Annotated in this window: 45 protein-coding genes, 1 tRNA gene, 1 pseudogene and 2 riboswitches (1 of these 49 only partly in view); of the genes and pseudogenes, 23 read left to right on the top strand and 24 right to left on the bottom strand. The window is 71.9% G+C overall.

Translation table 11 applies throughout. The features are described from left to right. The first annotated feature begins 211 nt into the window (after positions 1-211). Both BCF33_RS12070 and BCF33_RS12065 read left to right on the top strand, forming a co-directional pair. Positions 212-727: a fasciclin domain-containing protein gene (locus BCF33_RS12070; protein WP_106161161.1), complete on the top strand. Its 516-nt coding sequence runs from the start codon at positions 212-214 to the stop codon at positions 725-727. Between the two features lie 312 nt (positions 728-1,039). After that, positions 1,040-1,276, top strand: a complete 237-nt coding sequence (locus BCF33_RS12065) for an EF-hand domain-containing protein (RefSeq protein ID WP_106161160.1) — start codon at positions 1,040-1,042, stop codon at positions 1,274-1,276. A gap of 231 nt (positions 1,277-1,507) precedes the next feature. Here BCF33_RS12065 and clpB read toward each other — a convergent pair whose 3' ends face one another. Together clpB and BCF33_RS12055 are read right to left on the bottom strand one after the other, a co-directional pair. Next, positions 1,508-4,117 (bottom strand): ATP-dependent chaperone ClpB, encoded by a 2,610-nt coding sequence (gene clpB / locus BCF33_RS12060; protein WP_106161159.1) that lies wholly within the window; start codon positions 4,115-4,117, stop codon positions 1,508-1,510. Between the two features lie 211 nt (positions 4,118-4,328). Then, positions 4,329-4,925 (bottom strand): hypothetical protein, encoded by a 597-nt coding sequence (locus BCF33_RS12055; protein WP_158259418.1) that lies wholly within the window; start codon positions 4,923-4,925, stop codon positions 4,329-4,331. A gap of 155 nt (positions 4,926-5,080) precedes the next feature. Here BCF33_RS12055 and BCF33_RS12050 point away from each other — a divergent pair, with 155 nt between their 5' ends. Together BCF33_RS12050 and pyrF are read left to right on the top strand one after the other, a co-directional pair. Continuing rightward, on the top strand, positions 5,081-5,305 hold the full coding sequence (locus BCF33_RS12050; RefSeq protein WP_106161157.1) for a hypothetical protein: 225 nt from the start codon (positions 5,081-5,083) through the stop codon (positions 5,303-5,305). A 74-nt stretch (positions 5,306-5,379) separates the two neighbouring features. Next, positions 5,380-6,090 (top strand): orotidine-5'-phosphate decarboxylase, encoded by a 711-nt coding sequence (gene pyrF, locus BCF33_RS12045; RefSeq protein ID WP_106161156.1) that lies wholly within the window; start codon positions 5,380-5,382, stop codon positions 6,088-6,090. Between the two features lie 245 nt (positions 6,091-6,335). On the opposite strand, the gene BCF33_RS12040 is transcribed toward pyrF, so the two are convergent. Beyond that, on the bottom strand, positions 6,336-7,586 hold the full coding sequence (locus BCF33_RS12040; protein ID WP_106161630.1) for a D-amino acid dehydrogenase: 1,251 nt from the start codon (positions 7,584-7,586) through the stop codon (positions 6,336-6,338). Positions 7,587-7,637: 51 nt separating this feature from the next. Continuing rightward, positions 7,638-7,749: riboswitch (glycine riboswitch) on the bottom strand. A 1-nt stretch (position 7,750) separates the two neighbouring features. Next, a riboswitch (glycine riboswitch) is annotated at positions 7,751-7,845 on the bottom strand. A 99-nt stretch (positions 7,846-7,944) separates the two neighbouring features. On the opposite strand from BCF33_RS12040, the gene BCF33_RS12035 reads away from it, so the two are divergent. Together BCF33_RS12035 and BCF33_RS12030 are read left to right on the top strand one after the other, a co-directional pair. Then, positions 7,945-8,661 (top strand): DUF998 domain-containing protein, encoded by a 717-nt coding sequence (locus BCF33_RS12035; protein ID WP_106161155.1) that lies wholly within the window; start codon positions 7,945-7,947, stop codon positions 8,659-8,661. 142 nt (positions 8,662-8,803) lie between these two features. Continuing rightward, a complete protein-coding gene (locus BCF33_RS12030) occupies positions 8,804-10,060 on the top strand; it encodes a DNA polymerase IV (RefSeq protein WP_106161154.1) in 1,257 nt (418 codons plus the stop codon). A gap of 403 nt (positions 10,061-10,463) precedes the next feature. Here BCF33_RS12030 and BCF33_RS12025 read toward each other — a convergent pair whose 3' ends face one another. Together BCF33_RS12025 and BCF33_RS12020 are read right to left on the bottom strand one after the other, a co-directional pair. Then, a complete protein-coding gene (locus tag BCF33_RS12025; RefSeq protein WP_106161153.1) occupies positions 10,464-11,213 on the bottom strand; it encodes a class I SAM-dependent methyltransferase in 750 nt (249 codons plus the stop codon). Between the two features lie 14 nt (positions 11,214-11,227). Continuing rightward, positions 11,228-12,079 (bottom strand): N-formylglutamate amidohydrolase, encoded by an 852-nt coding sequence (locus BCF33_RS12020; protein ID WP_106161152.1) that lies wholly within the window; start codon positions 12,077-12,079, stop codon positions 11,228-11,230. A 175-nt stretch (positions 12,080-12,254) separates the two neighbouring features. On the opposite strand from BCF33_RS12020, the gene BCF33_RS12015 reads away from it, so the two are divergent. Further along, a tRNA-Val gene (locus tag BCF33_RS12015) sits at positions 12,255-12,329 on the top strand. Between the two features lie 86 nt (positions 12,330-12,415). Next, positions 12,416-12,541, top strand: coding sequence for a type B 50S ribosomal protein L36 (gene ykgO / locus BCF33_RS12010; protein WP_005850168.1), 126 nt, complete (start codon positions 12,416-12,418; stop codon positions 12,539-12,541). A gap of 82 nt (positions 12,542-12,623) precedes the next feature. Here ykgO and BCF33_RS12005 read toward each other — a convergent pair whose 3' ends face one another. The 11 genes from BCF33_RS12005 to BCF33_RS11955 form a co-directional block, all read right to left on the bottom strand. Next, entirely contained in the window at positions 12,624-14,378 is a 1,755-nt protein-coding gene (locus BCF33_RS12005; protein ID WP_106161151.1) for a peptidoglycan-binding protein, read from the bottom strand. A 69-nt stretch (positions 14,379-14,447) separates the two neighbouring features. Continuing rightward, positions 14,448-14,663, bottom strand: coding sequence for a hypothetical protein (locus BCF33_RS12000; RefSeq protein WP_106161150.1), 216 nt, complete (start codon positions 14,661-14,663; stop codon positions 14,448-14,450). A 36-nt stretch (positions 14,664-14,699) separates the two neighbouring features. Continuing rightward, positions 14,700-15,188, bottom strand: coding sequence for a hypothetical protein (locus tag BCF33_RS11995; RefSeq protein WP_106161149.1), 489 nt, complete (start codon positions 15,186-15,188; stop codon positions 14,700-14,702). A gap of 71 nt (positions 15,189-15,259) precedes the next feature. Then, on the bottom strand, positions 15,260-17,029 hold the full coding sequence (mutL, locus tag BCF33_RS11990) for a DNA mismatch repair endonuclease MutL (protein WP_106161148.1): 1,770 nt from the start codon (positions 17,027-17,029) through the stop codon (positions 15,260-15,262). Positions 17,030-17,070: 41 nt separating this feature from the next. Next, a complete protein-coding gene (locus BCF33_RS11985) occupies positions 17,071-18,384 on the bottom strand; it encodes a M16 family metallopeptidase (RefSeq protein WP_106161147.1) in 1,314 nt (437 codons plus the stop codon). Continuing rightward, positions 18,384-19,826, bottom strand: coding sequence for a M16 family metallopeptidase (locus BCF33_RS11980; RefSeq protein WP_106161146.1), 1,443 nt, complete (start codon positions 19,824-19,826; stop codon positions 18,384-18,386). The genes BCF33_RS11985 and BCF33_RS11980 overlap by 1 nt, the downstream gene beginning before the upstream one ends. A gap of 120 nt (positions 19,827-19,946) precedes the next feature. Next, a complete protein-coding gene (locus tag BCF33_RS11975) occupies positions 19,947-20,462 on the bottom strand; it encodes a DUF3035 domain-containing protein (protein ID WP_106161145.1) in 516 nt (171 codons plus the stop codon). Then, entirely contained in the window at positions 20,459-21,010 is a 552-nt protein-coding gene (gene lspA / locus BCF33_RS11970; RefSeq protein WP_106161144.1) for a signal peptidase II, read from the bottom strand. The genes BCF33_RS11975 and lspA overlap by 4 nt, the downstream gene beginning before the upstream one ends. 1 nt (position 21,011) lies before the next feature. Beyond that, the gene (gene purH / locus BCF33_RS11965; RefSeq protein WP_425432774.1) at positions 21,012-22,616 is read right to left on the bottom strand and encodes a bifunctional phosphoribosylaminoimidazolecarboxamide formyltransferase/IMP cyclohydrolase; all 1,605 of its coding nucleotides are present in this window, start codon (positions 22,614-22,616) and stop codon (positions 21,012-21,014) included. Between the two features lie 53 nt (positions 22,617-22,669). Beyond that, a complete protein-coding gene (locus BCF33_RS11960; protein ID WP_245883817.1) occupies positions 22,670-24,382 on the bottom strand; it encodes a heparinase II/III family protein in 1,713 nt (570 codons plus the stop codon). 105 nt (positions 24,383-24,487) lie between these two features. Continuing rightward, entirely contained in the window at positions 24,488-25,741 is a 1,254-nt protein-coding gene (locus BCF33_RS11955) for an RsmB/NOP family class I SAM-dependent RNA methyltransferase (RefSeq protein ID WP_106161143.1), read from the bottom strand. Between the two features lie 41 nt (positions 25,742-25,782). Between BCF33_RS11955 and BCF33_RS11950 the strand changes: the two genes are divergently transcribed. After that, positions 25,783-25,956 carry a DUF1674 domain-containing protein gene (locus BCF33_RS11950; RefSeq protein WP_106161142.1) on the top strand — a complete coding sequence of 58 codons (174 nt, stop codon included), beginning with the start codon at positions 25,783-25,785 and terminating at the stop codon, positions 25,954-25,956. A 122-nt stretch (positions 25,957-26,078) separates the two neighbouring features. Here BCF33_RS11950 and BCF33_RS11945 read toward each other — a convergent pair whose 3' ends face one another. Then, a complete protein-coding gene (locus BCF33_RS11945; protein ID WP_106161141.1) occupies positions 26,079-27,074 on the bottom strand; it encodes an adenosine kinase in 996 nt (331 codons plus the stop codon). Continuing rightward, entirely contained in the window at positions 27,071-27,730 is a 660-nt protein-coding gene (gene nth / locus BCF33_RS11940) for an endonuclease III (RefSeq protein WP_106161140.1), read from the bottom strand. Before nth ends, BCF33_RS11945 begins: the two co-directional genes overlap by 4 nt. Positions 27,731-27,892: 162 nt before the next feature. Here nth and BCF33_RS11935 point away from each other — a divergent pair, with 162 nt between their 5' ends. Both BCF33_RS11935 and BCF33_RS11930 read left to right on the top strand, forming a co-directional pair. After that, positions 27,893-28,789 carry a methylated-DNA--[protein]-cysteine S-methyltransferase gene (locus tag BCF33_RS11935; protein ID WP_106161139.1) on the top strand — a complete coding sequence of 299 codons (897 nt, stop codon included), beginning with the start codon at positions 27,893-27,895 and terminating at the stop codon, positions 28,787-28,789. A 141-nt stretch (positions 28,790-28,930) separates the two neighbouring features. After that, positions 28,931-29,575 carry a YiaD family glycine zipper/OmpA-like lipoprotein gene (locus BCF33_RS11930; RefSeq protein WP_106161138.1) on the top strand — a complete coding sequence of 215 codons (645 nt, stop codon included), beginning with the start codon at positions 28,931-28,933 and terminating at the stop codon, positions 29,573-29,575. Between the two features lie 842 nt (positions 29,576-30,417). Here the strand turns inward: BCF33_RS11930 and BCF33_RS11925 are convergent. The 5 genes from BCF33_RS11925 to BCF33_RS11905 all read right to left on the bottom strand — a co-directional run bounded on the left by BCF33_RS11925 (position 30,418) and on the right by BCF33_RS11905 (position 33,207). Next, positions 30,418-30,984 carry a F0F1 ATP synthase subunit B gene (locus BCF33_RS11925; RefSeq protein WP_106161137.1) on the bottom strand — a complete coding sequence of 189 codons (567 nt, stop codon included), beginning with the start codon at positions 30,982-30,984 and terminating at the stop codon, positions 30,418-30,420. A gap of 3 nt (positions 30,985-30,987) precedes the next feature. Beyond that, positions 30,988-31,554: a F0F1 ATP synthase subunit B' gene (locus tag BCF33_RS11920; protein ID WP_106161136.1), complete on the bottom strand. Its 567-nt coding sequence runs from the start codon at positions 31,552-31,554 to the stop codon at positions 30,988-30,990. Positions 31,555-31,633: 79 nt separating this feature from the next. Continuing rightward, on the bottom strand, positions 31,634-31,870 hold the full coding sequence (locus BCF33_RS11915) for a F0F1 ATP synthase subunit C (protein WP_106161135.1): 237 nt from the start codon (positions 31,868-31,870) through the stop codon (positions 31,634-31,636). Between the two features lie 46 nt (positions 31,871-31,916). Beyond that, positions 31,917-32,624, bottom strand: a complete 708-nt coding sequence (locus BCF33_RS11910; protein ID WP_245883846.1) for a F0F1 ATP synthase subunit A — start codon at positions 32,622-32,624, stop codon at positions 31,917-31,919. Positions 32,625-32,862: 238 nt separating this feature from the next. Then, entirely contained in the window at positions 32,863-33,207 is a 345-nt protein-coding gene (locus BCF33_RS11905; RefSeq protein ID WP_106161134.1) for an AtpZ/AtpI family protein, read from the bottom strand. A gap of 135 nt (positions 33,208-33,342) precedes the next feature. Between BCF33_RS11905 and BCF33_RS11900 the strand changes: the two are divergent. Next, positions 33,343-33,675, top strand: a pseudogene (locus BCF33_RS11900) (ArsR/SmtB family transcription factor); the annotation flags it as partial. 143 nt (positions 33,676-33,818) lie between these two features. On the opposite strand, the gene BCF33_RS11895 reads toward BCF33_RS11900, so the two are convergent. Continuing rightward, positions 33,819-34,715: a LysR family transcriptional regulator gene (locus tag BCF33_RS11895; RefSeq protein WP_106161132.1), complete on the bottom strand. Its 897-nt coding sequence runs from the start codon at positions 34,713-34,715 to the stop codon at positions 33,819-33,821. 268 nt (positions 34,716-34,983) lie between these two features. Between BCF33_RS11895 and BCF33_RS11890 the strand changes: the two genes are divergently transcribed. From BCF33_RS11890 to rplS, 11 genes are all read left to right on the top strand, one after another. Next, complete coding sequence (locus BCF33_RS11890) at positions 34,984-35,565, top strand: FMN-dependent NADH-azoreductase (RefSeq protein ID WP_106161131.1); 582 nt, start codon at positions 34,984-34,986, stop codon at positions 35,563-35,565. Positions 35,566-35,623: 58 nt separating this feature from the next. Next, entirely contained in the window at positions 35,624-36,106 is a 483-nt protein-coding gene (locus BCF33_RS11885) for a hypothetical protein (RefSeq protein ID WP_106161130.1), read from the top strand. 228 nt (positions 36,107-36,334) lie between these two features. After that, positions 36,335-37,855, top strand: coding sequence for a signal recognition particle protein (gene ffh / locus BCF33_RS11880; protein ID WP_106161129.1), 1,521 nt, complete (start codon positions 36,335-36,337; stop codon positions 37,853-37,855). 25 nt (positions 37,856-37,880) lie between these two features. Then, positions 37,881-38,408, top strand: a complete 528-nt coding sequence (locus BCF33_RS11875) for a GNAT family N-acetyltransferase (protein ID WP_106161128.1) — start codon at positions 37,881-37,883, stop codon at positions 38,406-38,408. After that, a complete protein-coding gene (locus tag BCF33_RS11870; RefSeq protein ID WP_106161127.1) occupies positions 38,405-38,737 on the top strand; it encodes an NIPSNAP family protein in 333 nt (110 codons plus the stop codon). Before BCF33_RS11875 ends, BCF33_RS11870 begins: the two co-directional genes overlap by 4 nt. Next, positions 38,734-39,249, top strand: coding sequence for a GNAT family N-acetyltransferase (locus tag BCF33_RS11865; protein WP_158259417.1), 516 nt, complete (start codon positions 38,734-38,736; stop codon positions 39,247-39,249). The genes BCF33_RS11870 and BCF33_RS11865 overlap by 4 nt, the downstream gene beginning before the upstream one ends. Further along, on the top strand, positions 39,246-39,551 hold the full coding sequence (locus BCF33_RS11860; RefSeq protein ID WP_106161125.1) for a chorismate mutase: 306 nt from the start codon (positions 39,246-39,248) through the stop codon (positions 39,549-39,551). Before BCF33_RS11865 ends, BCF33_RS11860 begins: the two co-directional genes overlap by 4 nt. 5 nt (positions 39,552-39,556) lie before the next feature. Further along, positions 39,557-39,961 carry a 30S ribosomal protein S16 gene (rpsP, locus tag BCF33_RS11855; protein WP_106161124.1) on the top strand — a complete coding sequence of 135 codons (405 nt, stop codon included), beginning with the start codon at positions 39,557-39,559 and terminating at the stop codon, positions 39,959-39,961. Positions 39,962-40,251: 290 nt separating this feature from the next. Then, positions 40,252-40,764: a ribosome maturation factor RimM gene (gene rimM, locus BCF33_RS11850; protein WP_106161123.1), complete on the top strand. Its 513-nt coding sequence runs from the start codon at positions 40,252-40,254 to the stop codon at positions 40,762-40,764. 269 nt (positions 40,765-41,033) lie between these two features. Continuing rightward, complete coding sequence (trmD, locus tag BCF33_RS11845) at positions 41,034-41,867, top strand: tRNA (guanosine(37)-N1)-methyltransferase TrmD (RefSeq protein ID WP_106161122.1); 834 nt, start codon at positions 41,034-41,036, stop codon at positions 41,865-41,867. Between the two features lie 11 nt (positions 41,868-41,878). Beyond that, positions 41,879-41,968, top strand: the 5' portion of a protein-coding gene (gene rplS / locus BCF33_RS11840; protein WP_106161121.1) for a 50S ribosomal protein L19. 306 nt of this gene lie beyond the right edge of the window; 90 of the gene's 396 nt are visible here — the first part of the coding sequence; it begins with the start codon at positions 41,879-41,881; its stop codon lies off the right edge, out of view.

Raw genomic sequence — 41,968 nt, 5'->3', positions numbered from 1 at the left:
CGGATCGCTTATCTTGCCTCCCGAGGATGGTGACGGGTGCTGGCGGCCGATCACGCCTCCCTTCTCGGCGCGGTCCTTCCCTGTACACCGCAACGCGCGGAACGTCGCGCACCGCTGCCGCCGTACCTGCCTTCGCGCACGCGCGCGCTAGTTCGTTCTCCGATCGCGCGACCAGAACGTTCGCGCGACACAGCAACGGGAGAACCCGAACATGATCCGCACCACCCTCCTGGCCTTCGCCGCCTCCACCGCCCTGGCGGTTCCCGCCATCGCCCAAGAAGGCGACATCGTCGCCGTCGCGACCGAGGCGGGCGACTTCTCGACACTCCTGGCTGCCGCCGAAGCCGCCGGCCTGGTCGAGACACTTCAGAGCGGAGGCCCGTTCACCGTCTTCGCGCCTACGGACGAGGCGTTCGCCGCGCTACCCGAAGGCACCGTCGACACCCTCCTCATGGACGAGAACCAGGATCAGCTCACTAAGATCCTGACCATGCACGTCGTGCCGGGCACCGTGATGTCGGGCGACCTTTCTGACGGGATGACCGCGACCAGCGTCGAAGGCACCGACTTGGCCATCAGCTCGACCGACTCGGGCTTCGCCGTGAACGGCGCCAACATCGTCACGCCGGACATCGAGACATCGAACGGCGTGATCCATGTGATCGATGCGGTGATCCTGCCCGAAGACATGGATGACATGGACGGCGACGACATGTCAGACGACTGAGCCGGCACGCCGGCCCCGTACCGGCATGGCTTCGAGCGGAAGGGGCGTCCTGCGGGGCGCCCCTTCTTTCTTTGCGCGGGCCGCTGCCCCCGGGCCGGGACCGTCCGCGCCGATCCGCCCAAATGCGCTCGGCACGGTTTTGCCCGGCGGTGCGGCGCCCAGATGGCCGCGCGATAACGGCGGCGCCCGGCCCGAAAACCTACCGCCCCGGGCGCGCCGTTCCGCATCCCCGCCCGGCGTGTTCAAAGGGTCCAGCGCCTCGGAAGGGGACCCCCTGGCGCCATCTCGCAACCGCAACGGAAGGGAATAACCATGCGGAACACCATGATCATCACGGCGGCCCTCGCCGCCCTCGGCACCGCCGCCCTCGCGCAGGACATGGATGCGGACGGCGACGGCCTCGTCACCTGGGACGAGCTGTCGGCCGCCATGCCGGACGTGACGGAGGAGACGTTCACCCTCGCCGACACGAACGTGGACGGCAGCCTCGACGCCGACGAGTATCAGGCGGCGGTCGACGCCGGACTGATCCCGGCCGCCACCGAGTAGGCGATCGGGAGGGAAGGGTCCGGGCCTCCCTAGCCCGGGCCCGGCGGCGGCCCTGAGGGACCGAGGTCCCCCGGGACCGAAGGGTCGCCGTCATCGGGACAGGAGCGCGCCCCGCCGGACCATCCGGCGGGGCGCGTGCCGTTCAGGGGGCCGCGGACGGCCATCGCCCCCATTCGGCGAGAAGGGCCCCGCCGGTCTCCCGGCGGGGCCCTCCGCGGTCTAGAGGCAGGTTCAATGCACCACCGCGTCCCGCGGCGTGTCGCGCTCGGACGTGCTGACCCGGTCGCCCACGATCAGCCCGTCCGGACCAGCGGTGACGGGTACCGCGTCCCCGTCCCGCACGTCGCCCGCGAGGATCATCTCGGCCAACCTGTCCTGCAGGCTGCGCTGGATCACCCGCTTGAGGGGCCGCGCGCCGTAGACCGGGTCGTACCCCTCGTCGGCCAGCCATGTCTTCGCGCCCTCGTCCAACTCCAGCCGGACGTCGCGCTCCGTCAGCCGGCGCCGCAGCCGCCGCAGCTGGATCTCTACGATGCCGTCCATGTCACCGCGCGTCAGCCGGTCGAAGATCACCGTCTCATCCAGGCGGTTCAGGAACTCGGGCCGGAAGTGGGCCCGCACCGCGTCCATCACGTCGCGCCTGGCATCGGCCGCGTCCGCCCCTTCCGGCAGCTGGCTCAGCGCCTGCGACCCGAGGTTCGAGGTCAGCACGATCAGGGTCTGCTTGAAGTCGACCGTCCGCCCCTGCCCGTCCGTCAGCACGCCGTCGTCCAGCACCTGCAGCAGGACGTTGAACACGTCCGGGTGCGCCTTCTCGACCTCGTCGAAGAGGACGACCTGATAGGGCCGGCGCCGCACGGCTTCGGTCAGCACCCCGCCCTCGTCATAGCCCACGTAGCCCGGGGGAGCCCCGATCAGCCGCGCGACCGCGTGCTTCTCCATGAATTCCGACATGTCGATGCGGACCATCGCGGAGTCGTCGTCGAACAGGTACTCGGCCAGGGACTTCACCAACTCGGTCTTGCCCACGCCGGTCGGCCCTAGGAACAGGAAGGACCCCAGGGGACGGTTCTCGTCCTGCAGACCAGCCCGCGCGCGGCGCACCGCGTTCGACACGGCCCGCACAGCATCCTTCTGCCCGATCACGCGTCGGCCGAGCTCCTCCTCCATCTTGAGGAGCTTCTCGCGCTCGCCCTCCAGCATCTTCGAGGTGGGTATGCCGGTCCAGCGCTCGACCACCTGGGCGATGTTCTCGGGGCGCACGGCCTCCTCGACGATCTGGTCCTCGCGCGACTCGGCCGCTTCGAGGGACTTCTCCAGCCCCGGGATCACGCCGTAGGACAGTTCGCCCGCCTTGGCGAGGTCGCCCTCGCGCTTAGCGATCTCCAGGTCCGCGCGGGCCCGGTCCAGCCTCTCCTTCAACTCTCGCGCGCCCTCGCGCGATGCCCTCTCGGCTTCCCAAGAGGCGGTCATCTCGGTCGACCGCTCCTCCAGCTCGGCGAGCTCGGCGTTCAGCTTGTCCAGCCGCTGCGCGGAGGCTTCGTCGTCCTCTTTCTCCAGGGCGGCCGCCTCGATCCGCTTCTGCAGGATCTCGCGGTCGAGCGCGTCCAGCGCCTCGGGCTTGGAATCCACCTCCATCCGCAGGCGCGACGCGGCCTCGTCCATCAGGTCGATCGCCTTGTCGGGCAGGAAGCGGTCCGTGATGTAACGGTTGCTGAGCTGAGCGGCCGCGACGAGGGCGCTGTCGGCAATCCGCACGCCGTGGTGCAGCTCGTACTTCTCCTTGATGCCGCGCAGGATGCTGACCGTGTCCTCGACCGTCGGCTCCTCCACCATCACGGGCTGGAAGCGCCGGGCCAGTGCGGCGTCCTTCTCGACGTGCTTGCGGTACTCGTCCAGCGTGGTCGCCCCGACGCAGTGAAGCTCGCCCCGCGCCAAGGCGGGCTTGAGGAGGTTCGAGGCGTCCATCGCCCCGTCCGCCTTCCCGGCCCCGACCAGCGTGTGCATCTCGTCGATGAAGAGGATGATCTCACCCGCGGCGGCGGTGACCTCGCTCAGGATGGCCTTCAGCCGCTCCTCGAACTCGCCCCGGTACTTCGCGCCGGCGATGAGGGCGCCCATATCGAGGGCCATAAGCCGCTTGTTCCGCAGGGATTCCGGCACGTCGCCGTCCACGATCCGCAAGGCGAGGCCTTCGGCGATCGCCGTCTTGCCCACGCCGGGCTCGCCGATCAGCACGGGGTTGTTCTTCGTACGCCGCGAGAGGACCTGCATCGCGCGCCGGATCTCGTCGTCGCGCCCGATGATGGGGTCGATCTTGCCCTCGCGGGCCCGCTCGGTCAGGTCCAGCGCGTACTTCTTCAGCGCCTCGTAGCCCTCCTCGGCGGAGGCCGAGTCGGCGGTGCGGCCCTTGCGGATGTCGTTGACGGCCTCGTTCAGCTTCTGCGGGGTGACGCCGGCGCCGTCCAGCGCGTCCTTCGCGGCCGAACGCACCATGCCCAGCGCCATGAGGATGCGCTCCACGGGAACGAAGCTGTCGCCGCCCTTCTTCGCGAGCTGCTCGGCCTGGTCGAGGATCTTCACCATCGCCTGATCCACGTAGGGCTGCGCATCGCCCGAAACCTTGGGCAGCTTGCCCACGGCGGCGTCCGCCCCCTCGGCAGCGCGGGCCGGATCGCCCCCCGCCGCGCGGATCAGGTTGGCGGCCATGCCCTGATCGTCGTCCATCAGGACCTTCAGAAGGTGCTCCGGCATCAGGCGCTGATGACCCTCGCGCATCGCGACGGTCTGGGCAGCCTGGATGAAGCCCTTCGAGCGTTCGGTGAACTGCTCGAGATTCATGTGTAGTCCTCCATCAAGCGCCCGGTCCTGCGACGCCCTCTTCGGAGGCACGCCCATCGGCCCGGGCCTTCTTTCGTCTCCTTTCCCAGATGGGATGCGGACGGCATCCTCTCAAGCCCGTCGGCGCATGGAAGGCGCGCAAAGAAGGGGAAGACGAGAAAGGGCGGCCGTAGCCGCCCCTCTTCCACCCGATCCCACAGCTATCCTAGGGCTATTCGGCGGTGAACGGGTCGTCGTCCTCGCCCTCGGGCCCGCTCGGGGTGGGCACCACGGGAGCGGTGGTCCCATCCGGGTCCACCACGATGTCCGACTGATCCAGATCGTCCACCGTGACGCCGTCGCCACCGCCCTCCAGCCGCTCCTGCTCGGCGTCGTCGATCAGGACGACTTCGCCGTCGCCCGCCTCGTCACCCTCGACGGGCGCCTCGTTCGACGCGGGATCGGTGCCCGGCCCCACGGCCTCGACGCCCGCCGGCTCGACCTCGATGCCCTCTTCGCGCTCCGAGAAGGCCTGTTCGGTGGTGCCGTCGGGGCCGTCGGCGTCCTCGCCGGTGCGGACGGTCACGTCATCCGTGTTGTAGGTCGTGTCGGGATCGGGCTCGCCGACGACGATGGGGGCCGTGGCGTCCGTCTCCTCCACGCCAGCCGAGTCGACGGGCACGCCCGCGCCGTCTCCGGCGAGATCCTCGCCAGCCTCGCGGCCCGCGAGAAGGACGATCGTCAGCAGCAGGAACACCCCCGCGCCGAGGATCAGGATCATCCAGAACACGCTCATCCCGCGATCCGCGCGGCGCAGCTTCAAGTCCATGCCCGCCATCGGGTCTCCTCTCTCCGCTCGGGCCTCCAACCGGCGAACCCCCGGGGGGTTCCAGCAGGCAGTCCCGCCATCGCCAAGGGGGGAACCCCCTCCCTCCCTTCGCGTTCATCGCCGAAGGAAGGGAACTCCACCAGAACGGGACCGCGATGCGCATCATACACGCGACGATCCTCGAGACCGCTCCGGCGGACGACATGGGGCGGGCGACGGGCCTCGTCCACCTGAAATGGCAGCCCGCGCCCGGCGCCCCTGTCCGAGAGGAGGCCATCCGCACCACTGCCGCCCTAGATGATCCCAAGGGGCGCGATCTGCGCACGGCTCTGGTGGCGGGGGCCTTCGCGGCAATGGTCGAAGGCGCCCGCGCCGCCTGAGCCGCATCGCTTGACCGGGGCCGGGCCGGCCGGCAAAGCGCGCCGAGCCGGACCGGCTGGGAAAGGGGCGCATCGTGGACGACAGGCTGATCGTGGCGCTCGACCTGCCGGACGCCTTCTCCGGGCTCGCGATGGTCGAGCGGATCGGCCCGGCCGCCTCCTTCTACAAGGTCGGCCTCGGGATGCTGACGGGCGGCGGCCTCGCCCTCGCGGGCGAACTGAAGGAGGCGGGGCACCGCGTCTTCCTCGACATGAAGCTCTTCGATATCGGCGCCACGGTCGAGGCCGCCGTGCGTGGCTTGGTCCGTTGGGAGCCGGACCTTCTCACGGTGCATGGCGACCCGCACGTCGTGCGCGCCGCGCTGGAGGGGCGCGGCGACGCGCCGACGCGCATCCTGGCGGTGACCGTTCTGACCTCGCTCGACCGTGCCGACTTGGACGAGGGAATGACCGTGCCGGGCTCCCCCGGCGAGATCGCGGTCGAGCGTGCGCGCCGCGCCCTCCGAGCAGGCGCGGACGGGGTCGTCTCCTCACCGGAGGAGGCTGCCGCCATCCGCGCCCTCCCCGAGGCCGACGGCCGTCTGATCGTCACTCCCGGCGTGCGTCCCGCAGGCGCCATGCCCGGCGACCAGAAGCGCGTGGCCACTCCCGCTCAGGCCATCTCGGCGGGTGCCGACCATGTGGTCGTCGGCCGCCCCATCCGCGACGCCGCCGACCCCCGCGCTGCCGCCGAGGCGATCCAGGGAGAGATCGCCTCTCCCCAGGCGAGACACCCGAACCGGTAGAGCCGACGCCGCGGCGCTCCCTGGGATACTGGTTCGGCGGGCAGTACCCGGTAGGGCTGACGCCGTCCCGCGCCGCGTCGGCGCCCCCGAGCCCCTCTGGTCAAAGCGCTAGAGATGCGGCGTCCGCCTCGCAGGCTGGCGCCCGGTATGGCGGATCCGTCGGCATCGTCCGGGTGGGTGACCGCGCACCTCGGCCCCGGCGATGATCCCTCCGCCGACTGCGCAACCACGTCGCGGGCCCCTCCTCAGGCCGCGCGCATCCCTGCGGCCGCGGGCTGCCGCGCATCACCTATCCGGGCGTCCACCGCCGCCGCGATCACCGCGCCCGTCGCCGCCGAGAGGGTCCAGCCGAGGTGCCCGTGCCCGGTGTTGTAGAACACCCCCGGGTTCCTGCCCGGACCGACCCGCGGCATCATGTCCGGCATCATCGGGCGCAATCCGGCCCAGGGCACCACCGCCTCCGTCGAGACTTCGGGGAAGTGCCGCTCGACCCAGGCGGTCAGGGGGGCGATCCGGCCCATGCGGATGTCACGGTCCTCGCCCGCGAACTCCGCGGTGCCGGCGATGCGGAACCGGCCCTCGCCCAGGCGCGCGGTCACGATCTTAGCCTTGTCGTCCAGCAGCGATACCCGCGGCGCGGCCGCGCGGCTCGCCTCGTCGTCCAGGTTCACGGTAATCGAGTAGCCCTTCACCGGATAGACGTTCACCCGGTCCCCCAGGCGTCGCGCCAGCGCCCTGCTGCCCACCCCTGCCGCGATCACCACCGCGTCGAATGCCTCCGTCCGTCCGGCCCGGTCGATCTCGACCCCTCCGCCCGGCCGGGGCCGCACGTCGTCCACCGGCGCGCCGTAGAGGAACCGAACGCCCCGCCCCTCCAGCCAGTCGGCCACGCCGGCCGTGAACTTGTGGATGCAGCCCGTCGCGTCGCTCTCCGTCCAGAAGCCGCCCACGGTGTCGGCGACGAGGCGCGGCTCGCAGGCCCGCACCTCCTCGGCGCTCAGCTCGCGCCGCTCCAGGCCACCTTCGGCATAGAGGCGCGTGACCTCGCGCGCGTGCCGCATCTCCCGCTCCGAGCCGTAGAAATGCAGGATGCCGGCGGGCGAGTGGTCGTAGTCCACCCCGGTGCGCGCCTGCATCTCCGCAATCAGGGGCCGGGCGCGCATCGCCATGCGAACCGTCTCGATCGTGTTCTCGCGCCAACGCGGGATGGCCCCGAGGAACTCGAGCATCCAGCCGACCTTGTGCAGGCTTGGCGCCGGGTGGACGAGCAGCGGCGCGTCGCGGCGCAGCATCCAGCGCATCCCCTTCAGCACGGTGCCCCACTGGTTCCAGGTCTCCGCGTTCGACGCCGAGAGCTGGCCGCCATTGGCGAAGGACGTCTCCATCCCCGCATAGCGTTGGCGGTCGGCAACGGTCACCTCGTGCCCCCTCTCCCAGAGGCGATAGGCGGTGTGGATGCCGGCGATGCCGGCCCCGACGACGACAATTCTGGCCATGGGGTACCTCCCGACGATGGCGCAGGCGAGGGCGCTGTCCGCGTCCCCCTCCCTGCCCCCTCCGTCGAAGACCTGAGAGATTCGCAGCGACCCCGACCGTCGGGGCGCGGCTTGCTCCTTCGGTGGCCCCCCGGACGGGAAGGCACTCTTCGGAGTCTCCTCCAACGCGGCGGCCGGTCCTCGGCACCTGAGAGTTTCCGGGGCGGTTGCTCCTTCGGCGGCCCCTCTTTCCCGTGGGGCGCTCTCCCGGCCGTCGCTGAAGATAAGCTAGGCCGAAGCCGCCGCCCGATCCACCGAAATCGTGCCTTCCGGGGCGGAGGCGACTTCTCTTCGGGCGCGCGGCAGGTAATGCCAGGGCATGCCCGCCGACACGCACGACGCCGTCCTCTCCTTCTACCGCGTCCGCCAAGCGATGGGCGCGATCGGGATCGTGGTGCCGGTGCTGCTGGTGGGCCTCTCGCTTGCGGGATACGCGCCCCTGCCGCCCGCGCTCTCGGACTACTACCATACGCCGCTGCGGGATCTGTTCGTCGGTACCATGGTCAGCCTGGGGGTGTTCCTCCTGACCTATCTCGGCCACCGCGAGATCAACGGCATCGTCACGGACAGGACCGTCTCGACCGCCGCGGGCCTCGGCGCGATCGGCATCGCGCTTGCCCCGAACCGGACGCTCGATCCATGCTTGCCCGTGCCGATCCTCATGCAGACGGACCTGATGGCGGCGATCCACGTCCTGTCGGCAGGGGTGTTCCTCGGGGCGACGGCGGTGTTCTGCCTCGTGCTCTTCCCGCGCGCGGGCCGCACGGTCCCGACGCCGGGCAAGCGCAGGCGCAACCAAGTCTATCGTCTTTGCGGGTGGGCGATCCTCCTCTCGCTCGCGGGGCTTGGGGCCTACTTCCTCGCGTTGGGGCCGGAGGCGCGCTGCGCGATCAGGGACCTTCGTCCCGTCCTGTGGCTCGAGGTGGTGACGGTCCTCGCCTTCGGCGTGGCCTGGCTGGTGAAGGGCCGCGGCATCCGCGCCCTGAACGACGATCGTCACGACCCGCGCGACATGCCCCCGCCCCGGGACGGCTGATCAGGAGGCGCGCGAGCTCGCGGGCGCCGAAGGGGCGGCCGGACCCCTACATGCCGACGGCGCCCCCCGATACGGGGCGACCGCTGCTCTCCGGCCTTCGCATGGCCTTCCGACTCAGCCCCTGCGGGCATAGCCTGCCGCCATGCCCGCCCTGTGTCGCGACTGCCTCTCCACCCAGACCGGCGCGCCACGCCGCTGCCCCGCCTGCGGAGGGGTTCGGATGCTGTCCCACCCCGAGCTCTTCACCCTCTCGGTCGCGCACATGGACTGCGACGCCTTCTATGCCTCCGTCGAAAAGCGCGACGAACCCTCCCTACGCGACAAGCCGGTCATCGTCGGCGGCGGGCGGCGCGGCGTCGTCACGACGGCCTGCTACATCGCCCGCATCCGGGGCGTGCGTTCCGCCATGCCGATGTTCCAGGCCCTGCGCCTCTGCCCCGAAGCGGTGATCGTAAAGCCCAGCTTCCCCAAATACGTCGAGGCGTCCCGGGCCATCCGGACCATGATGGATGACATGACCCCCGCGATCGAGCCCCTTTCGCTCGACGAGGCGTTCCTCGACCTTGGGGGGACCGCGCGGTTGCACGGCGCGCCGCCAGCAGTGACGCTCTGCCGCCTCCTGAACCGGATGGAGGGGGAGCTGGGCCTCTCCGGCTCGGTCGGCCTCAGCCACAACAAGTTCCTCGCGAAGCTGGCGTCGGATCTCGACAAGCCGCGCGGCTTCTCCGTGATCGGCGCGGCCGAGACGGAGCGCGTCCTAGCCCCCCTGCCTGTCGCGAAGATCTGGGGCGCGGGGCCAGTCATGCAGGGCCGGCTCGAGAAGGCGGGCGTGCGGACCTTCGCGGATCTGCGCCGCTGGGACCCGCGCGACCTCGCCGCGCGCTTCGGCTCAGGGGGCGAGCGACTGGCCGACCTCTCGCGCGGGATCGACCGGCGGGCGGTGAAGCCCGACCGGGCGGCCAAGTCCATCTCGAACGAGACGACCTTCACAGAGGACACGGCCGACCCGGAGGTGCTCGACGGGCACATCTGGCGCATGGCCGACAAGGTTGCAGGCCGCGCGAAGGCCAAGGGGCTGGCGGGGCGGGTAGTGATGCTGAAGCTCAAGCGCGCGAACCACGCGCTGCTGACGCGGCGGGTGACGCTGCCCGCGCCGACCCAGCTCGCCGACGCGATCTACCGTCACGCCCGCGCCCTCTTCGACGAGACGCCGCAGGACGGGCCCTACCGCCTCCTCGGGGTCGGCATCGCCGAGATCGTCCCCGAGGCGCTGGCCGATAGGACCGGCGACCTGCTCGATCCTGCCGCGCCCCGACGTGCCGCGGCCGAACGGGCGACGGATGCGATCCGCGCCCGCTTCGGCGAGACCGCGATCCAGAAAGGCCGCGCGCTGCGCTAAGGGGCGCGGGCCATCCGCGGAGAGGCCGGTTCGAACCGAACCACGCGAGGCGGCGGACCGCGACGGATCCCAGCCGCTCCGGCAGGAGCCGCGGGGAGGGCCTGCATCTCCACCCCCGGACGGTTTGGCCTCAGATCCGCACGGGCACGGTCCGGCAGCCGCGCGGCGGCCCCGGTCGCATGGCCCTGGCGTCAACACGTGGGGTTGAACGGGAAGGACGGCTCTGCCGCGCCCCGCGTCGCCCGGAAGGCGCGTGGCGGCGAAGGGGTCGCGCGGCGCGAGCGAGCCGATCGGAAATCGCTCCGTCTGCAATCGCCCCGCTTCGCAAAACCGTCCGCTGGAACCCCAGCCACCGGGCCGCAGGGGCGTGCGCCCGCCGGTGAGGCGGCGGATCGGCGGCCGATCAGCGGCGGGCCGCCTTCCACACGATCTCGCAGGGCCAACGCTTCGCCCATTCGGCGGGACAGTCGAACTCGGCCCCGGCCGCATCCCGGGGGGCGTAGAGCTCGAGCAGCCCCTCGACGGCGAAGCCAGCCCGCCGGATGGCGGCGAACCAGTCCGCGGGGTTCAGCGCGAACTCGACGCAACCGTCCGCCTTCCAATGGGTCGCTCGCATTCCTCGCCAAGGGCGGTGGAGGCTTTCGGAGACGGGGCCGTCGTCCGGCGGGCTTGCGGCGACGGTCAGCGGATGGGCGCAGAGGAAACGCAGATGCCCCCCGGGACGCAGAAGACGCGCGGCCTCCGCCAACCAGAGGTCCGGGTCGCACCAGGTGGACGCGCCGTACTCGCTGATCGCGAGGTCGAAGGCGCCGGCGGGCAGGCCCGTCTCCTCGGCGTTGGCCTCGAGGAAGGCGATGTCCGCCGCGTGCCGTTCCGCCAGACATCGCGCGGTCGCGAGCTGGGCGGCCGACTGGTCCACCGCCGTCGCCCGCGCCGCGCCCGCCCGCAGCGCCCAACCCGAGACATAGCCGGTGCCGCAGCCCAGTTCGACGAGTTCGGCGCCCGCCGCGCCCTCCAGCATCCCGACCTCGGCCTCGGGTCTTTCCCATATGCCCCAGACGGGGTCACGCGCCCATTCACGCGCGCCGCGCGCGGCCCAGGCTGCGGCCTCGGCGTTCCAGTAGTCGCGGTTCAGGGAAAGGTGATCGGCCACGTGGCCGCCATAGCCTATTGCGCGGCCAGCGACACCTGCCGGCGCCCGATGTCGCAGATATCCCGCGCCACGCGGGCGAGGATGGCCCGGACCAGGTGGAAGCGCCCGTTCGGCTGGATGAGCGACTCGTCCATGTAGAGTGATCGGTCTATCTCGATCTGGAGGGCGTGCCGTCCGCGCGCGGGATGACCGTAGCGCTGCACGATGTAGGCGCCCGCGAAGGGCGCGTTGCGGGCCACGCGCAGCCCCTCGGCCTGGAAGCGCGCCTCGATCCGGTCGACGATCCCGCTGCCGGCGCTGGCGCCGAAGCGGTCGCCGAGGACGACCTCCGGCTTGCCGCCCGGCACGCCCTCGATCGCCTCGTGCGGCATGGAATGGCAGTCGATCAGGATCGCCTCGCCGAAGGCCTCGTGCGCCTCCTCGAGAAGGCCTGTCAACGTCGCGTGATAAGGTCGCCAATGATTCTCCAGCCGGCCCTTCGCAGCGCGCATCCCGATCTTGCCGCGATAGATCGCCCGCCCGCCCGCCACCACGCGCGGGATCACCCCCAGGCCCGAGGCGACGCGCGGGTTGTGCGCGATCCGCCCGACCCCGGTGACAAGGACGGGGTCGAGCTCGCCCTCGTCGCGGTTGAAGTCGACGTAGGCCCGCGGCGCCAGTGCGCAGAGCAGCGGCGCGCCGTGGCGGGTCGCGTCTCCCCAGAGCTCGTCCACGAACGCGTCCTCGGACGAGCGGATCGCCCGCCGGTCCAGGACGCTGTCCCTCAGGAAGCCGGCCGGGTAGTTCCGGCCCGAGTGCGGCGAGGCGAAGACCGCCGCGGTGTCGCGGCGCGCCGGCATCTGCAGATCGTAAGCGGGCTGGACCACGGTCGCGCGTCTCCTCGGGGGCGGAGGATAGCGCGCCGCGCCCCGGCTCCAAACCCACTTGCGAGCCGAACCGTTCCCCGCTAGAGGCGGCCACCTGACGCGGTCGGCCTTCCTCGCGATGCGATCCCAGATAGGGATACATGGTTGGGGCGGTAGTCCGCAGACGGTGGAAATCGGGCGATTAGCTCAGCGGTAGAGCACTTCGTTGACATCGAAGGGGTCACTGGTTCGATCCCAGTATCGCCCACCACCGACGGTTTCGCGCGCCTCCCTGCACGGAGGCGCCTTGGTTCGGGATGATGGCGCGCCCAGCGCCGGACATGAGGAGATGAGGCCATGAAGGTCCGCAACTCGCTCCGATCGCTGAAGAACCGGCACCGCGACTGCCGCGTGGTGCGCCGCAAGGGCCGGGTCTACGTGATCAACAAGACGCAGCGTCGCTTCAAGGCCCGCCAGGGCTGAGGCTTCGCATCGCCGCAAGGCTTCGGGGGCACCATTCTCACGGATGGTGCCCCTCTTCGTTCGGCCGGCGGCCGCCTTGCCGCTAGCGCAGGGCGTCCAGGATCGCTCCGGCCAGGTCCCCTTGCGAGACGTAGCCCGTTCCCGTCCGTCCCTGAGCCCGCTGCCATGCGGCGATGGCGGCCCGCGCGGCCCCGTCGAAGCTGCCGTCGACAGAGCCGGGGTCGAAGCCCTCCTGCGCGAGCCTCAGCTCGATGAGGCGGCGCGCGATCGCGTCGAGGCCGAGCGCCTCCTCGCCCGCCGCCGCCCGCTCCTCCGCCGGATCGGGGAGCTGCGGCGCCAAAGGGGGAGGCTGGATCACGGGTCCGTCGTCCCGGCCGCCGAGGCGGGCGATGGCGGCTCGCGCATCGGCCGCGAAGAACCCCTCTTCGCCGAAGCGCGCGAGATAGGCGCCGTAGGCGGCCACCGTGTCCGCACGGGCTGCCCGGCGCCAGGCGAGGCCTTCGGCCCGGCTCACCCCCTCCGCTGCCTCGAGCGCGCGAAGGCTGCGTTCGGCCCGGCGGGCCAGCTCGCCTTCGGGGTAGCGCTCGAGGAACCGCATCAGGGCATCGATCGTGCCAAGGGCGGTCATCTCGTCGAAGAAGGCCCCCTCCCCGGCGGCACGCTCCAGCCGCTCCAGCGCCTCGCGGGCCTCGGCCGCGAAACGGCCCTCCGGGAAACGAGCGAGATAGGCGCGGTAGCCGGCCTCCGTGGCCGGAGTGTCCGCCCAGAGCCGGGCGTCTTCGGAGGCGCGGCGCGCGCGCTCGGCATCCGCGGCACGGCCCAGGGCCAGAAGCTGCGGCGCGTCGAGGAAACCCGTCCGCTCCAGCCCGCGCCCGCGTTGCCAGGCGCGGATCGCGGCGCGGGTGCCCGGCCCGAAGACGCCGTCGATGCCGCGGGTATCGAAGCCCAGTACGACGAGGTCCGACTGAACCTCGCGCCGGGCCCCCGGGTCCAGCGCCAGCGCCGTCTCCGCCGCCTCAGCGCGCGAGGTCGGATCGGCGCGGAGCGCGGCGAGACGCGCACGTGCTTCGGCGGCGAAGCGGCCCGAAGGATGATCGCGCAGGAAGGTGAGGTAGGCCGCCTCCGTTCCGGCGGCCGACGCCCGCGTCCAAGCGTCGGCTTCGCGCGCGGCGGCGTTCGGAACGGTCGATCCGGCCAAGGCGATGCCTTCGGGCGGCAGGCCGGACGCACGACCCCCGGCAGCGCGGACATCCTGCGCCCCGAGGGTTCCGTCCCCGCGCAACGCGCGGAGGATCACGCCGCCGACCTCGTCCGCGGAAAGGAGAGCGGTCGGAACCTCGGCCCCGGCGGGCAGCGTGCCCGTGCCGTAGGAGAGGAGCGATCCCGGGCGGCCGGTACCCTCCTCATGGCCAAGAATCAGCATCCCCGGCTCGGCCCCGGCGAGAACGGCCGCCCGGAGGGGGGCCATCGCCAGCCCCGTCTCCTGCGCCTCGCCCAGAGAGGTGGGAACGCCGGCCGCCGTCGGCAGCAGCCATCGATCCGGCCCGGTCGTGACGAAGCGTCCCAGCGCGACGACGCTGGCGCGATCGGCACGGCCGGCGGCTTCGGCAAAGCGCAAGGCAGCCCGCTCCAGCTCGGGCTTGGCGGGGTTCACCAGGGCGGTGACGGCCATGCCCCGCGCCTCCAGCACGCGCTGCAGGCGCAGCACCTCGAAAGCGATGTCGCCGAAGTCGGCGTCCCGTTCCTCCGCCCCGATCAGGAGGACCGCGGCGCGATCCTGCGCGGCGGCGTGCTGCGCCATCACCAGCGCTAGAAGGACGAGGGCGAGGCGGATCATCGGCTGGTCTCCGGCGGTGGTCTTGCGCGTCGATCCTAGCCCGTTCGGCGCCGGCGTCACAGGCCCGCTTCAGCGGCGCACGGCCCACGCGCCGACGAAGCAGGCCACCGCGAGGGCAGCGATCAGAAGGACGTGGCCCCACTGGGTGACGATCACGGCGGTGCCGCCGGGCTGGGGGACGGTCTCGCGCACCCCGCCGAGGCCCGCCGCGAGGACTAGGATCAACCCGCCCACGAGGAGAAGGCCCGCCGTGCTCAGGAGCGATGATATCCAGCCTCGCACCATTCCCCTCCCGGAGCCCCACCCGCGGCACCTGCCACCTCAGGCGCGGGGGTCCCGCTCGCCCGCGCCGGTGGCCGGCTCCGAGGGAACGGGGTCGTCCTCCCGCGATTCGCGCTCGAGTGCGGGCTCGACGTCGTCGTAGCCACTGCCCCCGTCGATGCCGGGGTTCGGCCCCGTCGCCGCGGGGCAGGTGCAGTCCGACAGCAGTTCGAGCGCCTTCTCGGACATTTCGCCCGCCGGCTGTTCCTCCAAGGCGGACTTGGCAGCCCTGAGGCCCCAGTCGATGTCGCCGTCGACATAGGCGGGCCGGCCAGCCCCCTCGCCCAACTCACCGCCCCTGGCATCGCGTGACTGACGCGCGACGCGGGCGAAGGCGGAAAGGGCCGCTTCCCGCTCGTTGACGCGCAACTCGTCGAGGTCCTCCGGCGTGAAGGCGCGGAGGCGGTCGATCATGTAGTCGGGGATGCCCCGATCCTCGCCCAGGATGTCGGCGAGGGTCTTCTTCAGCCAGGTCTCGTGCTTGGACATGGGTTACTCCCGTGGTGTGCACGGAGCCAACGGGCCAGGGCGTGTTCGGGTCCGGTATGCCGGCAGGACGACTATCGCCCGAAGAGGCGCTCGACATCCGCGAGGGGCAGCTCGACCCAGGTCGGTCGCCCGTGATTGCAGGTGGCAGACGCGGGCTCCGCCTCCATCGCGCGCAGGAGGGCGTTCATCTCCGCCCCCGACAGGCCGCGTCCCGAGCGGACCGAGCCGTGGCAGGCGATGGTCGCCGCCAACGCATCGAGCCGCGCCTCGAGCGCGGCGGGCGGCATGCCCTCGGCGATCTCGTCCGCGACGTCCCGCAGGATCGCGCCGGGATCCGCCCCGCCCAGCTCGGCCGGCACCTCGCGCACCGCGAGCGCGCCCGGACCGAAAGGCTCCACCACGAGGCCAAGCGCGGCAAGGGCCTCCGCGTGGGCAAGGACGGCCTCCGCCTCGGCCAGTTCGACCACCTCGGGGATGAGCAGGGCCTGCCGCCGGACGCCGCCCTCGCGCCGCTGGCGCTTCAAGCGCTCGTAGACCAGCCGCTCGTGGGCGGCGTGCTGGTCCACGAGGACTACGCCCCGTTCGGTCTGCGCCACGATCCAGTTGCCGTGAAGCTGTGCCTTTGCCGCCCCCAGACGGCCCGCGGTCGCCTCCTCCGAAGGCGGCATGCGGCCGGGGCTTTCCTCCATGCGTGCGGCGGGACCTTCGGCGAAGGCGAAGCCTTGCGCCCGGTCCCGTCCCGCACGGTCCATCTCGTAGACCGGGGCGCCGGGCGCGGGCGCCGCCGCTCGTCCCAGGATGCCCGCCGACAACGCCCGATCCGACCGATGCCCTGCCTGCGCGAGCGCGTGCCGGACGGCGCCGACCAGCAGCCCCCGTGCGACGCCCGGCTCGCGAAAGCGCACCTCGGACTTGGCGGGGTGCACGTTGCAATCGACGAGGCGCGGCTCGCAGGAGAGGAAGAGGGCGCAGGCCGGGTGCCGCCCGCGCGGCATCGCGTCCCCATAGGCTGCCCTGAGGGCCCCCGAAAGCAGCCGGTCCACGACGGGCCGCCCGTTCACGAAGAGGAACTGCCGTGCCGCCGTGCCTCGCGTGAAGGTGGGCAGCCCCGTCAAACCCGTCAGCCGCAGGCCCTCGCGCTCGGCCTCCACCGTCGCGGCGTCCTCGCGGAAACCCGCGCCGACGACCCGCGCGGCGCGGGCGGAGAGGTCCTCGGGCGGGGCGCGGAACGCCTCGCGTCCCGTGGCGCGGTCCGTGAGGACGAAGGCGACCCCGGGGGCCGACAGGGCGAGCCGCCGGATCGCGTCCGCGATGGCCTGCGCCTCCGCACGGGGGGAGCGCAGGAACTTCAGCCGCGCCGGCGTAGCCCGAAAGAGACCGCGGATCGTGACCACGGTGCCGGGCGGCGTCCCCGCGGGGCGGGGCCCCTCGATCCGCCCCCCGTCGCAGAGGATCGACGCCCCCTCGCCCCCCTCGCGCCGGGAGGCGATCTCGAGCCGTCCGACCGCGCCGAGGGAAGGCAGCGCCTCGCCTCGGAAGCCGAAGGACCGAATGTCGAAGAGATCGCCCCCTGGCAGCTTCGAGGTGGCGTGCCGCGAGAGCGCGAGCGGCAGGTCCGCTGCGTCCATCCCGCAACCGTCGTCCGAGACCCGGATCAGCGCCTTGCCGCCGTCCTCGTACTCGACCTCCACGCGGGTCGCCCCGGCGTCGAGGGCGTTCTCGACCAGCTCCTTCACGGCCGAGGCCGGGCGCTCGACCACCTCGCCGGCGGCGATGCGGTTGACCTGCCCGGCGTCGAGCTGCCGGATCTCGCGCGGGAGGGGGAGGAGGGGCGCGTTCATGCCCGCACGCTAGCATCCCGCGGACCCGAGTCGGAACAGTCCTAGTCGGCGACGGCCCCCTCGATGCCCTCCGGGCGCCCGACCACCACGAAGGACAGCTCTTCCGGACGGATCAACTCGGATGCCACGCGGTTCACCTCCTCCAAGGTCAGCGCGTCCACGAGGTCGTTGCGCTCGGCGATGTAATCGGGCCCTAGGCCTACCATCTGCATCCCCACCGCGATCGAGGCCAACGCCCCGTTGCCGTCGAAGCGCAGCGGGTAGGCGCCGGTCAGGTACTCCTTCACCTCCGCCAGCTCGTCCTCGGTCAGTCCCTCCTCCGCGATGCGCTCGAACTCGTCGCGGACGACTTCGATCACCTCGCCCGCATTGGGGTTCGCCGTGGACAGGGAGCCTTGGTAGAGGTCGCCCAACTCGCGCGGGAAGAGGCCCGTGCCGATACCGTAGGTCAGGCCCCGCCGCTCGCGCACCTCCTCCATCAGGCGCGACTGGCGGCCCGAGCCCCCGAGGGCCGTGTCGACCACGTAGGCGGCGAGGTAATCGTCGTCATCGCGCGCGATCCCCTCGTGCCCGAAGAGGATGATGGACTGGGGTATGTCGAACTCGATCACCTCGACGCCGGGCTCCAGGGCAATTTCGGCCCGATCGGGGCGGGGGGCGCCGGTCTCCGGGAGGGCGCCCAGCAGCTCGTCGAGCAGCGCGCCCAACTCCTCCGCGGTGATGTCGCCGGCAGCGCCCACGTAGACCCAGTCGCGGGCGATGGCAGCACGGTGGGCCTCCACGATGTCCTCGCGCGTCAGGGCCGCGACGCTCTCGGCGGTGCCGTCGTCGGCGCTGCCGTAGGGATGGCCAGGAAAGGCGGCCTCCGCGAAGGCGCGGGCCGCCAGCGCCTGGGGATCGGTCTCGTCCGAGCGGATGATAGACAGGACCTGCCCCCGCACGCGGTCGATGGCCCCCTGGTCGAAGCGCGGCTCGACGAGGGCCGCGCGCAGAATCTCAACCGCCTCCTCGCGGTTCTCGGTCAGCATGGCGGCCGACACGCTGACCGCGTCGGAATAGCTGTCGAACTCGAAGCTCGCGGCTAGGGCCTCGCGGGCCTGGGCGAACGCGGTCGCGTCCATGTCCGCCGCTCCCTCCTCGAGCGTGGCGGTCATCAGGTTCACCGCGCCCCGCCGACCCTCGGGGTCGAGCGCGGTGCCCCCCTCGAAGCGGATCTCGAGGGCGAGGAAAGGAAGCGTGTGATCCTCGATCAGCCAAGCCTCGATCCCGCCGGGGGACGTGACCTCCTCGACTTCGACCTCGGCGAAGGCGGGTGCGGCGAGAAGCGCGAGCACTGCGATCAGGGGGCGGAGCATCACGAATCCTCCAGGACGGTAGCGGCGTCGCCGGCCGGCTCGGCTGGCAGTCCCGCAGGTGGCGGGGGCGGCGCCCCGGCCGCGGGATCGGCGGCGGACGCCGGAACGGGTTCGAAGGCGGCGGGCTCTGTCGTAGTCAGGTAGCCCGTCACCGCACGGTCGCGGTCGAGCACGCGGGCGAGGGCGTCCTCGATCTCCTCAGGGGTGATGGACTGGATGATCCCGGGCCAGTCCTGGACGTCGCGCACCGTCAACCCCGATGTCAGAGCCGCGCCGTAGGTACGCGCGCGGCTTCCCGGATCGTCCTGGGCGTAGATGCGCGCGGCCTCGAACTGGAACTTCACCCGCTCGAGCTGATCCTCGTCAACGCCCTCCTCCAGGAACTCGGCGAGCGCGCGGTCCAGCGCTTCCTCCCCCTCCTCCAGGGTCACGCCGGGCGCGGGCACGACCAGCACCCCGAAGAGCGTGTCGTCATAGGAGAGCCCGTCATAGAAGGCCGTCGCATAGAGGGCGTCCTCGTTCTCGAACTGGAGCTTCTGAGGCAGCACGGCCGTCTGCGCCGAGCCGCCCAGAAGCGCCGCCGCCAGGGTGAGGGCGGCCGCCTCGCGCTGGTCCCCGGCATCCCGCTCGGGCGCGAGATAGGTGCGAACCACGTAAGGCTGGCCGACGCGAGGGTCCTCGAAGGCGATCCGCCGCTCGGCAAGCTGCGGCGGCTCCTGCGGACGCTCGCGCGGCGCGATGGCCGGGTCTGCGGGGATGGGGCCGTAATGTTCTTCGGCCAGGTCGCGCACTTCGCCGGGGAACACGTCGCCCGCCACCACGAGGACCGCGTTGTTCGGCGCGTAATGGGCGCCGTAGAATTCCAGCGCGTCGTCCAGCGTCAGCGCGTCGGCCTCCTGCGCCCAGCCGATCACCGGAACCCCGTAAGGGTGGTTCAGGTACTGCGCCGCACGCCTCTGCTCGCTGAAGAGGGCGCCGGGGTCGTTGTCCGTTCTCTGCCGCCGCTCCTCAATGACAACGTCACGCTCGGTCAGGATGTCCTCGGCGTCGAGCGCGAGGTCGGTCATCCGGTCAGCCTCCATCTCCATCATCAGGCCGAGGTGCTCGGCGGCGACGCGCTGGAAATAGGCGGTATAGTCATAGGAGGTGAATGCGTTGTCCGTCCCCCCCAAGGCGGCGACCGTGTCCGAGAACTCGCCCGCCTCCAGCTCGTCCGTGGCCTTGAAGAGGAGGTGCTCGAGATAGTGCGCGATTCCCGAGCGGCCCGGCGGCTCGTCGGCCGAGCCCGCGCGGTACCACAGCATGTGGACGGCCGCAGGCGCTCGGTGGTCCTCGATCACGACGACTTCGAGACCGTTGTCGAGGGCGAAGCTCGTGACGGCTTCGTCCGCCAGCGCAGGCATGGGCAGAGCCAGCGCGAGGGCGGCGATGAGGCGGCGCATGAGCGTCTCCCTTGCGTTTGCACGGCTAGAGGTAAGGTCGGAACCCGCTGGAGAAAAGGGCGCAGGCGGTCGCGCGCCGCCGCCGCCTCGCGGAGGCGAACGGCGCGTGGCCCTGCCCCGTCAGTCCCGCGGCGGCGGCGGCGGCGAGGGGGTGCGGACGCCGAGGGCACGAAGGCGGTCCAGCTCCGTCCGCGGGTCCAGGCGCTGCGCGGCGTAGGCGCGGCCGTAGACGTTCACGCCGAACAGACGCTCCAGCGGGCGGGCGTCGTTGCCCCGGCGGAACGCGAGGTCCTCGGAGGCGAGCGTGCCGCGAATCCCCGCCTGGGGGGCGCCCGCCGCGGCGATCAGCGCCGCGTCGGAGGCGGGCACGCCGCCGCGCGGCACCGCCCCGCTGCCGCCGAGCGCGCGCGCCGCATCCGCCAGCGGCGTCTGGTCCGTCCGGTTGATGCCGCCGGGCGTGGGCACCGGCAGCTCAGAGAAGGAGGGCGGCAGCTCGAGCGGGCGGTTCGGGACGATCGAGAACTCGTCCGGCCCGGCCGCGTCGGGGTTCAGCACCAGAAGGTCCGGCTCGTCCCGGCCGGCGCCGCAGGCGGTCAGCGTGATCAGCGCCAGCATGGCTGCGAGGATGCGCGTCATCGCCGGTCCTTCCTCTTCCCCTCACGGCCGAATACCGCGTCCGGCGTCCCCGCGCCAGAGCGGGCGCCGGCGCCCGCCGCGCCGTGGGGCGGGCGGCCCGGGAAGAGAGCCAGCCCCACCGCCCCGGCGACGATGGCGATGTCCGCGACGTTGAAGACGTACGGGTTCTCGATCCCGCAGCAGGACATGTTCAGGAAGTCCGCCACCGCCCCGTAGGCCACCCGGTCCACCACGTTGCCCAGCGCCCCGCCCACGAGGACGCCCCCAGCGATCTGGAAGAGGCGCGAGCCCCGGCCCTGCCATACCCACCACGTCACGAGAAGGGAGATCGCGACGGCCAGCCCGATCAATCCCCAGCGAAGCGCCTCCGAATGCCCCGAGAGGAGGCCGAAGTTGATGCCCCGGTTCCAGGCCATCCGAAGGTTCAGGAAGGGCGGCAGGACGTCGATCGCCCCCCGCTCCTCTAGTCCGAGGCCGAAGAGGACCCAGGCCTTCGTGGCCTGATCCAGGACGAAGATGCCCGCAGCGGAGAGGAGGAAGACCCGCATCCTAGTGCCTGAAGTGCCGCATGCCGGTCAGCACCATGGCGAGGCCGGCCTCGTCGGCGGCGGCGATCACCTCCGCGTCGCGCATGGCGCCTCCAGGCTGGATCACGGCCTGCGCGCCCGCCTCCGCGGCCGCGAGCATCCCGTCCGGGAAGGGGAAGAACGCGTCCGAGGCGACCACCGCGCCTTTCGCCGGGCTCTCGTCCAGGCCCAGTGCGTCGGCCATGTCCGCAGCCTTGCGGGCCGCGATGCGCGAGCTGTCCAGGCGCGACATCTGGCCTGCGCCGATCCCCACCGTCCGCCCGCCGCGCGCATAGACGATGGCGTTGGATTTGACGTGCTTCGCGACGCGCCAGGCGAAGAGGAGGTCGGCGACCTCCTCTTCGGAGGGCGCGCGCTTCGTGACGACCCGCAGGTCACCGGCGCCGATCCGCCCGGCGTCGCGATCCTGCACCAGAAGCCCCCCGGCGACAGGCTTCGCGAGAAGGCCCGGGGCGGCGGGATCGGGCAGCGCGCCGATTTCGAGAAGGCGCAGGTTCGGCTTCGCGGCGAAGACGGCGCGCGCCTCCTCGTTCGCAGAGGGTGCCGCGACGACTTCGGTGAAGATGCCGGCGATGGCCTTCGCCGTGGGTCCGTCGAGCGGCACGTTCAGCGCGACGATGCCGCCGAAGGCGCTCGTGCGGTCGCAGTCGAAGGCGCGGACGTAGGCTTCGGTGGCACTGTCGCCCATCGCCGCGCCGCAGGGATTGGCGTGCTTGACGATCACGCATGCCGGCCGGTCCGTCCCCAGCTCGGCCACGGCCTCGATGGCGGCGTCGGTGTCGTTCAGGTTGTTGTAGCTCAGGGCCTTGCCCTGCAGCTGCCGGGCCGTCGCCACCCCGGGGCGCCCGCTACCCGCGCGGTAGAAGGCCGCGGACTGATGCGGGTTCTCGCCATAGCGGAGGGGCGCGGCCAGCCGGCCCGCGAAGGCGCGATGCCGGGGCGTCCCAACCCCGAACGCCCCGGCCATCCAGCCCGAGACGGCCGCGTCATAGGCCGCCGTGCGCGCGAACGCTTCGGCCGCCAGCCGCTTGCGCAGCGCCAGACGCGTGCCGCTCTCCCTCCGAAGCCCGTCGATCACTTCTTCGTATTCGGCGGGGTCCGTCGTCACGGCGACCCAGCCGTGGTTCTTGGCGCCCGCACGGATCATAGCCGGCCCGCCGATGTCGACGTTCTCGACCATCTCGGCCTCCTGCGCGCCGCGGGCAAGCGCCTCCTCGAAGGGGTAGAGGTTCACCACGAGCAGGTCGATCCCGGGGGTCCCGTGCGCCTCCATGTCGCCGGCATGGACGTCCCGCAGCGCCAGGAGGCCCCCGTGGACCTTCGGGTGCAGCGTCTTCACGCGCCCGTCCATGACCTCTGGATGACCCGTGACCTCGGCCACTTCCACGACGTCCAGCCCGGCATCGCGCAGCGTCCGCGCCGTGCCGCCGGTCGAGACCATCTCGACCCCCGCTGCCGCCAACGCCCGGCCCAGATCGGCCAGGCCCGCCTTGTCGCTGACCGAAAGCAGCGCCCGGCGGATCGGCACCAGATCGGGCTGCATCGCCCCTTCCACGGCCTGGACCATTGCGCGAACCCCTCCTGTCCCGCCGCGGACCTACCGCGCCGCCGCCCCGAGCGCTAGCGCAGGTCCCGGAAGAAGTCGGGCATGTCCCGCGCCTTCTCCAACCGCCAGCCGACGCGCAGACCCGCCTGCCCGAGCACGCCGCGTAGAACGACCTGGCGGCTCGCCCGGGGGCGCAAGCGCCCCGCCTCCAGGAACACGGACGGCTCGATCGTCAGGGCGACCGGGGCGTCATGGCCGAACGTCCAGGCTTCCCCCGACGGCAAGGTCAGGAACGCCGTTTCCCCGGCGTCGCCCGCAAAAGCGTCGGTGTCCGGATGCAGATGGAAGCGCAGCGCCCAGACCAGCCCGTCCGCGCCGGCCCGGCGCAGGGCGCGCGCCAGCACGGCGCGGTCGGCGTCGTCCAACGTCACGAAGCTGTCCGCGCCGTCGACCCGCCGCCCGTCCTGATCCATCCGCAACTGGCGCGCATGCGTCAGGCCGAAGCGGGACCGCCAACCATCATGGGCGACCTCGAGCGTTCCGGCAGCGGCGACGGCGCGCACCTCGCGGGGGCCGCCCTCCAGCGGGGCGCGCCCTCCGGGGCCGGGGCGGGCCACTCGCGCGGAGGACTCCCCTTCGATCATCAGGACCGAATGGCTTGCCGTGGCCCGCGCCGCGCGTCGCCAGTCTCGTCCGAAGCCCCGCCCCGCCCCGCAGGACACGATCAACTGCCGCCGCCCGGACGAGACCTCGACCGCCGCGGTCGAGGCATGCCCCTCCGCCCCCGTGGCGCCCGTGGGCGGACGGGCCGCGTCCGCGATCAGCACCGTCCGCCCCGCGGCGAGGCGGCGGAACCCCATCGCAGCGCCTTCGGCAAGCCTGCCGCACGCCGGCGATGCCGCGAGCGCCGCATCGAGCCGCCCCTCGACGCCCTGTCCGCCGCCGTGGAAGCGCGCGAGGGTGCCGTCGGCGTGGCGCAGGGCCCGAAGGGCCGGCGCGATCCGCTCCATGGCCCGCGTCACCGGCAGGGGGCAGCCACGGCCCGCCACCTCCATCGCCTCCGCCGCCCAGCCCAGCAGCGTCAGCACCTCGGAGAGGTCCTCGGGGCTGCGCGTGGCGAGACCGCCATCGGGGCCGATCTCGCGCTCGCAACTCCGTGCGAGGGCATCGGGCGCGAAGCTCGCCCGGCTCGCGACCCCGCCCAACGAGAGGGCGGCGTGCAGCAGCCCGGTCAGCGCCTCGAAGCGCGGCAGGCCCGGCGCCGCCGCCCGCCAGCGACGCGAGACGAACGCAGCCTGCGCGGCGAGCGCGGCGAGGAACGCCTTCTGATCCGCCTCTCCGCGCCCCGCGAGGAGGAGGATCGCATGATGCGTCCAGCGGATCAGCCGCCGCCCGGCCAGCGCGGGCGTCCAGCCCGGTCCCCGGCCCCGGCCGAACCGCAGGACCCATGCGAAGGTCCAATCCTGCGCGAGGTCGCGCGCGGCAGGCGTCCCGACGGCGGCGAGGTCGTCGAGCCATTCGAACCCGTGCAGCTCAGCCGTCCAGGCGGCATCCGGCGGAGCGAGATCCCAGGGCGGCACACCCGGTGCCTCGACGAGGTGCCCCGCGAAGAGGAGGTTCCCCGCCAGGAGTTGCCGCCCCCGCGCCTCGCGCCCGATCGAGCGTGGCTCGGGCTGGGCGAGAAAACCCGATGCGGGCCGGGCCCGGGCGGCGAGTCGGGCGTGCAGGCGGTCGCGGAAGGTCGGCCCCTCGCCCGCCGCCGGCCGCCTCAGACCCGTTGCTGCCACCGCTCGCCCTCCCTCGCCCGTCCGGCCCGTCCTAGCGCCGTCACCCGTCCAGGTCGCCCCCGCTCGAAGGGCGCCGAGGGGGAACGGGGTCGGCGCGCAACGCCCTCAGGCCCGTTCGAGCGCGGCCATAAAGAATCCGTCCATCCCGCCCCAGTCCGGCCAGAGATCGGGCATGGTCCGCAGACCCCCGCCGCTGCGCCAACCGGGATCCGCGCCCTCCGGCAAGATGTCGACCGCCCGGATATCCGGGTGCCGGGCCAATGCGGCCGCGATCCGCTCCTCCCCTTCGTCGGGCAGGAGTGAGCAGGTGCAGAACACCAGCCGCCCCCCGGGCGCGAGATGCCCCAGAGCGGCGTCGAGAAGCGCGTCCTGCTGCGCCGTCAGGAACTTCAGGCCCGAGCCGTCGCGCACGAAGGGCAGGTCCGGGTGTCGCCGGATCGTTCCCGTGGCGCTGCATGGCGCGTCGAGAAGGACCCGGTCGAAACGTGGTCCTCCCCATGCGAGCGCATCCGCCACGACGAGCTCCGCCGGCAGGCCCGTCCTGGCCAGGTTCTCCGCCACCCGCGCCATCCGTCCCTCGGAGAGGTCGAGCGCCGTCACCCTGGCCCCGAGGGCGGCCATCTGCATCGCTTTGCCGCCCGGCGCCGCACAGAGATCGAGGGCGGTCATGCCCCGCTCGATCCCCAGCATTCGCGCAGGCAGGGCGGCGGCGGCGTCCTGCACCCACCATTCCCCGGCCTCGAATCCCGGCAGGGCGCTGACCTGCCCCGGCGCCGCGAGGCGCACCGACCCCGAAGGCAGCGCATCGCCGCCGAGGCGGGTAGCCAGCGCGCCGGCCTCCCCGTCCCTCGGCGTCAGGTCGAGCGGCGCGCCGCGGTCGTGCGCGGCTTCGATCCGGGCGGTCCGGCGGGCGCCCACGGCGGACTGCACCCGCCCCCGGATCCAGTTCGGCAGGCGGTTCGGCCCGGCGGCGTCCCAACGCGCGCGCGCCTCCTCCTCCCCGGCGGCGCGGCGCAGGACCGCGTTCGCCATCCCGCCCAGCCGCGCCGCGCCGGGCTCGCGCCTTGCGAGGGCGACCGCGTCCGAGACGACCGCATGGGGCGCGCCACCGCTCATGATCTCGGCGACCGCGACGCGCAGGACGGCACGGGCCGAAGGGGGCGGGGCCTTCCGGAGGAGGGGCTTGAGCACCGCGTCGGCCCGCGCGAGATGCCGCAGCGCTCCCGTGGCCAGGCGGCGTGCAGCAGCCCGGCCCGCGGGCGGAAGGTCCGGCATGGTGGCCTCCTCCAGGGTGCATCCCCGTTCGGTGACCTCGCGGAAGAGGGCCACGGCGGCGGCGCGCGCTTCGATGCCTTCCATGGCTCTCCCCCTCAGGCCTCGGAGGGCCTATATGGCGGGGCATGACCGACCGGAAGGACATGCCCGAAGCCGCCCGCCGCGCCCTGGCCGAGGCTGAGGCTCGCCGCGCCGCCGCGAAGGCCCTCGACCTGCCGCCAGAGCTGGGCGGCCGCGAAGGGCCCGAACCCGTGCGCTACGGCGATTGGGAGAAGAAGGGCATCGCCTACGACTTCTGACGAGGTCCGTGAGGTGTCGTGAACCGGCCGGTTCTCGCGGCGAAGGCCTCCCGAAGAACTCCGCACGGACTTGCGGGAACGGGCCCTTCCTTCCAGCAGCGGCTTGCGGGTTTGCGCGAAGCTCAGGCGAGGCCCAGTTCCGCGAGGCGCGCCCGCATGTCCATTTCCGGCCGAGGACCGACATGGCCAATCACCTCCGCCGCGCAGGCGACGCCTGTCCGGCCCATGACCTCTGCCCCCGCGCCCCGTGCCATGCCATAGAGGAAACCGGCGGCGAACTGGTCGCCGGCACCCGTCGCGTCCACGGGCACAACCCGCTCGACCGGGGCCTCGGCGCGGGTGCCGCCCGCCAGGACGATCACCGAATCGCTCGAACGGGTGCAGGCGACCACGGCGCAGGCGGCGGAGGCTAAGGCTAGCGCCTCGTCGAGATCGTCCGTCTCGTAGAGGGCGAGCCACTCCTCCCGGTTGCCGATGGCGAAGTTCATCGGCCCTTCGATCAGCGCGCGGAAATCGCCGCGATGCCGATCCACGCAGAACGGGTCCGACAGGGTGACGCCTGCGCGCCCGCCCCCCTGGGCACAGGCTTTCGCGGCGGCCCGGAAGGCCTGCTTCCCGGGCTCCTTGTCGAAGAGGTAGCCCTCCAAAAGGAGGATGGAAGCCCGTCCCATCAGCGCGAGGTCCACGTCCGGGGGGCCGAGATCGGCGGAGGCGCCGAGGTAGGTGTTCATCGACCGCTCGCCGTCGGGCGTCACGAAGATCATCGAGCGCGAGGAGGGCAGCGCCGTCTCCGCCGGCGGGTTGGGGAACGCCGTCCCGGCCGTCTCGATGGAGGCGGCGTAGCGGGTGCCGACGCCATCGCGCGCCACCCGCCCGACGAAGGCGGTGGGCAGCCCCAGCGCACCGAGGCCCGCGATCGTGTTGCCGACAGAGCCACCCGGAGCCTCTGTTCTGCCGTCCATCGCGGCGAAGAGACGTTCGGCCCGCTCGCGCTCGACGAGCTGCATGATGCCCTTCTCGATCGACATGTGGTCGAGGAAGGCGTCGTCGCAGGCGCTGATCACGTCCATTACGGCGTTGCCGATGCCGATCACGGGGCGGGCTTCGGTCGGGGTCATGCAGCTTCCGTCTTCTCGGGGTAAGGGCAGAGGTCGTGGATCAGGCAGGCCGGGCATTTCGGCTTGCGCGCGACGCAGGTGTAGCGGCCGTGAAGGATGAGCCAGTGGTGCGAATGGCGCTGGTAGCGGACGGGAACGTTGTCCTCGATCGCGCGCTCGACGGCCTCGACGTCCTTTCCGGGCGCGATGCGGGTGCGGTTCGCGACGCGGAAGACATGGGTGTCCACCGCCTGGGCGGGATGGCCGAACCACATCTGCAGCACGACGTTCGCAGTCTTGCGCCCGACGCCTGGCAGGGCCTGCAGCGCGGCGCGGCTCGACGGCACCTCGCCGCCATGCTCCTCCACGAGGATGCGCGAGAGGGCGATCACGTTCTTTGCCTTGTTGCGGAAGAGGCCGATGGACTTGATGTGCTCGAGCAGCCCGGCCTCGCCCAGGGCCAGCATCTTCGCGGGGGTATCGGCGATCGCGAACAGCGCGCGGGTCGCCTTGTTCACGCCCGCGTCCGTCGCCTGCGCCGAGAGGGCCACCGCCACGACGAGGGTGTAGGCGTTCACGTGCTCGAGTTCGCCCTCCGGCTCAGGCTCGGCCGCCTCGAAACGGCGGAAGATCTCCTCCTGGACGGAGAAGGGAAGCGGGGGCGGGACGCGGGCCATCGCCTCTCCCCTGCCCGCGCGGCGGGGGGCGGGCAACCCTTCTTCGCCGCGCAGGCGCACTCCGGCGATCCCGGCAAGGCGCCGGGGCCCGGCTGACCGTGGGGCTCGCTTCGCGCAAGGTCCGGGTCGCGCGAGCCGGGCCCACGGCCTAGCCTGACCCCCATGACCGAGCACGCCCCCATCGACCCGCCCATCGACCCGAACGCGGGCGCCTACCATTACGGCGTCATGGCTCGCGCCATCGAGGCGATCGACGCCGCAGGCGGCGCACCCTTGCCGCTGGAGGATCTGGCCCGCCGCATGTCCATGTCCCCCGCGCACTTCCAGCGCGTCTTCACCCGCTGGGCCGGCGTCAGCCCCAAGCGGTTGCAGCAGTACCTGACGCTGGGCCATGCCAAGGCCCTCCTCGCGGAGCGGTTCACCACATTCGATGCCGCGCATGCCGCTGGGCTGTCGGGGGGCGGGCGGCTGCACGACCTCTTCGTCACCTGGGAGGCGATGACCCCCGGTGAATGGGCTGCGGGAAACCGCGCGCTCCGCTGGGCATGGGTCGATTCGCCCTTCGGCCATGCCCTGGTCTTCGCCACGGAACGGGGAATTGCGGCCATCGGCTTCGAGGACGGGCTGAAGACCGGCGCCACGGGGCGGGAGGCGGCGTTCGAGAATCTCGCCCGTCGCTTTCCACGCGCCGAGCTGCGCCGGGATCCTGCCTCTGTCGCCCCCCTCGCCGACGCCGCCTTCGCGCCCGGACCGAACGGGGGCGCACGGCTGGCGCCCATCGGGGCACCCTTCCAGATCAAGGTCTGGGAAGCCCTCATGCGCGTCCCTTCGGGGCACGTTACCACCTACGGCGAGATCGCCGGCGCCATCGGCAACCCGCGAGCGGTACGCGCCGTAGGGACGGCGGTGGGGCGCAACCCCGTCTCCTGGCTGATCCCGTGCCACCGGGCGATCCGGGCGACAGGGGGCCTTGGTGGGTACCATTGGGGGCTGCCGCGCAAGCGGGCGATGCTGGCGCTGGAGGCTGCCGGCCTTGCGCCGGATTCCGCCGCACCTTGAGCGGAACCGGGCGGGCCGGGACGGGTTTGCGCCCCGAAGGGCCCCGATCCGCCGCCGTCATGGCATGACGGCGGCGGAGGGCCCACAGCATATCCCGGTGGGCGCGATCCGCGCCATGATCACGAATCAAGGACGACCCGCATGACCAAGACCTTCCTCACGCTTTCCGGCGCCGCGCTCGCGCTGACCGCCTGCACCGTGGCACCAACGGGCCAGCCCCTGGACAGCAACACGCAGCGTGGCGCGGCCACGGGCGCACTCGTCGGCGCCGTGATCGGCGCGGCCCAGGCCGACAGCGGCGACCGGCTGCGCGACGCCGCGATCGGCGCGGTGGTCGGCGCCGGCACGGGCGGGGTCGCGGGCTCGGTCCTCGACCGGCAGGAGGCGGCGCTGCGCCAATCGCTGTCCGGCGGGGTCGGCATCGTGAATACGGGCGACCGGCTCGTCGTGACGCTGCCGCAGGACATCCTGTTCCGTACGGACAGCGCGCAGCTGACCGGCTCGCTGCAGCGGGACCTCACTACGCTCGCGCGGTCGATGAACCAGTTCCCAAGCACGCGCGTCCAGGTGATCGGCCATGCCGACAACACCGGCAGCGCAGCCTACAACCGCGACCTCTCCTCCCGCCGGGCGCAGGCCGTGGCGCAGCAACTGGTCGCTGGCGGCGTCGCGCCTCAGCGCATCCGCACAGTCGGTGCCGGCGAGGATCAGCCGATCGCCTCGAACCTTACCCCGGAGGGGCGCCAGCAGAACCGCCGCGTCGAGATCGTCATCACCGAGCGGTGATCCAGACCCGAGATCAGGCGTAGCGGACGGGCCGCCCCGCTTCCCCGGGGTGGCCCGTGTTCGCGTTCAGGCGCCGGACATACGACTCCGCTCCAGCCGATCCCGCTTCGCCATGGTGCGGGCGCATCGTAGTCGAACAGATCGAACCTCTAATCTTGCAGGGCGTTCTGCGTCCTTGCGGGGGAGGGCTACGCCCCCCGAACAGCTGCCCCACTTCCGCCCCTCATATCTCAGCGGCCTCTGCCAAGCCGAGCGCGAATAGAGTATAGATGCTGCCTGCCGCGGCTGGCGTCGTCGCGCACGAGGTCACCGGCAGCGCTGCCTCCTCCCGGCGTTTCACGCATCCTTCAGCGATCTGAGCGACGCCATGCACCTCCTCGCCTTCGTCTGCGGTGTCGCTAGGCTCACCGCCTGACAGGCGTGCCTGGCGTCGATCGCCGCTACCCTGCGGCGCCCGTTCAGTCGATGGGGCGATGCGGAAGGCGGATGGGCACAAGGACGCGGACTTCCTACTCGCCATGGTGGGGGCAGCCACGATGCCGCCCTGCTGCACGTGAGATGCTTCATGCTCGGCATGCTGCCGAATTGGGCGGTAATGTCAGGGAAGGGCTACCCGCATGGGGCGCTCTGCCAAGTCGGGACCGGGCGGTCGCCACGTTGCCACATCGATCCGCGGCGCCCACCCTTATCGGCGGCGATTTGGCTGCCGCAGCGCACATGGACATGGCAGGCGAAGCGCTACTCGACGAGCCTCCGGAGCGCGCGTTGGGGAACTCCGCCCGATAGAAACTGACGCGTTCGCCGGACGGCAGGGTCGCGGCAGGGCTGGGCGCCGCCGCGGCTCAGTGCAACTTCGCGCCGACGGTCCGAATCGAGTCGTCGATGAGCGCGTCGGCACGCTGGGCATCCATTCGTTCGGCGATCACCGCAGCGGCGGCCCGGGTCGCCACCTCGATGGCGCGGTTCTTGACTTCGGCCACGGCGGCGGCTTCGGCCGAAGCGATCTGCTCCTCAGCGCCGGCGAGGCGGCGTGCCACGGCCCTTTCGAGCTCGGCCCGCGCTTCCTCGGCAGCGGTCTCCGCCTCGGCGCGGGCGTTCTTCACGATGCGGCCGGCCTGCTCCTCGACCTCGCGCTGCTTGCGCTCGTAGGACGCGAGAAGAGTTTGCGCCTCGTCCCGGAGGCCGCGCGCCTCGTCGAGATCCGAGCGGATGCCTGCAGCCCGCTTGTCGAGCAGGCCCGCGACCGTCGAGGGCACCTTGAAGTAGAGAAGGATGCCGAGGAACACGAGAAACCCGATCAGGACGATGAAGTCCGTGTTCCGAAAGGAGAAGAAGCCGTAATCCCCGGCCGCGAGGGCAGGGGTGGCGGCGAGAAAGGTCATGGCGACGGGGATCGGGAAGCGCGTCATCTGTCAGCCCTCCATCCGTGTTTCGACTGCGGCGTCCACCATGCCGCGATCGGCCTCGACGCCCATCGCGGCGACGATGGCCTGCGCGGTCTCGCGCGCGACCTCGCGAACGGATGCGGTGGCGCTGTCGCGGATCGTCGCGATCTGCTCCTCGCTCTCGGCGGCGCGTTCGGCGATGCGGGCGTCGGCCTCGGCGATGGCAGCGTCGAGCTCCTTCTGGATCTCCGCACGGGCCTCGTCGGCGATGCCCCGCGCCTCGGCGCGGGCATCGGCGAGGGCCTTCTCGTAGGCCTTCTCGGCCTCGGCCGCGCGGGCCTTGAGGTCCTCGGCAGCGGCGAGGTCGTTCGAGATCGTGCCCGATCGCTCGGCCAGGGTGGCGCCGATACGCGGCAGGGCGATGCGAGAGAGGATCAGGTAGATCGCGACGAGCGCGACCACGAGCCAGAAGATCTGGTTGGGGAAGGTCGAGAAGTCGAGCTGCGGCAGCCCGCCTTCCTCTTCGGCGGCACGGACAGGACCCGCGGCGAGGAGGAGCGGCGCGCCCCATGCGATATGTCGTGTTGCAGCCATGCGGCCTCCCCTTGGGGGTGCATGCCGGGGGGGCTGTCCGCCCGCCCCGGCCCGTAAGGACGTCAGCTTCGCCAGGCCGTCAGGTGGCGAACATCAGCAGCAGCGCGACGAGGAAGGCGAAGATGCCCAGCGCCTCGGCGAAGGCGATGCCGATGAAGAGCGTCGCGGTCTGGCCGGGGGCCGCCGAAGGGTTGCGCAGCGCGCCCGCCAGGAAGTTGCCGGCGACGTTGCCCACGCCGATCGCGGCGAGGCCCATGCCGAGGGCGGCGAAACCGGCGCCGAGATAGGCGCCCATGAGGACGAGTCCGACTTCCATTGAGGTATCTCCTTACGGTTGGAAGATCACGGGGACCGCATGGCGGTCAGTGATGGGGATGCAGCGCGTCCTTGAGATAGACGCAGGTGAGGATGGTGAAGACGTAGGCCTGGATCGCGCAGACCAGCACCTCGAGCCCGTAGATCGCGACGACGCCGAGGATCGCCAGCGGCGACACCGCGAGCAGCGCTGCGAAGGCCGCGAACACTTTGATCACCGCGTGACCGGCCGTCATGTTGCCGGCGAGACGGATCGAGTGGCTGACCGGACGCACGAAGTAGGAGATGACCTCGATCACCGCGAGCGGCGCGCGCAGCCAGCCGGGCGCCGACGACACCCAGAAGAGCTGCAGGAAGCTCGCGCCGTTCTTCACGAACCCCAGGATCGTGACCCCGAGGAACACCGCCAGCGCCAGCACCGCCGTCACCGCGATCTGCGCGGTCGGCGTAAAGGCGGTGGGGATGAGGCCGAGGAAGTTGGAGAAGATGATGAACAGGAAGAGCGTGAAGATGTAGGGGAAGTAGCGCAGCGCCTCCTTGCCGGCGACGTCCTCGACCATCTTGTGGATGAAGCCGTAGGCCAGTTCGGCGATGGATTGGCCGCGGCTGGGCACCACCGAGCGGCCGCGCGTGCCCAGAAGCATCATCGCCGCGATGGCCAGCACCGTCAACGCCATCCACAGGGTCGAGTTGGTGACCGTGTACCAGCGGATCGGTTGGAGCCCCAGCTCGGCGAGGTTGGCGAGATAGGGCACCCCAGCGGACTGCGCGTCGGCGAAGGCCACGATCTGCTCGCAGCCAATCTCGGCCACTTGGCCCGTCGAGAGGGTGGCGACGCCGATGTGCTCGCCGATGCCTCGCGCGCATTCGGCGACGATCTCGCCGTTCGGAAGGATGGCGATGCCGCCCTCGCTGGCGACGCCGGTGACCTCCGCGCTCTCCTCGAAGAGAGGCTTGATGATGAACTGGTCCATCGGGTGGAAGACCAAGCCCTCAGACTCCTCGGTCGCCATTGGCGTCTTCCTCCGTCTCGGAGGGCGTGCCCTCCTGAATTTCCTTCGCCGTCCGCAACATGACGTTCACGCCCGCTGCGAAGCCCAGCAATGTGAGCAGGACCAGCCCGAACGGACGCGTCCCGAACAGGACGTCGAGCCCCAGGCCGATCCCGAAGCCGATCCCGATTCCAGAGACCAGCTCGATGACCATCCGCCAGGCGACATGCGCCCTGTCATGCGCGTGCACCTCCCGCGGGGGGGGCGCGTGACGCAGGCGGGCCTCGGCGAGCTTCGCCTCCAGGCGCGCCATGCGCGATTCCGTGCCTTCGGGGCCGTCCGACATGCGGGGCGGGTGCTATGCGGGGGAGGTGTCCGTGTCAACGAGGCGCAATGTGTTGTCTCGGAACGATTAAATCGGGCCTCCACCCCGCCCTGTACCCTCTCGACATTCAACCCCACGGTTGAGCATAACGCCGGCATGGCCCGCTCCGCCGATCTCGACGCCGTCTTCGCCGCCCTCGCGGAGCCGAACCGCAGGGCGATCCTGCGCCTCCTGCTTCTGGACGACATGGCGGTGACCGACGTGGCGGAGGGGTTCGACATCTCGCTCGCCGCCGTCTCGAAGCATCTCCGGGTGCTGAGCCGCGCGGGGCTGATCGCGCAGGAGCGGCGGGGCAGGCTGACTTGGTGCAAGCTCGAGCCGGACGCGATGCGGGCCGCGGCGACATGGCTGGCTTCCGTGGGAGGGTTCGAGGCCCTCGACCTCGACGCCTTCGAGCGGTTCCTGGAGGGCGAGCTTCCGGACGCGCAGCGCTGCCCGAACGCAGCCGCCGCCTCAGAAGAGGAGGCCGAACACCTGCAGCAGCAGGAGCGCGAGGACGACGAGCAGCACGACGTAGACGAGGTTCCGCATGGGGCCCCTTCCCTTCCCGTTCGGCCGGGCAACCCCCCTTCCTAGGCGGAGGTTCCGACCGTCCCCCCCTTTGCCGCCGCTTTCAGGGCGTCGAGGAAGCCCTGGACCTTGGCGGTCCGGTGCAGGTCCACATGCGTCACCAGCCAGAGGGGGGCGGACCATTCCTCGCGCGGGGGCATGACCTGGACGAGCTCGGGGTGGCGCGCGGCTTCCCACGGCGTCGAGAAGCCCAGGCCCACCCCTTCGAGGATCGCCTGCCGGATGACCCGGTGGTCCGAGACGCGGAACACGATCCGTTCGGCGGGGATGTTGTCGACCAGCCATCGCTGGAAGGGCGCGCGGCTCTGAGCGTCGTCGAGGGCGACGAAGTCGTGGCCCGCGAGCTGCGCTTCGCTCTCGGGCGTGCCGGCCCGCGCGAGGTAGTCGCGACTGGCATAGAGGGCGACGGGCATGGCGAGGAACCTCTGCACCACGTTGTCGAGCTGCTCGGGACGGGAACCCGCGCGGACGGCGACGTGCGCTTCGCCGTATTCGAGGCGCAGGACCTCGTCGCCCGTCAGATAGCGCACGGTCAGGCCCGGGTGCTCGCGCTGGAAGGCGTGGATCACCGGCACGAGGAAGGGCGAGACCGTGTGCAGAGAGGTCACGACGAGCTCGCCCCCGATCCCGGCGCCACGGCCCTTCACGCGGGAGACGAGCTGCTCGAACTGATCGTCCGTGGCGCGCGCGACCGTCAGCAGGTCCTGCCCAGCCTCGGTCGGGGTGTAGCCGCGCGCGTGCCTCTGAAAGAGCTTCACGCCCAGCGACGCCTCCAGCGAGCCGACATGCCGGATGACCGTCGCATGATGCACCCCGAGCGCCTCTGCCGCGCCGGAGACGGTGCCGGCGCGCGCGACGTGATAGGCGGTGCGGATCTCGTCCCACGAATCGACGGCCATGGCAGGTCCTCCGGCTGCGTCCGCCCTCCAACGAGGAGCGTTCGGTATCCGGTGCGGGCATCCTGTGCGAGCGCGCACCGTCGACGGGCATAGGAAGGGCCGATCCGACGATTCTGCAAGGGCATGGCATCAAGGGGAGAAGGACGCGCGCGTCCTGCGCCGCCCTTGCGCCGCCGCACAGCGCCGGTGCGCCAGCCTGCGTTCTCCCGAACCGGCATCGCCGTCATATCCGGCCCTGCGAACCCCCTCTTCCCAGGAGACCGGACCCATGACAATCCTTCGCATCGACGCCTCCGCCCGCCGCGCCGACTCCGTGACCCGCAGGCTCACCGGGCGCATCGCCGCGCGGCTGGGCGGCAAGGTCATCCACCGCGACCTCGCGGCCCGGCCGCCAGCCCTCGTCACGGAGGAGATGGTCGCCGCATACTTCGCCGCCCCCGAGGAACGCACGGAGGCCCAGCGCGCCGCCATCGCGCCGTCGGACGCCGTGGTGGCCGAGCTTCGAGCCGCGGACACGATCGTGATCGGGATGCCCATCTACAACTTCGGACCCCCGGCCAGCCTGAAGGCATGGGCCGACCTCGCCGCGCGCGTGGGCGTGACCTTCCGGTACGGGGCCAGCGGACCAGAGGGGCTGCTGGAAGGCAAACGCGCCATCGTGGCCGTGGCCTCCGGGGGCACGCAGACCGGAAGCGAGGTCGACTGGGCGACACCGTGGCTGCGCTTCTTTCTGGGATTCATCGGGATCGCGGATGTGTCGGTCGTCACCGCCGATCAGCTGAACATGGGTGGGGAGGCGAAGGTCGAGGGGGCCTATGCGGAAATCGACGCCCTCTCGCCGGCGGCATGACGCCCGGACGTGCCGGACCGGCGGGAACCCCCCCTCCGGTACGGGGCGTTCCGACCCCATGCAGCTCCTGAGCGAGGATCCCCAGCGCCTGATCGCGGAACAACGCCCCCTCGGGCTGGCCGCCGCGCTGGGCGGCGGCATCGCCATGGTGACTGCCGCCGGTCTCGCCGAGGTCTGGAACTCGTCGGGGGACCCGACCGCTGCGCTGACCGGCGCGATCGTCCTCTCGGCGGCCTTCGCGGTGGCGCTGGAGCGGGCGCGCATCGACCTCGACGCGGACCGGAACCTCGTGCGGCTCGACCGGGTAGGGGTCTATGGTGCCGCGCGGACGGTGCACCCGCTCGCCGCCCTGTCCCATGCAGGGGTCGAGACGACCACCGGGACGGAGGGGCGGCCCGACTGTCACAGGCTGGTGCTGCACTTCGGCGGCGGGGAAGTCGTGCCCGCCTCGCGCCGGTTCCTCTCCGGTCCCGCCACGCCTGCCGCCGTCCGCGAGGTGAACCGCTGGCTACGACGCGCGCGCTGGCGCATGGCCGCCTGAGCCCTCGGCGCGGCCCTTGACCGAAGGGCGCTTGGGACGATAGGGCGCGCTCCGTCCCGGAAGGCACATCCTTCCGGTCCCGGCACCGTCGCCGGGATCGCCCCCCGCCAGCGATGTTCGCCCGCGGGGGCGATCGGCGTTACGAAGGCCGAGCCCCGCGCGACGTGCAGCGACGGCGGGCCGCCGGGCCGTCCCCGCATCGGGGGCGCCAGAGCGAGGAGACGAAGCATGTTCGAATCCCTTTCCGAACGTCTGGGTGGCGTCTTCGAGCGCCTGACCAAGCAGGGTGCCCTTTCCGAGGACGACGTCCGCACCGCCCTGCGCGAGGTGCGCGTCGCCCTGCTCGAGGCGGACGTATCCCTTCCCGTGGCCCGCGACTTCGTCGCCCGCGTGCAGGAAAAGGCGACCGGCCAATCGGTCACGAGATCGGTGACGCCGGGCCAGCAGGTGGTGAAGATCGTCAACGACGAGTTGACCGCCACCCTGCGCGGCGAGGGAGATCCCGGCGCCCTGAAGATCGACAGCCCGCCCGCGCCGATCCTGATGGTCGGCCTCCAGGGCGGCGGCAAGACGACGACGACCGCCAAGATCGCCAAGCGCCTCGCCGAGCGGGAGAGGAAGCGCGTGCTGATGGCCTCGCTCGACACGAACCGTCCCGCCGCGATGGAGCAGCTCGCCATCCTCGGCCAGCAGATCGGCGTGGACACCCTGCCCATCGTCCCGGGCGAGACCCCCGTTCAGATCGCCCGCCGCGCCAAGGCGCAGGCGGCGCTGGCGGGCTACGACGTCTACATGCTCGACACCGCGGGGCGTCTGTCCATCGACGAGGAGCTGATGGCCCAGGTCGAGGCCGTCCGCGACGTCGCCAGCCCGCGCGAGACGCTGCTGGTGGTGGACGGCCTGACCGGCCAGGACGCCGTCACCACGGCCGAGAACTTCGACGAACGGATCGGCATCACGGGGGTCGTGCTGACCCGGATGGACGGCGACGGGCGCGGCGGGGCGGCCCTGTCCATGCGCGCGGTCACCGGCAAGCCCATCCGCTTCGTTGGCACGGGCGAGAAGCTGGATGCGCTCGAGACATTCGAGCCCGAGCGCATCGCGGGCCGCATCCTCGGCATGGGGGACATCGTCGCTCTCGTCGAGAAGGCGCAGGAGACCATCGAGGCCGAGCAGGCCGAGCGCATGATGAAGCGCTTCCAGAAGGGCCAGTTCAACATGAACGACCTTCGGATGCAGATCGAGCAGATGCAGAAGATGGGCGGCATGGAATCCGTGATGGGCATGATGCCCGGCATGGCGAAGATGTCGAAGCAGGTCGCCGAGGCGGGCCTCGACGACCGCCTCCTGAAGCGGCAGCTCGCGCTCATCTCCTCCATGACGAAGCAGGAGCGGGCGAACCCCGGAATCCTCCAGGCGAGCCGCAAGAAGCGCATCGCCAGGGGGGCGGGCCTCGAGGTGAGCCAGCTCAACCAGCTCCTGAAGATGCACCGGCAGATGTCGGACATGATGAAGAAGATGGGCCGCATGAAGGGCGGGATGCTGCGTCAGGCTATGCGCGGCATGTTCGGCGGCGGCCCCTCCAAGGCCGAGTTGGCCGAGGCGCAGCAGGCCATGCAGGGCGGCGCGGGCGTGGGCGCGGGCGGCCTGCCCGGGACGATGCCCGGCGTCGGCACGCCCGGCGGCAACCCGTTCGCCCCCGGCGCGGCCCTGCCCCCGGGCCTTTCCGGTTTCGGCAAGAAGAAGTGACGGCCGGCCCGTGATCCCGACCCGCATGAGCCTCAAGACCACCCTCCCCCCGCGCGAGCCGCCCTTCCTTCGGACGGACCGGTTGGCCCTGCGCCCCCACCGGCGCGGGGACTGGCCAGCCTACGCCGCCTTCATGGCTTCGGACAGGGCGGCTCACATCGGTGGGCCCTACGACGCGCAGGCGGCGTGGGGATGGTTCTGCTCGGATTTCGGACAATGGGGGCTGACCGGCACGGGCGCGTTGGCGGTGGATCGCGGGGGCGAGACGGTGGGTCAGGTCGTCTTCAACGATCTGCCGACCTTCCCCGAGTTCGAGCTGGGCTGGCTGGCCTTCGAGGGCCACGAGGGCCACGGCTACCTTTCGGAGGCGGCGTCGGCCTTCCGCGACTGGATCCGCGAGGAGGCGCGGCCGCCTTCGCTGGTCTCCTACGTCTCGCCGGACAATGCCCGCTCGCTCGCGCTGGCCGAGCGGCTGGGCGCCCGCCGCGACGAGGGCGCACCCGCGCCGAGCACCGGCGACGTGGTGATGCGGCACTGGGGTGCGGCGGCATGATCACCTGCACCGTCCGATACGAGATCGACCCCGCCAAGCTGCCCGAGTTCGAGCGCTACGCCCGGTTCTGGATCGCCAAGGTCGGCGCGATGGGCGGCACCCATCATGGCTATCACATGCCGCACGAGGGGCCCAACGACGTGGCCTACTGTCACTTCTCCTTCCCCTCGCTGGCCGCCTACGAGGACTACCGCGCCCGCATGTGGGACGATCCGGAATGCCTGCGCGCCTACGCCTTCGCCGAGGAGACGGCCTGCATCCGCCGCTACGACCGCTCCTTCACCCGCCCCGTCCTGGAAGGCGCCTCGCCGGAGGAGCTCGGGATATGACCGTCCTGACCACGGAGCGCCTGACCCTACGCCCCATCGCCTTGGCGGACTGGCCCGGCTTCGAGGCGTTCGTCGCCTCGGACCGCTCGCGCTTCATGGGGGGGCCGGGGACGGACCGCGACGCGGTCTGGCGGGCCTTCGCGCATCTGGCGGGGCTGTGGCACCTGAAGGGCTACGGCCCCTTCGCCGTGCGCGAGGGGGGTCGGACCGTCGGCCTGGCCGGCGCGTGGGAGCCGCTTGGGATACCGGAGCCGGAGATGTCCTGGGCGATCTGGGAGGACGCCGACGAAGGGCGCGGGCTGATGACCGAGGCGGTGCGCGCCTGCCTGGACCACGCGTGGGGCACGCTGAACCTGCCGTCCCTCGTCAGCTATATCGACCCGGCCAACCTGCCCTCCGTCCGCCTGGCCGAGCGGCTGGGCGCCCGGCGCGAGCCCGGGGCCCCTACCCCGGAGGCCGGCGTCATGGCCTGGCGCCACCCCGATCCCCGAACGCACGAGGTGGCCGCATGACCCCCGAGCAGTCCCGCGCCGCAGAGGTCCTCAAGGCCCACCGCGAGAGCATCGACCGCCTCGACGCGGTCCTCGTCTACACCCTGGCCGAGCGGTTCAAGCGGACGCAGGCCGTCGGCGCGCTCAAGGCCGATCACGACCTTCCGCCCAGCGACCCGGCCCGAGAGGCCGCGCAGATCGCCCGGCTCGAAGACCTTGCGAAGGAGGCGGGCCTCGATCCCGCCTTCGCCAAGAAGTTCCTCGGCTTCATCATCGAGGAAGTCATCCGCCATCACCGGCAACATCAGGAAACCAAAGGATAGCACCCATGGCCATGAAGATCCGCCTCTCGCGCGGGGGCTCGAAGAAGCGCCCGTTCTACTCCATCGTCGCCGCCGACAGCCGCATGCCCCGAGACGGCCGCTTCATCGAGAAGCTGGGCACCTACAATCCGCTTCTGCCGAAGGACTCGGAGGACCGGGTGAAGATGAACATGGAACGGGTGCAGCACTGGCTGGACCAGGGCGCGCAACCCTCCGACCGGATCGCCCGCTTCCTCGAGGCGGCCGGCGTGCGCGAGAAGGCCGCCCGCAACAACCCCCAGAAAGGGGAGCCGGGCGCCAAGGCCAAGGAGCGCGCGGAGGAGCGAGCCGCGAAGGCCGCCACCGCCGAGGAGGCCGCCAGCGCCCCCGCCGAGGAGGCACCCGCCGAGGAAGCCCCGGCGGAGGAGTGATCCCCCGCGCCCCGCACCGTCGCAGCGCCCGGCCCCACGCGGCCGGGCGTTCGCTGTCCGGGAAGCGCCTCGATGCCCATGTGCCGAACCGTCTCCGCCCGCCCGGCAGCCACGGACCGCGCCGTGCGCAGTCCTGCGAGGCGCCGCCGCTCCTCGGCCTCGTCGATGGGGATCGGGGCTCGCCGCGGAAAGGGGGACGGCGCGCATCGGCGCCCTCCTCCGGTTCGCGTCCAGCCTAGCCCCCTTCGGATCCCCGTGATGAAATGCTTTCCGATACAGAAGGAGGGTCGATGCCCGAGGATCGCGTGACCGTCGCCGCCGTCGCCGGGGCCTTCGGGGTCCGCGGCGAGGTCCGGCTGAAGTCCTTCACCGCCGACCCCGCGGCGGTGGGCGACTACGGCCCCCTCATGGGCCCCGACGGGACCGAATATCCGGTGCGGGCGGCGCGCGCGGTGAAGGGCGGCTTCGCCGTGCGCCTCGGCGGGGTAGACACGCGAGTGGCCGCCGAGGCCCTGCGCGGCACCCGTCTGACCGTCCCTCGGGCCGCCCTGCCCGATCCTGGCGAGGACGAGTTCTATCAAGCCGACCTTCTGGGGCTGGCCGTGCTCGACCCCGGCGGCGCGGTGCTGGGGCGGGTGAAGGCGGTGCTGTCCCATGGCGAGCAGGACCTCCTGGAGATTCACCGACCCGCGAAGGAGGGGGGCGGCACCGCCCTCGTCCCGTTCACGCGCGAGATCGTGCCGACCGTCGACCTCTCGGGCGGCCGCATCGTCGTCGATCCCCCCGACGGCCTTCTCGACTGAAGCGCCGCGACGTCGCCCGCCCCCGCTCCCAATGAGGACGCGAGAGCGACGATCGGGCGGGGCCCGGGCCCCGGCGGCGCGGCAGGCCGCCAAAGCGGCACCCCCCTCCGTGCAGAGGCGGGAGGGTGCATGAGGCCAACCCAAGGCGGGGGCCGCGGCGACAAGCGGGCCCGGCACGCACCCGACTGCCCGATCCCCGCCCTGCCTCGCCTCCGCCCTTCGCACGGGCCGGCTTGCGGGCCGGGGGCGCCGCGCGCTAGCCGCGGCGCATGTCCCGCTCGCACGGCCGCCTCTCCATCGCCGCCTCCGGCGCCCCGCGCGACCTGATGGGGCCTCGGCGCCTGGCGCGCGCCTGGACGGCCAGCGTCGCGACCTTGCTGCCGGACGTCTTCCCCGGCCCGCTCGGTGCCTCGCTCACCGGACGGGCGCTGCAGGAGGGGCTGTGGCAGCTTCGGCTGACGGACCTGCGCGCCCACGGCCTCGGGCGGCACCGGCAGGTGGACGACGCCCCGTTCGGCGGGGGGCCGGGCCTCGTGATCCGGCCGGACGTGGCGGACGCGGCGTTGCGCGAGGCGCGGGAGGGGATGCAGGATGCGCCGGTGATCTACCTCTCCCCCCGGGGTGAGCCGATCACCCATGCCCTGACGAAGCGCTTGGCGGCGGGGCCGGGCGCGGTCCTGCTCTGCGGCCGGTTCGAGGGCGTCGACGAACGGGTGCTCGAGGCGCACGGCGCGGTCGAGGTCTCCCTCGGGGACTTCGTGATGACGGGGGGCGAGCTGGCCGCGATGGCCTTGATCGATGCGAGCCTGCGCCATATAGGCGGCGTGCTGGGCAACCAGAGGTCCGTGGAGGAGGAGTCCTTCGCCCAGGGCCTGCTGGAACACCCGCAGTACACGCGCCCCGCCGACTGGAAGGGCCGTGCCGTGCCGGAGGTTCTTCTCTCCGGGGATCACGGGGCGGTCGCACGGTGGCGGCGCGACACGGCCGAGAGGCTGACGAGGGAACGCAGGCCCGACCTCTGGCGCGCGCACACCGGTGCGGACGGCGACGAAGACCAGAGCCCTCGGCAGGCGAAGGAACAGGGCGACAAGCCCGCATTATAGGAGACAGGTCCATGGACCTCATCGCCCAGCTCGAGCGGGAGCAGATCGCCTCACTCGGCAAGGACATCCCGGACTTCAAGGCCGGCGACACCGTGCGCGTC

Source organism: Hasllibacter halocynthiae, from assembly GCF_003003095.1.
Lineage (GTDB): Bacteria > Pseudomonadota > Alphaproteobacteria > Rhodobacterales > Rhodobacteraceae > Hasllibacter > Hasllibacter halocynthiae.
Note: the sequence above shows the minus strand (reverse complement) of the source record. Positions and strands in the feature narration are given on the sequence as shown.

What these genes read in the sequence shown, in the direction of transcription:
- BCF33_RS11955 (WP_106161143.1), bottom strand. Translation starts at nt 25,741, where the DNA reads ATGGAAGGCATCGAAGCGCGCGCCGCCGCCGTGGCCCTCTTCCGCGAG.
- BCF33_RS11975 (WP_106161145.1), bottom strand. Translation starts at nt 20,462, where the DNA reads ATGACGCGCATCCTCGCAGCCATGCTGGCGCTGATCACGCTGACCGCC.
- lspA (WP_106161144.1), bottom strand. Translation starts at nt 21,010, where the DNA reads ATGCGGGTCTTCCTCCTCTCCGCTGCGGGCATCTTCGTCCTGGATCAG.
- rimM (WP_106161123.1), top strand. Translation starts at nt 40,252, where the DNA reads ATGCCCGAGGATCGCGTGACCGTCGCCGCCGTCGCCGGGGCCTTCGGG.
- BCF33_RS12000 (WP_106161150.1), bottom strand. Translation starts at nt 14,663, where the DNA reads ATGGTGCGAGGCTGGATATCATCGCTCCTGAGCACGGCGGGCCTTCTC.
- clpB (WP_106161159.1), bottom strand. Translation starts at nt 4,117, where the DNA reads ATGAATCTCGAGCAGTTCACCGAACGCTCGAAGGGCTTCATCCAGGCT.
- BCF33_RS11930 (WP_106161138.1), top strand. Translation starts at nt 28,931, where the DNA reads ATGACCAAGACCTTCCTCACGCTTTCCGGCGCCGCGCTCGCGCTGACC.
- trmD (WP_106161122.1), top strand. Translation starts at nt 41,034, where the DNA reads ATGTCCCGCTCGCACGGCCGCCTCTCCATCGCCGCCTCCGGCGCCCCG.
- BCF33_RS11885 (WP_106161130.1), top strand. Translation starts at nt 35,624, where the DNA reads ATGCAGCTCCTGAGCGAGGATCCCCAGCGCCTGATCGCGGAACAACGC.
- BCF33_RS12070 (WP_106161161.1), top strand. Translation starts at nt 212, where the DNA reads ATGATCCGCACCACCCTCCTGGCCTTCGCCGCCTCCACCGCCCTGGCG.
- BCF33_RS12050 (WP_106161157.1), top strand. Translation starts at nt 5,081, where the DNA reads ATGCGCATCATACACGCGACGATCCTCGAGACCGCTCCGGCGGACGAC.
- purH (WP_425432774.1), bottom strand. Translation starts at nt 22,616, where the DNA reads ATGGTCCAGGCCGTGGAAGGGGCGATGCAGCCCGATCTGGTGCCGATC.
- BCF33_RS11925 (WP_106161137.1), bottom strand. Translation starts at nt 30,984, where the DNA reads ATGACGCGCTTCCCGATCCCCGTCGCCATGACCTTTCTCGCCGCCACC.
- BCF33_RS12035 (WP_106161155.1), top strand. Translation starts at nt 7,945, where the DNA reads ATGCCCGCCGACACGCACGACGCCGTCCTCTCCTTCTACCGCGTCCGC.
- BCF33_RS11935 (WP_106161139.1), top strand. Translation starts at nt 27,893, where the DNA reads ATGACCGAGCACGCCCCCATCGACCCGCCCATCGACCCGAACGCGGGC.
- BCF33_RS11945 (WP_106161141.1), bottom strand. Translation starts at nt 27,074, where the DNA reads ATGACCCCGACCGAAGCCCGCCCCGTGATCGGCATCGGCAACGCCGTA.
- BCF33_RS11915 (WP_106161135.1), bottom strand. Translation starts at nt 31,870, where the DNA reads ATGGAAGTCGGACTCGTCCTCATGGGCGCCTATCTCGGCGCCGGTTTC.
- BCF33_RS11890 (WP_106161131.1), top strand. Translation starts at nt 34,984, where the DNA reads ATGACAATCCTTCGCATCGACGCCTCCGCCCGCCGCGCCGACTCCGTG.
- BCF33_RS11865 (WP_158259417.1), top strand. Translation starts at nt 38,734, where the DNA reads ATGACCGTCCTGACCACGGAGCGCCTGACCCTACGCCCCATCGCCTTG.
- BCF33_RS11920 (WP_106161136.1), bottom strand. Translation starts at nt 31,554, where the DNA reads ATGGCTGCAACACGACATATCGCATGGGGCGCGCCGCTCCTCCTCGCC.
- BCF33_RS11870 (WP_106161127.1), top strand. Translation starts at nt 38,405, where the DNA reads ATGATCACCTGCACCGTCCGATACGAGATCGACCCCGCCAAGCTGCCC.
- BCF33_RS11995 (WP_106161149.1), bottom strand. Translation starts at nt 15,188, where the DNA reads ATGTCCAAGCACGAGACCTGGCTGAAGAAGACCCTCGCCGACATCCTG.
- BCF33_RS11875 (WP_106161128.1), top strand. Translation starts at nt 37,881, where the DNA reads ATGAGCCTCAAGACCACCCTCCCCCCGCGCGAGCCGCCCTTCCTTCGG.
- nth (WP_106161140.1), bottom strand. Translation starts at nt 27,730, where the DNA reads ATGGCCCGCGTCCCGCCCCCGCTTCCCTTCTCCGTCCAGGAGGAGATC.
- BCF33_RS11980 (WP_106161146.1), bottom strand. Translation starts at nt 19,826, where the DNA reads ATGCGCCGCCTCATCGCCGCCCTCGCGCTGGCTCTGCCCATGCCTGCG.
- BCF33_RS11985 (WP_106161147.1), bottom strand. Translation starts at nt 18,384, where the DNA reads ATGCTCCGCCCCCTGATCGCAGTGCTCGCGCTTCTCGCCGCACCCGCC.
- BCF33_RS11860 (WP_106161125.1), top strand. Translation starts at nt 39,246, where the DNA reads ATGACCCCCGAGCAGTCCCGCGCCGCAGAGGTCCTCAAGGCCCACCGC.
- BCF33_RS11895 (WP_106161132.1), bottom strand. Translation starts at nt 34,715, where the DNA reads ATGGCCGTCGATTCGTGGGACGAGATCCGCACCGCCTATCACGTCGCG.
- BCF33_RS12005 (WP_106161151.1), bottom strand. Translation starts at nt 14,378, where the DNA reads ATGATCCGCCTCGCCCTCGTCCTTCTAGCGCTGGTGATGGCGCAGCAC.
- BCF33_RS11905 (WP_106161134.1), bottom strand. Translation starts at nt 33,207, where the DNA reads ATGTCGGACGGCCCCGAAGGCACGGAATCGCGCATGGCGCGCCTGGAG.
- BCF33_RS12055 (WP_158259418.1), bottom strand. Translation starts at nt 4,925, where the DNA reads ATGGACTTGAAGCTGCGCCGCGCGGATCGCGGGATGAGCGTGTTCTGG.
- BCF33_RS12065 (WP_106161160.1), top strand. Translation starts at nt 1,040, where the DNA reads ATGCGGAACACCATGATCATCACGGCGGCCCTCGCCGCCCTCGGCACC.
- mutL (WP_106161148.1), bottom strand. Translation starts at nt 17,029, where the DNA reads ATGAACGCGCCCCTCCTCCCCCTCCCGCGCGAGATCCGGCAGCTCGAC.
- BCF33_RS12030 (WP_106161154.1), top strand. Translation starts at nt 8,804, where the DNA reads ATGCCCGCCCTGTGTCGCGACTGCCTCTCCACCCAGACCGGCGCGCCA.
- ykgO (WP_005850168.1), top strand. Translation starts at nt 12,416, where the DNA reads ATGAAGGTCCGCAACTCGCTCCGATCGCTGAAGAACCGGCACCGCGAC.
- BCF33_RS12040 (WP_106161630.1), bottom strand. Translation starts at nt 7,586, where the DNA reads ATGGCCAGAATTGTCGTCGTCGGGGCCGGCATCGCCGGCATCCACACC.
- rpsP (WP_106161124.1), top strand. Translation starts at nt 39,557, where the DNA reads ATGGCCATGAAGATCCGCCTCTCGCGCGGGGGCTCGAAGAAGCGCCCG.
- BCF33_RS11950 (WP_106161142.1), top strand. Translation starts at nt 25,783, where the DNA reads ATGACCGACCGGAAGGACATGCCCGAAGCCGCCCGCCGCGCCCTGGCC.
- ffh (WP_106161129.1), top strand. Translation starts at nt 36,335, where the DNA reads ATGTTCGAATCCCTTTCCGAACGTCTGGGTGGCGTCTTCGAGCGCCTG.